The sequence below is a fragment of the Nonomuraea sp. NPDC004580 genome (assembly GCF_040609855.1).
In the GTDB taxonomy this organism is placed as follows: domain Bacteria; phylum Actinomycetota; class Actinomycetes; order Streptosporangiales; family Streptosporangiaceae; genus Nonomuraea; species Nonomuraea salmonea.
In genome coordinates this window covers 1-54,190 of record NZ_JBEXLH010000059.1, presented here as the reverse complement: position 1 = coordinate 54,190, position 54,190 = coordinate 1, and the positions used below count along the sequence as shown (strand labels likewise).

53 protein-coding genes and 1 pseudogene are annotated in these 54,190 nt (G+C 71.5%); 21 read left to right on the top strand and 33 right to left on the bottom strand.

The genetic code is table 11. The features are described 5' to 3' along the window. Window positions 1-457, bottom strand: a pseudogene (locus ABZW11_RS37655) (hypothetical protein); the annotation flags it as partial. 183 nt (window positions 458-640) lie between these two features. Here ABZW11_RS37655 and ABZW11_RS37650 point away from each other — a divergent pair. The 3 genes from ABZW11_RS37650 (at window position 641) to ABZW11_RS37640 (ending at window position 3,411) form a co-directional block, all read left to right on the top strand. Further along, on the top strand, window positions 641-1,234 hold the full coding sequence (locus ABZW11_RS37650) for a histidine phosphatase family protein (RefSeq protein ID WP_355428284.1): 594 nt from the start codon (window positions 641-643) through the stop codon (window positions 1,232-1,234). A gap of 7 nt (window positions 1,235-1,241) precedes the next feature. Continuing rightward, a complete protein-coding gene (locus ABZW11_RS37645; protein WP_355428281.1) occupies window positions 1,242-1,967 on the top strand; it encodes a helix-turn-helix domain-containing protein in 726 nt (241 codons plus the stop codon). A 253-nt stretch (window positions 1,968-2,220) separates the two neighbouring features. Further along, window positions 2,221-3,411 (top strand): FAD-dependent monooxygenase, encoded by a 1,191-nt coding sequence (locus ABZW11_RS37640; RefSeq protein WP_355428278.1) that lies wholly within the window; start codon window positions 2,221-2,223, stop codon window positions 3,409-3,411. On the opposite strand, the gene ABZW11_RS37635 is transcribed toward ABZW11_RS37640, so the two are convergent. The 5 genes from ABZW11_RS37635 to ABZW11_RS37615 all read right to left on the bottom strand — a co-directional run bounded on the left by ABZW11_RS37635 (window position 3,377) and on the right by ABZW11_RS37615 (window position 7,358). Next, a complete protein-coding gene (locus tag ABZW11_RS37635) occupies window positions 3,377-3,607 on the bottom strand; it encodes a hypothetical protein (protein WP_355428275.1) in 231 nt (76 codons plus the stop codon). The two genes, ABZW11_RS37640 and ABZW11_RS37635, sit on opposite strands and share 35 nt — an antisense overlap. A gap of 63 nt (window positions 3,608-3,670) precedes the next feature. Beyond that, window positions 3,671-3,898, bottom strand: coding sequence for a hypothetical protein (locus tag ABZW11_RS37630; RefSeq protein ID WP_355428272.1), 228 nt, complete (start codon window positions 3,896-3,898; stop codon window positions 3,671-3,673). A 15-nt stretch (window positions 3,899-3,913) separates the two neighbouring features. Then, window positions 3,914-5,251, bottom strand: coding sequence for a TRAP transporter large permease subunit (locus ABZW11_RS37625; protein WP_355428269.1), 1,338 nt, complete (start codon window positions 5,249-5,251; stop codon window positions 3,914-3,916). 53 nt (window positions 5,252-5,304) lie between these two features. Further along, window positions 5,305-6,174: a CoA ester lyase gene (locus ABZW11_RS37620; protein ID WP_355428266.1), complete on the bottom strand. Its 870-nt coding sequence runs from the start codon at window positions 6,172-6,174 to the stop codon at window positions 5,305-5,307. Beyond that, window positions 6,171-7,358, bottom strand: coding sequence for a CoA transferase (locus ABZW11_RS37615; protein ID WP_355428264.1), 1,188 nt, complete (start codon window positions 7,356-7,358; stop codon window positions 6,171-6,173). Before ABZW11_RS37615 ends, ABZW11_RS37620 begins: the two co-directional genes overlap by 4 nt. Before the next feature lie 68 nt (window positions 7,359-7,426). Between ABZW11_RS37615 and ABZW11_RS37610 the strand changes: the two genes are divergently transcribed. Next, window positions 7,427-8,080 (top strand): GntR family transcriptional regulator, encoded by a 654-nt coding sequence (locus ABZW11_RS37610; RefSeq protein ID WP_355428261.1) that lies wholly within the window; start codon window positions 7,427-7,429, stop codon window positions 8,078-8,080. 107 nt (window positions 8,081-8,187) lie between these two features. Here the strand turns inward: ABZW11_RS37610 and ABZW11_RS37605 are convergent, their stop codons facing one another. Beyond that, window positions 8,188-9,015: a Scr1 family TA system antitoxin-like transcriptional regulator gene (locus ABZW11_RS37605; RefSeq protein WP_355428258.1), complete on the bottom strand. Its 828-nt coding sequence runs from the start codon at window positions 9,013-9,015 to the stop codon at window positions 8,188-8,190. A 140-nt stretch (window positions 9,016-9,155) separates the two neighbouring features. On the opposite strand from ABZW11_RS37605, the gene ABZW11_RS37600 reads away from it, so the two are divergent. The 3 genes from ABZW11_RS37600 to ABZW11_RS37590 all read left to right on the top strand — a co-directional run bounded on the left by ABZW11_RS37600 (window position 9,156) and on the right by ABZW11_RS37590 (window position 11,381). After that, a complete protein-coding gene (locus tag ABZW11_RS37600; protein WP_355428255.1) occupies window positions 9,156-9,881 on the top strand; it encodes a hypothetical protein in 726 nt (241 codons plus the stop codon). Next, complete coding sequence (locus ABZW11_RS37595; RefSeq protein ID WP_355428253.1) at window positions 9,878-10,576, top strand: HAD family hydrolase; 699 nt, start codon at window positions 9,878-9,880, stop codon at window positions 10,574-10,576. The genes ABZW11_RS37600 and ABZW11_RS37595 overlap by 4 nt, the downstream gene beginning before the upstream one ends. Window positions 10,577-10,640: 64 nt before the next feature. After that, the gene (locus ABZW11_RS37590) at window positions 10,641-11,381 is read left to right on the top strand and encodes a GntR family transcriptional regulator (protein ID WP_355428250.1); all 741 of its coding nucleotides are present in this window, start codon (window positions 10,641-10,643) and stop codon (window positions 11,379-11,381) included. Here the strand turns inward: ABZW11_RS37590 and ABZW11_RS37585 are convergent. Continuing rightward, entirely contained in the window at window positions 11,355-11,591 is a 237-nt protein-coding gene (locus tag ABZW11_RS37585; RefSeq protein ID WP_355428247.1) for a hypothetical protein, read from the bottom strand. The genes ABZW11_RS37590 and ABZW11_RS37585 overlap by 27 nt on opposite strands. Before the next feature lie 109 nt (window positions 11,592-11,700). On the opposite strand from ABZW11_RS37585, the gene ABZW11_RS37580 reads away from it, so the two are divergent. Genes ABZW11_RS37580 through ABZW11_RS37540 form a run of 9 tightly spaced genes read left to right on the top strand, consistent with a single transcriptional unit; the run spans window position 11,701 to window position 22,372 of the window. Beyond that, the gene (locus ABZW11_RS37580) at window positions 11,701-13,647 is read left to right on the top strand and encodes a beta-L-arabinofuranosidase domain-containing protein (protein ID WP_355428244.1); all 1,947 of its coding nucleotides are present in this window, start codon (window positions 11,701-11,703) and stop codon (window positions 13,645-13,647) included. Further along, entirely contained in the window at window positions 13,644-15,332 is a 1,689-nt protein-coding gene (locus ABZW11_RS37575; protein ID WP_355428241.1) for an ABC transporter substrate-binding protein, read from the top strand. Before ABZW11_RS37580 ends, ABZW11_RS37575 begins: the two co-directional genes overlap by 4 nt. After that, window positions 15,333-16,268 carry an ABC transporter permease gene (locus ABZW11_RS37570; protein ID WP_355428239.1) on the top strand — a complete coding sequence of 312 codons (936 nt, stop codon included), beginning with the start codon at window positions 15,333-15,335 and terminating at the stop codon, window positions 16,266-16,268. Next, on the top strand, window positions 16,265-17,263 hold the full coding sequence (locus ABZW11_RS37565; RefSeq protein ID WP_355428236.1) for an ABC transporter permease: 999 nt from the start codon (window positions 16,265-16,267) through the stop codon (window positions 17,261-17,263). The genes ABZW11_RS37570 and ABZW11_RS37565 overlap by 4 nt, the downstream gene beginning before the upstream one ends. Continuing rightward, a complete protein-coding gene (locus ABZW11_RS37560) occupies window positions 17,260-18,060 on the top strand; it encodes an ABC transporter ATP-binding protein (protein WP_355428233.1) in 801 nt (266 codons plus the stop codon). The genes ABZW11_RS37565 and ABZW11_RS37560 overlap by 4 nt, the downstream gene beginning before the upstream one ends. Then, the gene (locus tag ABZW11_RS37555) at window positions 18,057-18,869 is read left to right on the top strand and encodes an ATP-binding cassette domain-containing protein (protein WP_355428230.1); all 813 of its coding nucleotides are present in this window, start codon (window positions 18,057-18,059) and stop codon (window positions 18,867-18,869) included. The genes ABZW11_RS37560 and ABZW11_RS37555 overlap by 4 nt, the downstream gene beginning before the upstream one ends. Beyond that, a complete protein-coding gene (locus ABZW11_RS37550; RefSeq protein WP_355428227.1) occupies window positions 18,866-20,143 on the top strand; it encodes an alpha/beta fold hydrolase in 1,278 nt (425 codons plus the stop codon). Before ABZW11_RS37555 ends, ABZW11_RS37550 begins: the two co-directional genes overlap by 4 nt. Beyond that, the gene (locus ABZW11_RS37545) at window positions 20,136-21,476 is read left to right on the top strand and encodes an aminopeptidase P family protein (protein ID WP_355428224.1); all 1,341 of its coding nucleotides are present in this window, start codon (window positions 20,136-20,138) and stop codon (window positions 21,474-21,476) included. Before ABZW11_RS37550 ends, ABZW11_RS37545 begins: the two co-directional genes overlap by 8 nt. Further along, on the top strand, window positions 21,473-22,372 hold the full coding sequence (locus tag ABZW11_RS37540; protein ID WP_355428221.1) for a dihydrodipicolinate synthase family protein: 900 nt from the start codon (window positions 21,473-21,475) through the stop codon (window positions 22,370-22,372). Before ABZW11_RS37545 ends, ABZW11_RS37540 begins: the two co-directional genes overlap by 4 nt. A gap of 7 nt (window positions 22,373-22,379) precedes the next feature. Here the strand turns inward: ABZW11_RS37540 and ABZW11_RS37535 are convergent, their stop codons facing one another. Both ABZW11_RS37535 and ABZW11_RS37530 read right to left on the bottom strand, forming a co-directional pair. Then, window positions 22,380-23,309 (bottom strand): ACT domain-containing protein, encoded by a 930-nt coding sequence (locus tag ABZW11_RS37535; protein WP_355428218.1) that lies wholly within the window; start codon window positions 23,307-23,309, stop codon window positions 22,380-22,382. A 90-nt stretch (window positions 23,310-23,399) separates the two neighbouring features. Then, window positions 23,400-25,460 (bottom strand): alpha-galactosidase, encoded by a 2,061-nt coding sequence (locus tag ABZW11_RS37530; RefSeq protein ID WP_355428215.1) that lies wholly within the window; start codon window positions 25,458-25,460, stop codon window positions 23,400-23,402. 168 nt (window positions 25,461-25,628) lie between these two features. Between ABZW11_RS37530 and ABZW11_RS37525 the strand changes: the two genes are divergently transcribed. After that, window positions 25,629-26,525 (top strand): siderophore-interacting protein, encoded by an 897-nt coding sequence (locus ABZW11_RS37525; protein WP_355428212.1) that lies wholly within the window; start codon window positions 25,629-25,631, stop codon window positions 26,523-26,525. 108 nt (window positions 26,526-26,633) lie between these two features. On the opposite strand, the gene ABZW11_RS37520 is transcribed toward ABZW11_RS37525, so the two are convergent. Continuing rightward, on the bottom strand, window positions 26,634-27,842 hold the full coding sequence (locus ABZW11_RS37520) for a hypothetical protein (RefSeq protein ID WP_355428209.1): 1,209 nt from the start codon (window positions 27,840-27,842) through the stop codon (window positions 26,634-26,636). Between the two features lie 246 nt (window positions 27,843-28,088). On the opposite strand from ABZW11_RS37520, the gene ABZW11_RS37515 reads away from it, so the two are divergent. Beyond that, window positions 28,089-28,283 carry a hypothetical protein gene (locus tag ABZW11_RS37515; protein WP_355428206.1) on the top strand — a complete coding sequence of 65 codons (195 nt, stop codon included), beginning with the start codon at window positions 28,089-28,091 and terminating at the stop codon, window positions 28,281-28,283. Window positions 28,284-28,286: 3 nt separating this feature from the next. On the opposite strand, the gene ABZW11_RS37510 is transcribed toward ABZW11_RS37515, so the two are convergent. The 9 genes from ABZW11_RS37510 to ABZW11_RS37470 all read right to left on the bottom strand — a co-directional run bounded on the left by ABZW11_RS37510 (window position 28,287) and on the right by ABZW11_RS37470 (window position 38,569). Next, window positions 28,287-28,868 (bottom strand): helix-turn-helix domain-containing protein, encoded by a 582-nt coding sequence (locus ABZW11_RS37510; RefSeq protein ID WP_355428203.1) that lies wholly within the window; start codon window positions 28,866-28,868, stop codon window positions 28,287-28,289. Window positions 28,869-29,112: 244 nt separating this feature from the next. After that, window positions 29,113-30,966, bottom strand: a complete 1,854-nt coding sequence (locus ABZW11_RS37505; protein WP_355428200.1) for an ABC transporter ATP-binding protein — start codon at window positions 30,964-30,966, stop codon at window positions 29,113-29,115. A 281-nt stretch (window positions 30,967-31,247) separates the two neighbouring features. Then, a complete protein-coding gene (locus ABZW11_RS37500) occupies window positions 31,248-33,977 on the bottom strand; it encodes a DEAD/DEAH box helicase (protein ID WP_355428197.1) in 2,730 nt (909 codons plus the stop codon). Between the two features lie 100 nt (window positions 33,978-34,077). Then, window positions 34,078-34,965: a YegS/Rv2252/BmrU family lipid kinase gene (locus ABZW11_RS37495; protein WP_355428194.1), complete on the bottom strand. Its 888-nt coding sequence runs from the start codon at window positions 34,963-34,965 to the stop codon at window positions 34,078-34,080. A 39-nt stretch (window positions 34,966-35,004) separates the two neighbouring features. Then, on the bottom strand, window positions 35,005-35,928 hold the full coding sequence (gene tatC / locus ABZW11_RS37490) for a twin-arginine translocase subunit TatC (protein WP_355428191.1): 924 nt from the start codon (window positions 35,926-35,928) through the stop codon (window positions 35,005-35,007). Between the two features lie 89 nt (window positions 35,929-36,017). After that, a complete protein-coding gene (gene tatA / locus ABZW11_RS37485; protein WP_355428188.1) occupies window positions 36,018-36,377 on the bottom strand; it encodes a Sec-independent protein translocase subunit TatA in 360 nt (119 codons plus the stop codon). Window positions 36,378-36,406: 29 nt separating this feature from the next. After that, window positions 36,407-36,607 carry a hypothetical protein gene (locus tag ABZW11_RS37480; RefSeq protein ID WP_355428185.1) on the bottom strand — a complete coding sequence of 67 codons (201 nt, stop codon included), beginning with the start codon at window positions 36,605-36,607 and terminating at the stop codon, window positions 36,407-36,409. Next, window positions 36,604-37,578 (bottom strand): WYL domain-containing protein, encoded by a 975-nt coding sequence (locus ABZW11_RS37475; protein WP_355428182.1) that lies wholly within the window; start codon window positions 37,576-37,578, stop codon window positions 36,604-36,606. The genes ABZW11_RS37480 and ABZW11_RS37475 overlap by 4 nt, the downstream gene beginning before the upstream one ends. Before the next feature lie 28 nt (window positions 37,579-37,606). Beyond that, window positions 37,607-38,569 carry a WYL domain-containing protein gene (locus tag ABZW11_RS37470; RefSeq protein WP_355428179.1) on the bottom strand — a complete coding sequence of 321 codons (963 nt, stop codon included), beginning with the start codon at window positions 38,567-38,569 and terminating at the stop codon, window positions 37,607-37,609. 38 nt (window positions 38,570-38,607) lie between these two features. Between ABZW11_RS37470 and ABZW11_RS37465 the strand changes: the two genes are divergently transcribed. Then, on the top strand, window positions 38,608-39,702 hold the full coding sequence (locus ABZW11_RS37465) for a DUF3866 family protein (protein WP_355428176.1): 1,095 nt from the start codon (window positions 38,608-38,610) through the stop codon (window positions 39,700-39,702). Here ABZW11_RS37465 and ABZW11_RS37460 read toward each other — a convergent pair. The 8 genes from ABZW11_RS37460 to prcB form a co-directional block, all read right to left on the bottom strand. Next, entirely contained in the window at window positions 39,633-40,127 is a 495-nt protein-coding gene (locus tag ABZW11_RS37460; protein WP_355428173.1) for a DUF3291 domain-containing protein, read from the bottom strand. The two genes, ABZW11_RS37465 and ABZW11_RS37460, sit on opposite strands and share 70 nt — an antisense overlap. 63 nt (window positions 40,128-40,190) lie before the next feature. After that, on the bottom strand, window positions 40,191-40,868 hold the full coding sequence (locus ABZW11_RS37455) for a helix-turn-helix domain-containing protein (protein WP_355428170.1): 678 nt from the start codon (window positions 40,866-40,868) through the stop codon (window positions 40,191-40,193). A gap of 92 nt (window positions 40,869-40,960) precedes the next feature. Further along, on the bottom strand, window positions 40,961-41,863 hold the full coding sequence (locus tag ABZW11_RS37450; RefSeq protein ID WP_355428167.1) for an FKBP-type peptidyl-prolyl cis-trans isomerase: 903 nt from the start codon (window positions 41,861-41,863) through the stop codon (window positions 40,961-40,963). A gap of 176 nt (window positions 41,864-42,039) precedes the next feature. Continuing rightward, window positions 42,040-42,972, bottom strand: coding sequence for an FKBP-type peptidyl-prolyl cis-trans isomerase (locus ABZW11_RS37445; RefSeq protein WP_355428164.1), 933 nt, complete (start codon window positions 42,970-42,972; stop codon window positions 42,040-42,042). A gap of 140 nt (window positions 42,973-43,112) precedes the next feature. Next, window positions 43,113-44,471 carry a Pup--protein ligase gene (pafA, locus tag ABZW11_RS37440; protein ID WP_355428161.1) on the bottom strand — a complete coding sequence of 453 codons (1,359 nt, stop codon included), beginning with the start codon at window positions 44,469-44,471 and terminating at the stop codon, window positions 43,113-43,115. A 132-nt stretch (window positions 44,472-44,603) separates the two neighbouring features. Beyond that, window positions 44,604-45,128 carry a hypothetical protein gene (locus tag ABZW11_RS37435; RefSeq protein ID WP_355428158.1) on the bottom strand — a complete coding sequence of 175 codons (525 nt, stop codon included), beginning with the start codon at window positions 45,126-45,128 and terminating at the stop codon, window positions 44,604-44,606. A 252-nt stretch (window positions 45,129-45,380) separates the two neighbouring features. Further along, on the bottom strand, window positions 45,381-46,259 hold the full coding sequence (gene prcA / locus ABZW11_RS37430) for a proteasome subunit alpha (protein ID WP_355428287.1): 879 nt from the start codon (window positions 46,257-46,259) through the stop codon (window positions 45,381-45,383). Between the two features lie 22 nt (window positions 46,260-46,281). Next, a complete protein-coding gene (prcB, locus tag ABZW11_RS37425; RefSeq protein ID WP_355428155.1) occupies window positions 46,282-47,130 on the bottom strand; it encodes a proteasome subunit beta in 849 nt (282 codons plus the stop codon). 196 nt (window positions 47,131-47,326) lie between these two features. Here prcB and ABZW11_RS37420 point away from each other — a divergent pair, with 196 nt between their 5' ends. Beyond that, window positions 47,327-48,430 carry a DNA polymerase IV gene (locus tag ABZW11_RS37420; protein ID WP_355428152.1) on the top strand — a complete coding sequence of 368 codons (1,104 nt, stop codon included), beginning with the start codon at window positions 47,327-47,329 and terminating at the stop codon, window positions 48,428-48,430. A 9-nt stretch (window positions 48,431-48,439) separates the two neighbouring features. On the opposite strand, the gene ABZW11_RS37415 is transcribed toward ABZW11_RS37420, so the two are convergent. Next, the gene (locus ABZW11_RS37415) at window positions 48,440-49,438 is read right to left on the bottom strand and encodes an endonuclease VII domain-containing protein (protein ID WP_355428149.1); all 999 of its coding nucleotides are present in this window, start codon (window positions 49,436-49,438) and stop codon (window positions 48,440-48,442) included. A 32-nt stretch (window positions 49,439-49,470) separates the two neighbouring features. Then, window positions 49,471-49,680: a ubiquitin-like protein Pup gene (locus ABZW11_RS37410; RefSeq protein ID WP_355428146.1), complete on the bottom strand. Its 210-nt coding sequence runs from the start codon at window positions 49,678-49,680 to the stop codon at window positions 49,471-49,473. A gap of 145 nt (window positions 49,681-49,825) precedes the next feature. Between ABZW11_RS37410 and ABZW11_RS37405 the strand changes: the two genes are divergently transcribed. Further along, the gene (locus tag ABZW11_RS37405) at window positions 49,826-50,230 is read left to right on the top strand and encodes a hypothetical protein (protein ID WP_355428143.1); all 405 of its coding nucleotides are present in this window, start codon (window positions 49,826-49,828) and stop codon (window positions 50,228-50,230) included. 42 nt (window positions 50,231-50,272) lie between these two features. Here the strand turns inward: ABZW11_RS37405 and dop are convergent, their stop codons facing one another. From dop to ABZW11_RS37390, 3 genes are all read right to left on the bottom strand, one after another. Beyond that, the gene (dop, locus tag ABZW11_RS37400) at window positions 50,273-51,787 is read right to left on the bottom strand and encodes a depupylase/deamidase Dop (RefSeq protein ID WP_355428140.1); all 1,515 of its coding nucleotides are present in this window, start codon (window positions 51,785-51,787) and stop codon (window positions 50,273-50,275) included. Window positions 51,788-51,873: 86 nt separating this feature from the next. Then, window positions 51,874-52,953, bottom strand: a complete 1,080-nt coding sequence (locus ABZW11_RS37395; RefSeq protein ID WP_355428137.1) for an acyltransferase — start codon at window positions 52,951-52,953, stop codon at window positions 51,874-51,876. A 66-nt stretch (window positions 52,954-53,019) separates the two neighbouring features. Beyond that, window positions 53,020-54,045: a pyridoxal-phosphate dependent enzyme gene (locus ABZW11_RS37390; RefSeq protein ID WP_355428134.1), complete on the bottom strand. Its 1,026-nt coding sequence runs from the start codon at window positions 54,043-54,045 to the stop codon at window positions 53,020-53,022. Between the last annotated feature and the right edge of the window lie 145 nt (window positions 54,046-54,190).

The window sequence follows — 54,190 nt, the reverse complement described above, 5'->3', positions numbered from 1 at the left end:
GCCGCGGCTGCGGGCGCAGCGCGGGCTCGGCCTGCCAGCGGGCGTGCAGACCGCGCCGCACCAGGTTGGCCGCCTCCAGCTGGGCGCGGAAGAACCACACGCCGGTGGGCGCGGGCAGGCCGATCTCGACGGAGTGCTCGGTGACGGCGTCGAACAGCTCGTGCTCGGCTGTGAGGTCGTCGGCAGTGCTGGTGGTGGGGGTGCTGGTGGTGGGGGTGCTGGTGCTGGCGGCGGGGGTGCCGTATTCGGCGGCGGCGACCGCGTCGGCCAGCAGCAGCCGGTGGACGGTCAGCGCCGCCAGCTCGGGCAGGTCCTCGAGCCCCGCGGGCCCGGGCAGCGCCGCCGGGTCGTCGGTGGTGGTGAGACCGGCGTGCAGGGCGGGCGCGGTGGTGACGGCCAGCAGGACCGCTGCGATGGCCGCGGCGTGGCAGGCCATGGGTAGTGCCTGGTGAGGCATGACGATGACTCCTGTGCGTGAAATCTCGACAACGCACCGTACATGCCCCTCGCCCCGGCCCACCATCCGCCCCCGCGATCACTGACGATGACGACACCACCGCATGGCCGTCAGGGGAAGGTTCGCTGCCGTGAAACGGCCTGGTGTGCCACACTTCACTCTCACCTAAGAAGGGGGCAAAGGGTGGCGAACCGCTATCTCTATCTGGCACGGCACGGCGCGGCGATCGACGAGGGCGAGCTGAGCGAGACGGGGTGCGAGCAGGCCGAGCTGCTCGGCAAGCGGCTGGCCGGACATCCCATCACCGCCGTGCATCACGGCCCGCTCCCCCGTGCCGCGCGTACCGCCGAGATCGTGGCCCGCCACCTGCCCGGCGCCGAGGTGCGGACCGGCGACCTGTACGGCGACTACGTCCCCGCCGCCCCGCCCCGCGACGAGCTGCCGCCCGCGCACGCGGCGTTCCTCAACGGATTCACCGACGCCGAGCTGACCTCGGGCCCGCCGCTGGCCGCCGCGGCGATCGCCCGGCACGCCGGCCCTGCCGACGTCGAGACGCACGAGCTGATCGTCACGCACAACTTCCTCGCCGCCTGGTTCGTCCGGCACGCGCTCGGCGCGCCCGAGGCCCGCTGGCTGGGGCTCAACCAGGGCAACTGCGCCCTCACCGTCATCCTCTACCGGCCCGAGGTGCCGCCTTCGCTGCTGTTCTTCAACGACATGAGCCACCTGCCGCAGGACCTGCGCTGGACGGGCTTCCCCCCGGCACTGCGGGTGTGAGCACGGCATGGGGCTGGAGATCGAGAGCCGGCGGTCCGACTCGCCGTACGTGGAGCGGGTCTGGCGCAGCCGCAGCAGCGACGTCACGGAGATGATGTCGGTCGCCTCGGCGCGCTGGGACCTGGTCTTCTGGGAGGAGCGCGGCGAGACGCACGTGGCCGTCCAGGGGCCGGAGACGCGGGCGAGCGTGGCGCCGGTGCCCGAGGACGCCACGTTCCTCGGCATCAGCTTCGCGCTCGGCGTCTCGATGCCGCACCTGCCGTTCGAGCGGCTGGTCGGCGGCAACCTGCTGATCCCCGGCGCCACCCGGCGCTCGTTCCACCTGAAGGGGTCGTCCTGGCACCTGCCCGGTTACGACGACGCCGAGGCGTTCGTGCGGCGGCTGGCGCAGGAGGAGGTGCTGGTCCGCGACCCGCTGGTGGCCTCGGGGGGCGGCCCTGTGTCGTGGGTGTCGGAGCGTACGCTGCAGCGGCGTTTCCTCGCGGCCACCGGCCTGACCAGGAACGCGGTCCGGCAGATCGACCGGGCCAGGCACGCGGCGGTGCTGATCAGGGACGGCGTGCCGGCCGGCGAGGTCGTGCACCGGCTCGGTTACTTCGACCAGCCGCATCTGGCGCGGTCGCTGGCCCGCTTCGTCGGCCGCTCCGCCACCCGGCTCGCCCAGGCCGACCCCGCCGAGCCGCTATCCCTGCTCTATCGCAGCAGCGCGAGCCCGCACCGCATCGACGGCTGAAGGCCCGCTCACCGGCGGCTGGCAACGACGTCTTGGCAGAGACTCTCATGGCCGCCGCCTGGGCCGTCGTGCCTGACGTTCACCCCTCTCGGCCTGGAAACCGGCGACCTGACCGCCCTGGCCGCGCCTCGACCTGAGAGTTCCTGAAGGTACGCGTTCGGCCTGCTCGGCGGCGCGGCGTCCCGATTCGCCGTCCACCGCTTGCTACTCTCTGCACCTGAATGGTGACGTTTAGTACGGTGAGGAGCTCGTTGTGAAGGTCGCCTGCGTCGGCGGCGGACCCGCCAGCCTGTATTTCTCCATCCTGATGAAGCGCGTGGACCCGTCCCACGAGATCACCGTCTACGAGCGTTACCCGGCCGGCGCCACCTACGGGTGGGGGGTGACGTACTGGGAGGAGCTGTTCGACTACCTGCACGAGGTCGACCCCGAGTCGGCCCGCGCGATCGGCGAGTCGTCGGTGCGGTGGGACAGCTGGGTCGTGCACGTGCAGGACCGCACGACCGTCACCGTCGAGCACGGCGACGAGGGCTTCGGCGTCGGACGGCAGCGCATGCTCGACATCCTCGGCGAGCGGGCCCGCGACCTCGGCGTGGACATCGCCTACGAGCACGAGATCACGCGGGAGACGGAGTTCGCCGACGCCGACCTGGTGGTGGCCGCCGACGGGATCAACAGCGTGCTGCGCGAGCGGCACGCCGAGCATTTCGGCACCGAGGTGTCGGTCGGCCGCAACATGTACATGTGGCTCGGCACCACCAAGGCGCTCGACGCGTTCACCTTCGCCTTCACCGAGACGCCGCACGGCTGGATCTGGGGCTACGGCTACGGCTACGACCCCGGCCACAGCACGTTCATCGTGGAGTGCGCGCCCGTCACCTGGCGCGGGCTGGGCTTCGACACGGCCGGCGAGGCCGACGGCCTGGCCCTGCTGGAGAAGCTGTTCGCCGAGGTGCTCGACGGCCACCCGCTGATCGCCCAGACCGAGTCGGGCGGCAGCGCGCGCTGGCTCAACTTCCGCACGCTGACCAACCGCAGGTGGTACCGCGACAACGTGGTGCTGCTCGGCGACGCCGCGCACACCACGCACTTCTCGATCGGCGCGGGCACGGCGCTGGCGCTGGGCGACGCCGCCTACCTGGTGGAGGCGCTGCACTCGGCGACCGACCTGGACGCCGCGCTGGCCCGCTACGAGCGCGAGCGCCGCGCGGCGATCCGCGTCTCGCAGCGGGCGGCCAGGCGCAGCGCCCGCTGGTACGAGAGCGTGCCGCGCTACATGAACCTGCCGCCGCGCCAGCTCATCGCGCTGCTCAACGAGCGGCACTCGGGCGTGCTGCCGTACGTGCCGCCGCGGCTGTACTACGTCACCGGCCAGACGGCCGGCACGCTGGCGTGGCTGGCGTCGTGCCTCATACCGGGGCGGCGCCGCCGGACATCGGGATGAGATGACCCGGCCTGCGGCGGCGTGAGGCCCGGCCGGCCAGGAACGCGGCCAGCAGCGCCGAGCCGATCAGGACGGTCTTGGGCCTGGTCATGACCTTCCTGACCCGGGTCTTCACCCCCGGTTTGGGCGCGACGGCCGTCCGCGCGAGCGTGACGGCCCTGTCCTTGCCGCGAGACCTCGTCTGCTGCGTCCTCATGCTTTCCCCCCGCTTGCTCGGCGGCACGTCTACCCAGGTCAGCGCCGTCCATGCGGGTGGCGGTCAGTCCTCGCCGGTCTCCCAGTGGTAGACGTACGACATGACGAACCCGAGCAGGCCGGTCACCCCGGCCGCGACGGTCATGGGCAGGCCGAGCGCCGCGACGGCCCCCGACACCAGCCCGGGGCTGCCCGCGATCAGGCCGGCGGCCTGGGCGAGCACGAGGACGACGCCGAGCGCGATGAACAGCACGAGGCCGATCTTGAACAGGACCATGGTGAGACGTCTCATGACGGAGGGCTCCTCTCAGATCGGCAGCACGCCGGTCGCGACCAGCACGCCGATGACCAGGGTCGGGATGACGAACCACAGGATGAGCCGGCCGAACGTCCTGGCCGGGTCCACCTGGGCGATGCCGCTGGCGATGTAGATGGGGGCCGCTCCCGGCGGGGACGCGCCCTCGGTCGAGGCGAAGATGAGGATGGCGGTGGCCGCGGCGGCGGGCGAGACTCCTGCCGCGGTGAGCGCGCTGAAGGCGACCCCGCCGACGGCGGCGATGGTGGCGGTGCCGGTCAGCGGCGCGGCGATGACGACGAGCAGCAGGCCGACGATGGTGGCGATGACGACGGCGGGCGCCTCCACGCTCTGCATGATCGTGGTGAGCTGCTCGACCAGGCCCAGCTCGCCGAGGCTGGCGGCGGCGGCGAAGGCGAAGAACAGGGTGGCGCCGATGACGGCGTAGCGCGGCGCCATCTCGCCGAGCAGGTCGTTCCAGGCGCGGGCGGTGCGCGGCAGCCGCCGCCAGGCGACGGCGAACGTGGCCAGCACGGTCAGCACCGGGATCCACACGACGATGCTGATGTCGCCGGCCGCCTCGCCGACCTGCGACTCCATGAGCGCCTTGCCGAACTCGAGCGTCATCAGCACGGGGATGGCGATGCCGGCGTAGACCAGCAGCGAGGTCCATCCCGCACGCAGGGCGGCACGCAGCGGCACGATGTCGGCGGCGTCGGTAGCGGCGATGCGGTGCCTGCGCACCCACAGGAAGACCACCACGAACCGGTGCGCGACCGTCCACAGGCCGCCCACCAGGGCGGGCACGAACAGCTGGTCGGCGGTCAGCACCGGCGCCACGGCGGCCGAGCCGAGCAGCAGGAACATCGACGAGCTCGGCGGGATGGAGATGCCGAGCCCCGCGTTGCCTGCGACGAGCGAGGCGGCCAGATCGGGCCGCCAGTTCGAGCGGATCATCCAGGGGATGGTGACCGAGCCGACCGAGGCCGAGATGCCCGAGCCGGACCCCGATGGGCCGCCCAGCAGCGCGGCGGCCGACGTCGAGACGTAGCCCGCGCCGCCGCGCAGCCGGCCGAACACCGAGTTGAGCACCGTGACCTGCTCCTGGATGAGGCCGAGCCTGGTCAGCAGGTACCCCATGAAGACGAAGGCCAGGGCGGCGAAGACGACCTCCTCGGCCATGGCGTCGGCGATGCCCGCCCAGGCCAGCTCGAAGAAGCGGGCGCCGCCGAAGAGGCACACGCCGGCGAACCCGATGAGCATCGCCTCACCGATGTTGCGTTTCAGCACGCCGTTCCAGACGACGATGATGACGATGTAGGCGACGAGCGCCCATACGGCGATTCCCACGGCGAAAGTCCTCCAATGGGGGTGGGGCTGGGGGTGTCCGGCTTCGCCGGCGGTCAGGTGGTCGGCGGTGAGGTGGCCGGCGGTGAGGTGGCCGGGGGCGGGTCGGCCAGGTGGCGGGCGAGTGCGAGGATGCGGCGGGCTCTGGTGACGATGGGGGCGTCCACGAAGCGGCCGTCGGGGAGGGCGACCGCGCCGACGCCGTCCCGTTCCGCCTGCTCGGCGGCGGCGACGATCTCGGCGGCCCTGGCCGTCTCCTCCTCGCCAGGACGGAAGGCGCGCCTGATGGCGGGGATCTGGCGGGGGTGGATGGCGGTCCGGCCGAACAGACCGATCGCGCGGCCGGCCCGGCAGGAGGCGAGCAGGCCGTCCTCGTCCTTGACGTCGGGGTAGACGGACATGGGCACCGGGGGCAGCCCGGCCGCGGCGGCGGCGAGGACGACCTGCAGGCGCAGGTGGTTCATGGCCTGCTGGTCGGTGATGCCCAGCTCGGCGGCGAGGTCCTGCTCGCCGAGCGCCACTCCGGCCACGTGCGGGTGCGCGGCGATCTCGCGGGCGTTGACGATGCCGGCCGCCGACTCCAGCAGCGCGTACGCGGGCGCGCCCGTCAGCGCGTCGAGCACGGCGGCCGACTCGACCTTGGGCAGCCGTACGGCGTCGGCCAGGCCGGCGACGGCGGCCAGGTCGTCGCGGCCACGCCCGGTCGCGGGGTCGTTGACCCGCACGTGCAGCACGCCGCCGTCGGGGCGGGCGCTCAGGTAGGCGACGGCGTTGGCCCTGGCCTCGTCCTTGCGGGCGGGGGCCACCGCGTCCTCGAGGTCGATGATGACGACGTCCGCGCCGGACGCGACGGCCTTGGCGAACCGCTCGGGCCGGTCGCCCGGCACGTACAGCCAGGTCACCGGCGGGCGCTCGGAGGCGCTCACGCGATCACCCCTTCCTCGCGCAGCCGCGCGATGCGGTCTTCGGGGTAGTCGATCTCGCCGAGCACCTCGTCGGTGTCGCGGCCGAGCGGGCGGCCCGGCCAGCGGATCCCGCCGGGGGTGTCCGACAGGCGGAACAGCACGTTCTGCATGGTGAGCGAGCCCAGCTCCTCGTCGGGCACCTCGACGAACGTGCCGAGCGCGGCGTACTGGGGGTCCTCGGCGAGGTCGGTGACGTCGTAGATGGGCGCGACGGCGGCCTGCGCCCGCTCGAAGGCGGCGATGACCTCGTCGGCGTCGCGTTCGGCGATCCAGGAGGCGACGGCCTCGTCCAGCTCGTCCACGTGCTGCACCCGGCCGTGCCCGGTGGCGAACCACGGCTGCTCGACCAGGTCGGGCCGGCCGACGAGGGTGACGACGCGCTCGGCGATGGGCTGGGCGCTGGTGGAGATGGCGAGCCAGCGTCCGTCGCGGGTGCGGTAGGTGTTGCGGGGGGCGTTGCTGCTGGAGCGGTTGCCGGTGCGCTGCGGCACGACCCCGAGCGCCCTGTACGCGCTCATCTGCGGCCCGAGCAGGCCCAGGATCGGCTCGATGATGGCCATGTCGATGACCTGGCCGCGCCCGGTGCGCTCGCGGGCGTGCAGGGCGACCATGATCGCGTACGACATGGCGAGGCCGGCGATGCCGTCGGCGAGGGCGAGCGGCGGCAGGGTGGGCGGCCCGTCGGGCTGCCCCGTCATGGCGGCGAAGCCGCTCATGGCCTCGGCGAGGGTGCCGAAGCCCGGGCGTCCCGACATCGGCCCGAACTGCCCGAACCCGGTCATCCTGGCGACGATGAGCCGGGGGTTGAGCTCCAGCAGGTCATCGGGCGAGAGGTTCCAGCGTTCCAGGGTGCCGGGACGGAAGTTCTCGATCAGCACGTCGGAACGTTCGGCGAGGCGGCGCAGGATCTCCTGCCCCTCGGGGCGCGACAGATCGACGGCGGCGGTGCGCTTGTTGCGCGAGAGGGTCTTCCACCACAGGCCCACCCCGTCGACCGAGGCGCCGTGCCCGCGCGAGGGGTCGCCCCGCCTCGGGTGCTCGATCTTGATCACGTCGGCGCCGAAGTCGCCCAGCATCATGGCGGCGGAGGGACCGGCGAACAGGGTCGCCGCGTCGATGACCCGCAGGTCGTCGAGGCTCGTCATGGGTATGTAACTTATAAGAAATATGTCATAGGTCAACTATGTGACCATTTTGCGAGACACTTGGGGACATGTCAGCCACCGAGCCGCGGCCGCCCATGAGCAAGGCCGACTACGTCTACGCCGTGCTTCTAGAGGAGATCCGGTCGGCGCGGATCCCCGGAGGGACCGCGGTCAGGGCCGGGGAGGTGGCCAAGCGGCTGGGGGTGTCGGTCACGCCGGTGCGCGAGGCGCTGCGCCGGCTGGAGAAGGACCGGCTGATCAGCTACGAGGCGCACCACGGCGCGACCGTGATCGACCTGGGCGACGAGGCGCTGGCCGAGTACTACGGGCTGCGCGCCGTCGTCGAGGGGCTGGGCGCGCGGCTGGCGGCGTCCAGGATCACCCCCGAGGAGCTGGCCGGGCTGAGGGAGCTGCACGCCGCGATGGCGCGCGACGCCGCCGACGGCCGCAACGACCGGCTCGGCGAGCAGAGCAGGACCTTCCACCTGCGCATCGTCGACATCGGCGGTCCCGCCTTCCTGGGCGGCCACGCGAGATCGGTCCGCAACAGCTTCCCCGTCCCCGCCGAGGCGTCGCTATGGCTGGACGAGACCCAGGTCAGGGCCCAGCTGGAGGCCCACGAAGGCATCCTGGCCGCCCTGGAGGCCGGCGACGGCGAGACGGCGGAACGCATCATGATCGACCACGTCCAGCACGCCGGCACCTACCGCCGCCACCAGTGAACGGCCGCCACGGCCTGTCCCCTGCACCTCCGGAGGACCTCCTGAGGACCTCCTGAGGACCTCCGCAACCCCGCCCTCGACCGCACGCCGGCGGCGGGTGGTGGCGGTCAGGTCGTGGAGTTTCTGATCTCGTCGAGGACGTCGGCGGTGGAGTCGACCGGCAACGCCGACAGGGAGAGGCGGGCGAAGGCCTGCTGGTGCTCCTCGACGCGCCGCCGGTCCTCGATGACGACCGGCGCGTGCAGCAGGTGGAGCACCAGCGTGTCGGGGCTGGCGGGGTCGGCGAAGCGGAGCAGGGTGAACGGCGGCCCCTGGTAGAGGTAGCCGCTCTCGGCGACGGGCCGGGCGACCTGCAGCGCGATGTGCTGCTGCTTAGTGGCGGCGGTGAGGGCGTCGAGCTGGGCGAGCCGGTCCTCGGCCCGGCTGAGCGGCGGGTCGAGCAGCGCCGTACGGTCGAGCACGGCCCAGAGGCGCGGCCCCTCCTGCCGGTCGAGCACCTGCTGCCGGACGGTGATCAGCGAGGCCATGGCGGCGGCCCGCTCGTAGGCGGCGCCCGGCAGCAGCCCGGCCAGGGCGGCCGACAGCGCGTAGGCGGGGGTCTGCAGCAGCGGCGGGATCTGGTGGGGGCAGTAGGTGTAGATGATCTGCGCCCGGTCCTCCAGCTCCAGGAACGCCGACAGCGCCAGGGGCACGCCGGGGGCGTCGTACCAGCCGGGCACCCGCTCCTCGCGCAGCAGCGACAGCACGCGCGCGACGTGCTCGCCCTCGCCGTACAGCTGCAGCAGCGTGCGCACGGTGGCCTCGCGGGGCGCGACGAGCCCGTGCTCGATGCGGAAGATGGTGGAGGTGTTGAGCCCGGCCGCGTCGGCGGCGGACTTCATCGACAGCCCGGCACCGGCGCGCAACGAGGAGAGCCGGGCCGCGACAACGCTCAACTGCATACGTCTGTCACAGCCGCCGATGACAAACATCAGCGTTTACACCAGGTCTGTTGCAACAGTGTGACGGTTGATGCACGATGGCCACTCTAGTGGCCTGACACGTTATGCATACGCCGATCCGAAAGGCAGTGACTGTGGCGGACGCGTGGATACTCCATCCCGACTACCGGACTCCCCCGGTCCCCACAGAGACGGACGTACCGCCTGGCCCGTGGCGTCACCCCGACGGCGGCCAGATCATGAACGGCACCTACGAGCGCCAGCTGCCCAAGCGCCAGATGGAGGTCGTGACCGTGTGGTACGGCTATCCGCTGAGCCACTGGCGCGGCCCGCGGATGCCGCGCTTCAGCAGCCCGATGGTATCGGCCTGGAACCCGGTGCTGGCGCAGGGCCTGGCCGTCGATCCCGCGGCGCCGGCGCCGTACCGCGACGAGCTGTGGTGCGACCGGTGGATCGCCGAGGCCCTGCTGTACGGCCGCAAGCCGTACGGCGCGTTCACGCTGCCGGTGGACGAGGCGATGCGCTGGTTCGCCAAGAGCGGCGGCACGAACCTGGTCTACCAGGCGCGGGCGGAGGACGACCTGGTGCGGGTGGTGGCGGGCACGTCGGAGCGTTACGGGCAGCTGTTCGACCTCGACGCGCTGATCGCGGACTACCGGGAGGCGCTGCCGAAGCCGCTGGCCGACCGGGAGGCGGAGGCGCTGGAGGCGCATCGCACGGTCTCGCCCGCGCTGTCGTACGTGCTGAGCGAGCCGGCCGAGACGCTGTTCGCGCAGGCGGCGCTGTCGGTGCGGGGCCTGACGCTGGGCTATCCACCGCGCGAGACGGCGGCCAGGATCGTGGCGGGCGCCGCCTCGTGAGCCCGCTGGACGTCAAGGGCGTGCTGTTCGACCTCGACGGGACGCTGATGGATCATCGCCGCGCGGCGGACGCGGGCATCACCGCCTGGGTGGCGGAGCACTTTCCCGGGCATCCGCGGCTGACTGAGGTGGCGGCGTTGTGGGCGGCGCTGGAGGTGCCGTACCTCGCGATGTGGCACGCGGGCCGCTGCACGGTGCAGGAGCAGCGGCACCTGCGGCTCCAGGCGCTCTGCGCCGAGCTCGACGTACCCGCCCCCGCCGACCTCGGCGCCGCCTATGCGGACTTCGCGGCCCGTTACCGCGGTGCCTGGGCGGCCTTCCCCGACGCGGCGGAGGCGGTGGCGGGGCTGGCCGGGTTCGCGCTGGGGGTGCTGACCAACGGGACGCAGCCCATGCAGGAGGCGAAGGTGCGCGCGATCGGGCTGGCGGGCCGGGTGGGGCCGGTGCTGACGGGCGAGGTGCTGGACGGCTGTTTCAAGCCGGCGCCCGAGGCGTACGAGCGGGCCGCGGCGGCGCTGGGGCTGGCCACGCACGAGGTGCTGCTGGTGGGCGACGACGTGGTCAACGACGTGACGGCCCCGGCGGCGGCGGGCATGCACTCGGTCTGGCTGGATCGTACGGGCGCGGAGCCCGGCCCCGAGGGGTTCCCGCGCATCACCTCGCTGACGGAGCTGGCGCCGCTGCTGACGGCCTGAACCGGCTACGACGCCAGCTTGACCCATTTGTCAGGACATTCTGACCTGCGTTAAGCTGATCAGCATGACCGCCAATCTGGCCATCGACCTCGACCGGTCAAGCCCCGTGCCGCTCTACTTCCAGGTGGCCGAGCAGATCGCCGAGGCGATCCGGCGAGGCGACCTCGCGCCGGGCTCGCGGCTGGACAACGAGATCCTGCTGGCCGACAAGCTCGGCCTGTCGCGGCCGACGATCCGCCAGGCCATCCAATATCTGGTGGACAAGGGCCTGCTGGTGCGCAAGCGCGGCGTCGGCACGCAGGTGGTGCACGGCCAGGTCAAGCGCTCGGTCGAGCTGACCAGCCTCTACGACGACCTGCGCAGGGCGGGCCAGGAGCCGGCCACGCGGGTGCTGGCGCTGGAGCCGCGCCCGGTGGAGGAGGACATCGCCGCCATCCTGGGCGTCGAGCCGGGCTCACAGATCCTCTACCTCGAGCGGCTGCGCTTCGCGGCCGGCGAGCCGCTGGCGGTGCTGCACAACTGGCTGCCGCTGGGCCTGGCCCAGCTCAGCGCGGCCGACCTGGAGAGCCGCGGCCTGTACGAGCTGCTGCGCGGCGCGGGCGTGCGGATGCGGGTGGCCAACCAGCGCATCGGCGCGCGGGCCGCGGGGCAGGCCGAGGCGCGGCTGCTGGAGGAGCGCAGGGGCGCGCCGCTGCTGACGATGGTCCGCACCACCTACGACGACCAGGGCCGGGCGGTCGAGCACGGCTCGCACGTCTACCGGGCCTCCCACTACTCCCTAGAGGTCACCCTCATCGAACGCTGAGGCGGCGCGGCGGCGCAGATAGAGCGTGGTGGCCACGCCGAACACCAGGGCCGCGGCGAGCCCGGCCCAGGAGAAGCCCTTGAGCCACTTCTCGGCCACCAGCCCGAGGTAGTAGATGACCGCGGTGGTGCCGGCCGCCACCCACGCGGGGTGCACAACGCCCTTGGCGGCCAGGATGGCGCTGCTGAGCTCGATCTGGCCGATGTTCACCGGACATTTCGCTCGGATCACGTTCGTTTCAGTCGGGCCGTAACCCTTGGCAAGTGCCCTTCCCGACTTCTAAGGTGCAGTGCAATGCCACACATTACTGGGATGGTTCATGACGTCTAAGCAGGTCACGCCACCGGCCGGCGCGGTGCGCCTACGTAAGGAGGCAGCCTCGGGGGCCGTGCGTCCGCTGTCCGGGGTGCGCATCACGGGGGGTCTGCTGCGCCACTGGCAGCGCCGCAACAGCACGGCCACGATCCCGCACACCATCGAGCAGCTGCGCGCGGCCGGCAACGTCGCCAACCTGAGCCGGCTGCTGGAGCAGGACCCTCCGCCGTACCGCGGCCGCTACCCCTTCCTGGACACCGACCTCTACAAGACCCTGGAGGGGCTCGCCTACGAGCTCGGCGACGGCACCGCGGAAGAAGGAGTGCGCGACTTCTACGAGGAGGTCGTCACCCTCCTCGAACGGGTCCAGGCCGACGACGGCTACCTCAACTCCTTCTTCCAGGACCCGGCCGCCGCCAAGAAACCGTGGGAGGACCTGGCCTGGGGCCACGAGCTGTACAACCTCGGCCACCTCATCCAGGCCGCCGTCGCCGCGCACCGCCGCATGGGCGACGACCGGCTGCTGCGCATCGCCCGCCGCTTCGCCGACCTGGTGACCGAGCGGTTCGCCGGCAGCGGCGTGTGCGGGCATCCCGAGGTGGAGATGGCGCTGGTCGAGCTGTTCAGGGAGACCGGCGAGCGGTCCTACCTCGACCTGGCCGCCGCGTTCGTCGACCGGCGCGGCTCCGGGCAGCTCAAGCACAGCATCTTCCCCGGCGACTACTTCCAGGACCACGTGCCCTTCCGCGAGCTGCCCTCGGTGACCGGTCACGCGGTGCGGATGGCGTACCTGGCGGCCGGCGCCGCCGACGTGCTGCTGGAGACCGGCGACGCCACGCTGGCCGAGGCGCTGGAGCGGCTGTGGGACGACATGGTCGCCACCAAGCTCTACATCACCGGCGGGCTCGGCAGCCGCCACTCCGACGAGGCCATCGGCGACCGCTACGAGCTGCCCTCCGAGCGCGCCTACAGCGAGACCTGCGCCGCCATCGCCCTCATGCAGTGGGCGTGGCGGATGTTCCTGGCCACCGGCGCCGCCTCCTACCTCGACGTGTTCGAGCGGGTGCTCTACAACGCCTACGCGGTCGGCCTGTCCGCCGACGGCCGCGCGTTCTTCTACGACAACCCGCTGCAGCGCCGCCCCGACCACGAGCAGCGCAGCGGCGCCGAGGCGGGCGGCGAGCCGCTGCGCCGCGCCTGGTTCGGCTGCCCGTGCTGCCCGCCGAACATCGTGCGCTGGATGGCCCAGCTCGCCGACTACGTCGCCGCCGAGCGGGACGGCGCCGTCCTCGTCGCCCAGTACGCCACCGCCCGGATCGAGACGGCGGAGCTGGCGCTGGCGATGGAGACCGGCTACCCGTGGGACGGCGACGTGCGGCTCACCGTCGAGCGGGCTCCGCAAGGCGCGTACGGGCTGGTGCTGCGCGTGCCCGGCTGGGCGCGCGGCGCGAGGCTCACCGTCAACGGCGCGGGCGTCCCCGCAGAACCGGCCGGCGGCTGGCTCACCGTCGAGCGCACCTGGGCGGCCGGCGACGAGGTCCGCCTCACTCTGCCCATGCCGGTCAGGGCGCACGGCTCGCACCCCTACCTCGACGCCACCAGAGGCGCGCTCAGCCTGGCTCGCGGCCCCCTCGTCTACTGCGTCGAGCAGCACGACAGCCCCCAGGCCGGCGTGGACGACCTGCTCGTCGGCGTCAGCGACGCCGCGGCGGCATCGACCAGGCAGGACGGCCTCGCGCCCGGCGCGATCGTGCTGGACGTGGCAGCGCACCACGCTCCCCCGCCTCCGGCCGAGCTCTACCCCGAACTGCCGTCCCCCGGGACGGCGCCGCCCGGCACGAAGGTCCCCGCGACCTTCGTCCCCTACTTCCTGTGGGGCAACCGCGGCCCCGCGGCCATGCGGGTCTGGGTCAGGACCCCCGACACGACCAACGGAAAGAAGGCGACATGAGGAGATCGGCGGCGCTCACCAGCGTCACGATGACCGCCGTGCTGGCACTGTCGGCATGCGGCGGCGGGGCCGCCCCGGGCCCCGGCGGCGGCACCGGCGCCACCGGCCAGGCGGCCACCCCCGCCACAGGCGGCACCGTGCACGTCCTGGCCAACGCGGACTTCTCCCACCTGGACCCGGCACGCGGCTTCGACGGCGGCGTCAACAACTTCTACCGGCTCATCTACCGGGGCCTGACCACGTTCGGCGCCGGGCCGGGCGCCGAGGGCACGAAGATCGTCCCCGACCTCGCCACCGACACGGGCACCCCGTCCAACGACGCGAAGACCTGGACCTTCACCCTCAAGGACAACATCTTCTTCGAGGACGGCACCCCCATCACCAGCGAGGCCGTCAAGTTCGGCTTCTCGCGCGCCTTCGACCCCGAGGCCGGCATCGGCTCCCCCTACGGCAGGCTGCTGCTCGACGCCCCCAAGGACTACAAGGGCCCCTACCTGTCCGGCGACCTCGACACCATCGAGACGCCCGACCCCAAGACCGTCGTCATCCACCTGAAGAAGCCGTACGCCGACTTCCCGAGCGCGCTGGCGCTGCCCAACTTCACCCCCTTCCCCAAGGGCACCGGCGCGGGCGCCGCCTTCGACAGCAAGCCGATCGCGAGCGGCCCGTACAAGGTGGCCTCCTACCAGCGCAACGCCTCGCTCAAGCTGGAACGCAACCCGCAGTGGAAGCCCGAGACCGACACCGTGCGCGCGGCCAAGCCCGACGCGTTCGAGTGGACGTTCGGCCTCGACCCGGCCACCATCGACGAGCGCATGCTCGCCGGCCAGGGCACCGACGCCGACGCCATCGGCCAGAGCATCCAGGCCGCCACGGTCGCGCGCGTGCAGACCCCGCAGATCAAGGCCCGCACGCTGTCCGGCCTCAACGGCTGCACCACCTACATGGGGCTCAACACCACCAAGAAGTACCTCAAGGACGTCCGCGTCCGGCAGGCCATCAACCACGCCATCGACAAGGACACCATCGTCGCCGCGATGGGCGGCTCCACGCTGGCCGAGAAGGGCACCTCGATCCAGCCGCCCACCGTCGCCGGCCGCGTCGACTACGACCCCTACCCCTACGACGTCGCCAAGGCCAAGCAACTGCTGGCCGACGCCGGCCTGTCGGGCGGCTTCTCGCTGATCCTCGACACCAGGGCGCAGCCGAAGATGGCCGCCGTCTCGGTCGCCGTGCAGGAGGCGCTCAAGCAGATCGGCATCGACGTCAAGATCAACAACATCGACACGTCGACCTACTACGAGGTCATCGGCACCCCCGCCAAGCAGAACGACATGGCCGTGACCGGCTGGTGCCCCGACTGGGCGTCCGGCGCGACGTTCCTGCCGCCGCTGTTCGACGGCCGCAACATCACCTCCAAGGGCAACTCCAACCTCGCCCAGATCAACGACAAGGCCATCAACGCCAAGATCGACGAGATCGCCGAGATGCCCGACGTCGAGCAGGCCAACGCCGCCTACGGCGAGCTGGACAAGCAGATCATGGAGCTGGCCCCCGTCGTGCCGCTGGCCTACGAGAAGCTCATCCTGGTCAACGGCGCCAACATCGCCGGCGCCTACCAGTCCAACTCCTACTCCGGCGGCATCGACCTGGTCTCCGTCGGGCTGGCGAAGCCGACGAAGTAGATGACGGTCGCAGCGCATCCAGAGCAGGTGGCGGGCGGCACGCCCGCCACCTCGGGCCGGCGCGTCCTGCGCGTGCTGCTGCGTGATCGGGGCGCCGTGCTCAGCGGCGCCTACCTCGCGCTGATCGTCCTCATGGCGATCGGCGCGCCGCTGATCAGCGCGATCACCGGGCACGGCCCCAACGACTTCGACACGGCCGCGGTCAACACCGACCTGGGCGGCGTCCCGTACGGCTCGCTCGGCGGCATCAGCTCCGAGCACCTGCTCGGCGTCGAACCCCAGAACGGCCGCGACATCCTCGCCCGCATCGCCTACGGCGCCCGCGTCTCCCTCATCATCGCGATCTCCGCCACCGCCCTCACCACGCTGCTCGGCGTCGTGCTCGGCATGCTGGCCGGGTTCTACCAGGGCTGGGCCGACCAGGTGATCTGCCGGATCATGGACTTCCTGATGGCCTTCCCCGCGCTCATCTTCATGATCGCCATCCTGTCGGCGCTGCCCCAGGGCAACCGGCCGGTGCTGCTCGTCGTGGTGATCAGCGTGTTCGGCTGGCCGTACCTGGCGAGGGTGGTGCGCGGGCAGACGATGACGCTGGTCAACCGGGAGTTCGTGGAGGCCGCGCGCGCCTCCGGCGCCTCCACGGGGGCGCTGGTGTTCAAGGAGATCCTGCCCAACCTGCGCAGCTCCCTCATCGTCATGACCACCCTGGCGGTGCCCGGCTACGTCGGCACCGAGGCCGGCCTGTCGTTCCTCGGCGTCGGCGTCACCCCGCCCACCCCGTCATGGGGCCAGATGATCGCCAGTTCGGTCGGCTGGTACGCCGTCGACCCCATGTACTTCGTCATCCCCGGCGCGTTCCTGTTCCTCACCGTCCTGTCACTGACCGTGCTGGGCGACCGCGTCAGGGCCGCCTTCGACGCGGGGGAGGCCTCATGATGGCCCGCTACGTGGCCGGCCGCCTGGCCGGCGTCGTGGTCATCCTGTTCCTGGTGTGCCTGTTCACGTTCGTGCTGTTCTTCACCCTGCAGCCCGACCCGGCCGTGATGATCTGCGGCAAGACCTGCACCCCGGAACGCATCGACCAGATCCGCGGCGTGCTCGGCCTCGACCGGCCGTTCCTCGCCCAGTTCCTCGGCTTCGTCGGCGGCATCTTCGCCGGCCGTGACTACGGCGAGGGCGCCAACCTCGTGCACTGCGCCGCGCCCTGCCTCGGCTACAGCTTCCAGACCAACCAGTCCGTCATGGACATGGTGATCGAACGGCTGCCCGTCAGCGCCACCGTCGCCGTCGGCGCCGCCGTGCTGTGGCTGCTCGTCGGCATCGCCGCCGGCCTGCTCAGCGCCGTCAAGGAGGGCACCTGGCTGGATCGCACCGCGATGGGCCTGGCGCTCGGCGGCTCCAGCATCCCCAACTACGTGCTGGCGCTCGCCCTGCAGTACGTGCTCGTCGTCCAGCTCCAGGTGCTGCCGTTCCCGCAGGCCGTGGCGTTCTCCGACGACCCGGTGGTGTGGTTCCAGTCGTACCTGATGCCGTGGATCGTGCTGGCCACCGGCTACGCCTGCCTGTACGCCCGCCTCACCCGCGCCAACGTCATCGACACCCTCGCCGAGAACTTCATGCGCACCGCCAGATCCAAGGGCCTGTCGCCGGCGCTCACCCTGCGCAGGCACGCGCTGCGCCCCGCGCTCACCCCGATCGCCACGATCTTCGGCATGGACTTCGCCGGCCTGCTCGGCGGCGCCCTCATCACCGAGACCGTGTTCGGGCTGAACGGCGTCGGCAAGATGGCCGCCGACTCCATCGCCAAGAACGACCAGCCCGTCATCATGGCGGTCACGCTGCTGGCCGCGTTCTTCGTGGTGGTCGGCAACGTCGTGGTGGACCTCGTCTACACCCGGCTCGACCCGAGAGTGAGGATCACGTCGCCATGAGCGAGCTGCTGGAGGTGGAAGACCTCACCGTCACGTTCCCCACCACGCGCGGCCCCGTGGACGTGGTCAGGAACGTCTCCTTCACCGTCGGCAGGGACGAGACCGTCGGCATCGTCGGCGAGTCGGGCTCCGGCAAGTCGATGACCAGCCTGGCCGTCATGGGCCTGCTGCCCAAGGGCGCCCGGACCAGCGGCAGCATCAGGCTCGACGGCGCCGAGCTGCTCGGCCGTCCCGAACGGGAGCTGCGCAGGATCCGCGGCGACCAGATGTCGATGATCTTCCAGGATCCGCTGTCGTCGCTGAACCCGTACTACACGGTCGGGCTGCAGATCGAGGAGATGTACCGCGCCCACCGCGACCGCTCAAGGAAGGCCGCCCGCCAGGTCGCCATCGACGCGCTCGCCCAGGTCGGCCTGCCCGACCCGGACAAGCGCGCCGGCCACTACCCGCACCAGTTCTCCGGCGGGCAGCGCCAGCGCATCATGATCGCGATGGCGCTGGTGTGCCGGCCCAAGCTGCTCATCGCCGACGAGCCCACCACCGCGCTCGACGTCACCGTGCAGGCCCAGATCCTGCGCCTGCTGGCCGACCTGCGCGAGCAGAGCGGCACCGGCATGATGTTCATCACCCACGACCTGGCCGTGATCAGCTCGATCGCGACCCGCGTCCTGGTGATGCGCCGCGGCGAACAGGTCGAGTACGGCACCGCCGAGCAGGTCTTCGCCGAACCCCGCCACGCCTACACCCGCATGCTGCTGGAAAGCATCCCGCGCATCGACGACGAGGTGGTCACATGACGCTGCTGCGCGCCACGGACCTCACCAAGAGGTTCGTCACCCGCGGCCCGCTCGGCGCGAAAGCCGAGTTCACTGCCGTGGACCGGGTCAGCTTCGAGGTACGCCTGGGCGAGACGCTGGCCGTCGTCGGCGAGTCCGGCAGCGGCAAGTCCACCACCGCCCGCATGATCGCCAAACTCATGGACCCGACGGAAGGCGCCCTGGAGTTCGACGGCGAGGACGTCACCCACGCCAAGGGCGAGGCCCTGGCCCGCTTCCGCGGCAACGTCCAGGTCGTCTTCCAGGACCCGTTCTCCTCGCTCAACCCCCGCCACACCGTCGAACGCATACTCAACGCGCCGCTGCTCTACCAGGGCCGCACCCCCAAGGGCGGCCGGCGGGCGCACGCCAAGGAGCTGATGGAACGCGTCGGCCTCAACCCCGACCACTCGCTGCGCTACCCCGCGCAGTTCTCCGGCGGGCAGGCCCAGCGCATCGGCATCGCCCGCGCCCTGGCCGTCGGCCCCAAGCTGGTGATCTGCGACGAGGCCGTCTCCGCGCTCGACGTGTCGGTGCAGGCCCAGATCATCGAGCTGCTGCTGCGGCTGCAGCGCGAGAGCGGCTTCAGCTACGTCTTCATCGCCCACGACCTGGCCGTGGTCCGCCAGATCGCCCAGCGCGTCGCGGTCATGAGCAAGGGACGCATCGTCGAGCTCGGCGACACCCGGCAGGTGTTCGGCGACCCCCAGGACGAGTACACCCGCACGCTGCTGGCCGCCATCCCCCGCATCAACCCCGAATGGGACCGCCGCAGGAGGGAACACACATGATCACCGCCACCTACGTCATCCCCGGCATGCGGGTGCGCGACCACGTCGAACGGGTGCCGCTCGACTGGTCCGACCCCGGCGGGCCCACGATCGAGGTGTTCGCCCGCGAGCTTGTGGACCCGGCCCGCGACCGCGACGACCTGCCCTGCCTGCTGTTCCTGCAGGGCGGCCCCGGCGGCAAGGGACCCCGCCCGGTCGGCACGTCGGGCTGGCTCGGCCAGGCGCTGCAGACGTACCGGGTCGTCCTGCTCGACCAGCGCGGCACCGGCCGCAGCTCCCGCATCGACGGCCGGACCATGAGCACGCTCACCGCCGAGCAGGGCGCCGCCCACCTCGCGCACTTCCGCGCCGACTCCATCGTGGCCGACGCCGAACACCTGCGCACCACCGTCTTCGGCGGGCGCCGCTGGTCCACCCTCGGCCAGAGCTACGGCGGCTTCCTCACCCTCACCTACCTCTCACGCGCCCCGCACGGCCTGACCGCCTGCTACGTCGCAGGCGGCCTGCCCTCAACCGACCCCGACGCCGCCGAGGTCTACCGCCGCACCTATCCCCGCGTGGCCGCCAAGAACGCCGAGTTCTACCGCCGCTACCCCCACCACGCCGAGACCACCGCGCGCCTGGCCGACCGGCTCGCAGAAGGCGACGTACGGCTGCCCGACGGCGACGTCCTCACCGTGCGGCGCCTGCAGTCGCTCGGCATCGACTTCGGCATGAAACCCGGCTACGAACGCATGCACTGGCTGCTCGACGAGTCCGACGGGCTGCCCGACACCTTCCTGCACCAGGTGCTCGCCCGCTCCTCCTACGCCGACAACCCGCTGTTCGCCGCCCTCCAGGAGAGCATCTACGGCTCGGGCCCCGGCGCCACCGCCTGGGCCGCCCAGGCCGAACGCGAGCGCCACCCCGCCTTCGCCGAGGACGCCAGGCCGCTGCTGTTCACCGGCGAGATGATGTACCCCTGGATGTTCGAGGAGATCCGCGTCCTGCGGCCCTTCCGCGGCGCCGTCGAGCTGCTCGCCGCCCGCGACGACTGGCCGCCCCTCTACGACACCGACCGGCTGGCCGCCAACGACGTGCCCGTCGCCGCCGCCGTCTACTTCGACGACATGTACGTCGACTCGGGCCTGCAACTGCAGACCGCCGCCCGCGTCGGCAACACCCAGACCTGGGTCACCAACGAGTACGAGCACGACGGCATCGGCGACGACCGCGTCTTCGCCCGCCTGACCGAGCTCGTACGCCGCCAAGGAGGAGGAATCACCGGTGAGTGACGGCAGACTGCCCCGGCTGGCGGAGATCCCCGCCTTCACCGACTACATCGCCCAGGGCTGGGACTCCCCCGCCCGCACCCCCGGCCTCGTCCCAGGAGCCGCCGAAGCGGCCGCCGCCCACCGCGACCGGCTGGCCGCCGCGCTGCCCGGCCGCACCGTCGTCGTCGCCGCCGGCCACGCCCCCACCCGCTCCAACGACACCGCCTACGACTTCCGCGTCGACAGCGACTTCTCCTGGCTGACCGGCTGCGCCGCCGAGAACGCGATCGCCGTCGTCCGCGACGGCGCCGCCACCCTCTACCTGCCGCCGCCCGCCCGCCCCGGCGAGCCCGGCTTCTTCTCCGACGCCGCCTACGGCGAGCTGTGGGTCGGCCCGTCCCCCTCGCTCGCCGAATGGGCGGCCGCGCTCGGCGCCGAGGTGCTGCCGCTGCCCGACTATCCGGGCACCCCGGCGGGCGCGCTCACCGGCGACGACGCCGAGCTGCGACGGACGCTCGCCGAACTCCGCATGATCAAGGACGGGTGGGAGGTCGCGCAGCTCCGCGAGGCCGTGGACCGCACCGTCGAAGGCTTCTCCGCCGTCGCCGCCGAACTCCCCGCCGCCATCCGCGCCGGCGGCGAACGCTGGCTGCAGGGCACCTTCGACCGGTACGCCCGCACCTACGGCAACGGCCCCGGCTACGCCTCCATCGTCGGCAGCGGCCCGCACGCCCCCACCCTGCACTGGGTGCGCTGCGACGGCCCCGTCCTGCCCGGCGAGCTGCTGCTGCTCGACATGGGCGTCGAGACCCGCTCCCACTACACCGCCGACGTCACCCGCACCATCCCCGCCTCCGGCGCCTTCACCCCCGCCCAGCGGCAGGTCCACGACCTCGTCGAGCGCGCCCACCGGGCCGGGCTCGCCGAGGTCGCGCCCGGCCGGCCGTTCACCGCCTTCCACCACGCCGCCATGGAGGTCATCGCGCGCGGCCTGCACGACTGGGGCCTGCTGCCCGTCTCCGTCGACGAGGCCCTGTCCGCCGACGGCCAGCACCACCGCCGCTACCTCGTCTGCGGCATCGGCCACCACCTCGGGCTCGACGTGCACGACTGCGCCCAGTCCCGGCACGAGGCCTACCACGGCGCCACGATGGCGCCGGGCATGGTGCTCACCGTCGAGCCCGGCCTGTACTTCCACGCCCATGACCGCACCGTGCCGCCCGAGCTGCGCGGCATCGGCGTACGGATCGAGGACGACCTGCTGGTGACCGCCGGCGGCGCCGAGAACCTGTCGGCCGCGCTGCCCATCACGGCGAGCGGCCTGGAGAACTGGACCAAGGAGAGAACATCATGACCGCCCCCACCACACCGGTGTGGCACGGCGTGCACGTCGCCACCGCGCTGCCCTTCCACGACGACCTGTCGGTCGACTACGACGCCTACGCCGAGCACGTCCGCTTCCTCGCCGCCGGCGGCTGCGACGGGGTGTGCCCCAACGGGTCGCTCGGCGAGTACCAGACGCTCACCGACGCCGAACGCGCCCGCGTCGTCCGCACCGCCGTCGAGGCCGCGCCCGACGGGTTCCACGTCATGCCGGGCGTGGCCGCGTACGGGGCCGCCGAGTCGCGGCGCTGGGCCGAGCAGGCCGCCGAGGCCGGCGCCTCCTCCGTGCTGCTGCTGCCGCCCAACGCCTACCGCGCCGACCGGCGGGCCGTCGTCGCCCACTACCGCGAGGTCGCCAAGGCCGGGCTGCCGGTCATCGCCTACAACAACCCCCTCGACACCAAGGTCGACCTCACCCCCGACCTGCTGGCCGAGCTGCACCACGAAGGGCTCATCGTGGCGGTCAAGGAGTTCAGCGGGGACGTGCGCAGGGCGTACGAGCTGGCCGAACGCGCGCCCGGCCTGGACCTGCTGATCGGCTCCGACGACGTGCTGCTGGAGCTGGCCATCGCCGGCGCGGTCGGCTGGATCGCGGGCTACCCGAACATGATCCCCAGCGCCACCGTCGAGCTCTACCGCCTCGCGGTCGCCGGCGACGTCGCCAAGGCCCTGCCGATCTACCGCGACCTGCACCCGCTGCTGCGGTGGGACTCCAAGACGGAGTTCGTCCAGTCGATCAAGCTGTCGATGGACCTGGCCGGCCGCAAGGGCGGCGCCTGCCGCCCGCCCCGCGTCCCCCTCACCACCGATCAGGCCGCCCAGATCACCCGCCAGACGACCGAGGTGCTCGCCAAGGGCTACCGCTGACCGCTGCTCACCCCGGGTGGTAGCGGGCGTGGGCGGCGGACGCGGCGAGGGCGGCGGCGCGGGCCGCCTCGGTCGGCGTGAACGGCAGCCCGGGCCGCCGCACCAGCAGCGCCCTGTCCGGGTTCACCGAGACCACCATGGTGGTGTTGGGATCGGCATCGTCGTCCACCATGGTGTCCCCCGGCCGCCGCCACTCCACGTCGGAGGCCCGCAGCAGCTCGCCCAGCGCCTCGGGCAGCCTGCCGGGATCGTCGCCGACCCGCTGCGCCAGCACGAGCGCCTGGACGCCCGGGTCGGTGAGGTCGGTGACCCGGGCGGGCACGATCACCACGTCATGACCGCCCGCCTCGGTCAGCGCCGCGGCGAGCATCTGAGGCGCGAGGTCGCGCGGCGCCTCGATGACGAACTCGTCGAGCGCGTCGCACCCGGCGGGCGTGATCGCGCCGCCCCCGGTCGGCGCGATGTGCAGTGCCAGGATGTTGCACCCGAGCCGCCCGAACGCGCCCGCGACGGTGGCCAGCCGCCCCGGCCGCTCCACCACCCGCATCCGGATCCGCCAGAGGGTCATGCCCCGCCCGCTGACCTCAGGAAGCGCTGCCTTCTCGCGCCGCACCGCACGCCCGGCCGGGCGGCGGTCTCCCAGGCGGCCGTGTCCCAGGCGGCCGTGTCCCAGCCGGCCGTCTCCCCGGTGGCCGTGTCCCCATCTGCGGTATCCCCATCTGCGGTGAACCGCCGCCCCGACGATCAGCGCCGCGCCCAGCCCGACGAGCACGACGGGCCCAGGCTCCTGATGCCCGAGCAGGGTGGCGAGCAGGTGCGCCAGACCGACCGCGACGAACAGCGCGGCGATCTCGACCAGCTCCCGCCACCAGGCCCGCTCGGGAAGGTGCGGCGGTCCGGAGCCGGGGCGAGACGTTACTTTGGGTGCATCACTCATGACCCTCAGTCTGCGGCACCCGTGTTACCTGATCACGGGCGTCCGCGTTGCGACCGCATTAAACCGCGTGCACCACCCCGGCACCTGATCTCAGACCCGTTCCACCTCGATGACGAGCGCGGACGTCGCCGGCATGGCGGGCGCGGGCAGCCCCAGCTCGCCCAGCACGGCCCCGGACAGCCGGACGGGCCCGGCGGCCCAGTCGGGCAGCAGGGTGCGGGCGGGCACGGGCCCGGCCAGGCGCACCTCGTACGTGGCGGCGGGGTCCAGCCCGGGCAGCCGCAGCGGGCTGGGCCCGACCTCCAGCCGCGAGCCGGCCTGCACGTACGCGAACACGCCCCGCTCGGGCAGCACCACGCCGTGCAGCAGCGACGTCGGGTCAGGATGGTCGGCCCGCACGACCCGCCCGGCGTGCAGCACGGGCCGCAGCCGCTTGTGCAGCGCGATCCAGGCGGTCAGCTCCGCCAGCTCCTCGGCGCTTGCCGAGGTGATGTCCCACTCCACCCCCATGTGCCCGAACAGCGCGGTCGCCGCCCGGAACGTCAGCGGCAGCATCCTGCCGGTGCTGTGGTCGCGGGGCGCGCCGACGTGGCTGCCCATCCGCTCCGGCGGCACCAGCAGCCCGGTCCAGCGCTGGATCTGCTGGCGGTCGAGCGCGTCGTTGCAGTCGGACGTCCACACCCGGTCGGTGCGCGCCAGGATGCCGTAGTCGATGCGCGCCCCGCCGGACGAGCACGACTCGATCTCCAGGCCGGGGTGACGCTCGCGCAGCTCGTCCAGCAGCCGGTAGGTGGCGAGGGTCTGCGCGTGCACGCCGGGCGCGCCGTCGTGCACAGGCTCGGCGATGTCGCGGTTGTGGTCCCACTTGATGTAGTCGAGCCGGTATTCGCGCACCAGCGCGTCGATCCGCTCCAGCAGGTACGCGTACGCCTCCGGCCTGGCCAGGTCGAGCACCTGCTGGTTGCGCTGCGGCGGCGGCATCCGCTCCGGCCGGGCGAGGATCCAGTCGGGGTGCTCGCGGGCCAGGTCGGAGTCGGGGTTGACCATCTCGGGCTCGAACCACAGCCCGAACTGCATGCCCAGCTTCCGCACCCGGTCGGCGAGCGGGTGCAGGCCGTCCGGCCAGACGCCTTCGTCCACGTACCAGTCGCCGAGCCCGGCCCGGTCGTGGCGGCGGTGCCGGAACCAGCCGTCGTCCAGCACGAACCGCTCGATGCCGGCCGCGGCGGCCCGCTCGGCGAGCTCCAGCAGCCGGTCGAGGCCGTGGTCGAAGTAGGTGGCCTCCCAGTTGTTCAGCGTGACCGGGCGCACGGGCAGCGGGCGGGCGCGCAGGTGCTCGTGCAGCCGCGCCGCCGCATCGTCCAGACCGCTCCCCGACCAGGTGAAGAACACCCACGGCGTCCGGTACGTCGCGTCCTGTGCCAGCACGACCTCGCCCGGCTCCAGCAGCTCACCGGCGCCCAGCAGCGACACGCCCTCGGGCAGCCGCTCGGCGTAGTGCACGTGGTCGCCGCTCCAGCCGGCGTGCACGGCCCACACCTCGCCCCCACGGAACCCGAACCCGCCGGTCCCGGCGATCAGCAGCCCGGTGCCGTCGTGTCCTGTGCGGCCCCGCCGGTTCTCCCGCGACCACACCCCGCGGGTGAACTCCCTGCGCTGCGGCACCTTCTCCAGCGCCCACCGGCCGGTGAAGTCGAGCAGCTCGCCGGCGCGGGCCGGCACCGGCAGCGTGCACACCAGCCCCTCCACCCGGTACGGGGACGCGGCCGTGTTCGTCACCGCGTGCCGCATGCGCACCAGCCCGCTGCCCTCCATGACCAGCTCGCACACCAGCCGCAGCCCGGCCCGCTCGTCGGCGGCCGTCACGGTCACCGTGCCGCCCGCGCCCGGCTCCGCCGCGACGTCGAGCCCTTCCACGCTCCAGCGGACCGGCCAGTGCTCGCCGTCCCGGACGCCGGACAGCCCCGGCCTGCCGTACCAGGACTCGGCCTGGGCGGGCAGCAGCGACGGCGCGGGCGCGCCCGGCGAGGGGGCCAGCACCACCGCCAGGTCCTGCCCTGCTCCCGGGTCCGCGCCGAAGTGCCGTGCCCGGGGCAGCCCGGGGCCGGAGGCGTCGAGCACCAGCGCGGCACCGGCCGCGGAGAGGATCACAGGAGACAAGTTCGGGGCTCCAATCTGGGGGCGGGCACTGAGGCCCGGTTTTCACCGTTCACGACGTTATCGTCCCGAGTGGGGCCGATGCACTAACCCCGGCTGGCCTAAATCCCCACGATCGTTTAGGTTAGGCTCACCTAATAACTTCGTTGGAGGATTCCGGGGATGACCGAGCCCTTTCGCATGTTCGACGTACGAGTGGACCGGCTCGAACGCCTCAGCCCGTCCTTCCTGCGCGTCACCTTCACCGGCGACGACCTGCACGAGTTCGCCGACAACGGCTTCGACCAGCGGGTGAAGCTCTTCCTCCCCGGTGCTGAGCACGGCATGACGTACCTGCCCAAGGGCCCCGACTGGTACCAGCGCTGGCGCGAACTGGACTCCGGCAGGCGCAACGTGATGCGCACCTACACCGCCCGTACGGTCCGCCCGCAGGCCGGCGAGGTCGATGTGGACGTCGTCATGCACCCCGACGGCGGCCCCGCCGCCCGCTGGGCCGATCAGGTGCGGCCCGGCGACGTCGCTGCCCTCCTCGGCCCCAACGGCGTCCACGAGGGGCCGCACGGCGGCCTGGAGTTCCGGCCGCCCACCGGTACCGGCTGCGTGCTCATCGCCGGCGACGAGACCGCCGTGCCCGCCATCTGCGCCATCCTCGAACGCATCCCCGCGCACCTGGCCGGCGAGGTGCTCATGGAGGTGCCCCTCGACGCCGACGTCCTGCCGATCACCGAGCCCGCCGACATCAAGGTCACCTGGCTCGCCAGGAACGGCGGCGAACGCGGCGCCGAACTCGTCCCCGCCGTCCGCGCCGCCGCCGCCCGCCTGCTCCCCCCGCTGTCCGCCGCCCCCGACTCCTTCGAGGACGTGGACGTCGACACCGACGAACTGTGGGAAGTCCCCCAGGACACAGCCGACCACGGCCCCTTGTACGCCTGGCTGGCCGGCGAGGCCGGCGTCATCAAAACGCTGCGCCGCCACCTCGTGGCCGAACGCGGCATGGACCGCCGAGCAGTCGCCTTCATGGGCTACTGGCGCCAGGGCCGCGCCGAGAACACCGGCTGACCCCGCCACCGCCCCTCGGCCACCCTCGCCAGTCCCCGGCAACCGCCGACCCCTGCCCGCAGCGTCGTCCACCGGGTTCCCGTGGGCGACGCTGTCGGAAGGCGGGCGTCAGTGCGGCTCCGGGGAGCCTCCCTGCACGAGGCGGCGCTGGGCCGGGCTGGGCGGGTGGGCCCACGTCATGCCAGGGCCGTCGGCGGCGAGGAGGTCCGTGACCGCCTCGCGCAGCACGTCCTCGGCCGGCGCGTCCGGCCGCAGCTCGCGCACCTCGCGGCAGCGGTCGAGGACACGGGCCAGGTCCAGCATGAGCGTGTTCGGCCGGCCCGCCTCCACCTCCGGCGCCGCTTCCTCGGCGGTGTGCAGGGGCTTGACGGGCGTCCCGTTGACATGGGTCCTTCCGCCAGGCCCGCTCTCGTCCGGTCCGCCGTCGGCCGAGCCCGTCTTCCCCGCCGGCGCCGCCGGGGCCGGGGCCGGGACGCGGATGTGCAGCGCCCCGAGCCTCGTCTCCGCCGCCCAGAGACCCCGCCCCTCGGCCCCGCTCACCGCCGTCCCGTCCACAGCCGCGTCGGCCACCACCGTCCCGCCCACGTTCGCGTCAGCCACCGCAGTCGCGCCCGCACCAGCGTCGGTCCCTGTCGCGCTCACTCCGGTACCGGCCACCGCCGCGTCGGCCGCTGGCACGCCCGCGCCGGCACCGGCCACCGCCGCGTCAGCCGCCCTGTCAGCCGCCGTGTCAGCCGCCGTGTCAGCCGCCGTGTCAGCCGCCGCCGTGCTCACGCTGGAACCGGCCACCGCCGCGCCGGCCGCGGTCGTGTGGGCCACCATCTCCGCCACCGTCTCCGCCACGACCTCGGCCACGACCTCGGCCACCGCTGCGGCGAGGCGGTCGGCGTTCATGCCGTCCAGGTCCGCCACGTCGTCCAGATCGTCGGCGGGCAGGCCGCCGCGCAGGTGCAGGACGCCCGGCCGTTCGGTGGCCGTGAACTCGTCCATCAGCTCCGCGACCGTGCCCTGCGGGTCGTGCAGCGCGGCGTCCCCCCGGGCCGCGAAGGCGTCGGCGAGCAGGCGCAGGGAGACCGACCGCGGCGGCTCGTACGCCACCACCACCTCCAGCTCCCCGTCCACCCGGATCGCGCTGCCCGAGTCGTGGTACGCCCGCAGGCCCTCCACGAAAACAGCCTCCGTGTCGGGCGGCAGCAACCCGCCGAGAGGCTCCGCCTCGAACCTGTCTCCGGCCCCACCCTCCACCGGATCCCGGCGGAACCACCAGACCACCGCACCAACCACGGCGGCGGCCAGCACTGTGACTGCGATGAACACGATGTCGTCCGCTTTCCCTCGTACTCGGCAAGCGGTAGCAGCGTAGTGTGACCAACCCCGACAAACCCGAATATTCCCACAAATAACGATCAGGTCGCCGCGCACGTCGCCCGGGATGAAATTTCTTTCACGTGGTAACCGGAATTGACTTGTCCAAGATTTCTCCTGTCCATCCGGACAAGAACGGGCGGGTCCGCGCCCACGTCAGGATGACCCCGGCCGTGTGAGAAGAGCGCGGATCGGCACATGGATCCTCTTCACCTGACCACCAGCCGCCACAACGGAACCCAGATCGTCAGCGTCTCGGGCGAGCTCGGCATCCTCCTCTCCGTGCACGACCGGGCGCTCAGCCGGCACACGCCCGTACACCGCGTCAACCTCCCGCCCCCGATGCGCCGCCTGCTCCGGATCCCCGGCCTCGACCGACACCTGACCTGGTGACGGTCAAGGTGAACGGGCGCGCATCCCGTCGCACACCACGTCCGCCAGCCGGACCGCCCCGCCCCTGGCCCGCGCGCCGCGCTCGGCGACGAGGCAGCCGCGCAGCAGGTCGAGCGCGTCCCCCGCGGTGAGGTCGGCGCGCACCGCGCCCACCCGCTGCGCCCGCACCAGCAGCCGGCCCAGAGCGGCGGCGAAGTCACCGGCCAGCGTGGAGCCCGGCCGCAGCGGCATCGCCGCGCCGCTGTCCAGCATGTCGCACAACGCCTGGTTGACCGCCGCCTGCTCGACCACTCCCGCGAACCAGCCGAAGAACGCCCGCCCGGCGTCCTCGGCGGTGGCGAGCGCGCGGGCGTCGGCCACGAACCGCTCGATCCGCCCCAGCAGCACCGCCTCGAACAACGCCTCCTTGGTGGGGAAGTGCCGGTAGACGGTGCCGACCCCGAACCCGGCGCGGCGGGCGATCTCGTCGAAGGAGATGGTCAGGCCGTCACTGGCCAGCGCCTCCTGCGCGATCTGCAGCACCCGCTCCCTGTTGCGCCGGGCATCGGCCCGCAGCGGCCTGGCGGCGCCGTGATCGTCGCCCAAGATCTCCACCTGCCTTCGGCCCGCCGGCAGGCGGAGAGCGGGCCCGCGGCGACAAACGGAGAAAGCTCTCCGATTCTATCGAGGAGATTCCCCCACATACAGCCCCAAAAGCTCAGCAGAACCCCGAACAGCCCGGCACCCGCCCCAGATGGTCAGGACGGGTCAGGCCCGAATCACGGACCTCCGAAAAGCCCGGCACCCGCCCCGGAGTGCCGGGACGGGTGCCGGGCCGGCGAGCCGGGGGTCACGGAGACGCTCCCCCGCCGGACCGGGCGCCTACCCGCTTGAGCCGGATCCGCTCCTCCCGCGGAACCGGCTCGATCTCGATCACCCGCGCCCCCTCCGGCGCCTGCCGCAGGTCGTGCGTGATGAGCAGCGTGGTACGCCCGGCCATGAGCCGCCGCAGCGGCCGCATGACGTGGGCGGCGGTGGCGACGTCCAGCCCGGTGACGGGCTCGTCGAGCACGAGCACCGGCGTGTCGCGCAGGATGGCCCTGGCGATCGCGATGCGCTGCCGCTGCCCGCCGGACAGCAGCCGGCCGCGCTGCCCGACCGGCGAGTCGTATCCCTTCGGCAGCAGCTTGGCGAAGTCGTGCACCCCGGCCACCTCGGCCGCCCTGATCACCTCGTCGAGCGAGGCGCCCGGCCGGCCGTAGGCGATGTTGTCGCGTACCGAGCCGGAGAACAGCAGCGTCTCCTGGTGCAGGACCGTGATGTTCTCGCGCAGCGACTGCCGCGTCAGCCTCCGGACGTCGGTGCCGTCCAGCAGGATGCGGCCCGAGTCCGGGTCGTAGAACCGCAGCAGCAACTTGGCCAGCGTGGACTTGCCCGCCCCGCTGGGCCCGGTGATCACGACGACCTCGCCGGGCTCCACGGTGAACGACAGGTCACGCAGCACCGGCCGGCCCCGTCCCGGGTAGGTGAAGCTCACCCCGTCGAAGTCGATCCGGCCACCGCACCGGCCGGCCGGGACCGCGTCGTCGGCGTCGCGGACGGCAGGCTCGGTACGCAGGATCTCGATCACCCGGTCCGACCCGGCCGCCGCCTCCGACACCGTCAGGGCCAGCTCGCCCAGGCTCTGCACGGCCGGGTAGAGCAGGGCCAGGTACGCCGCGAACGACAGCAGCCCGCCGATCGTCAGCCGGCCCGCCGCGATCTCCCACGCGCCGAACCCGAGGATGGCGATCAGGCAGACCGTCTCGATGACCTGCACCGCCGGGTTGTAGAGCCCCGCCAGCCAGGCCTGCGACATGTTGGCCCGCAACCAGCCGCGCCCCTCGGCGTGCAGCCGGCGGGACTCCTCGCCCTGCCGGTTGTACGACTGCACGAGCGGCTGGTTGGCCAGCCCCTCCTCCAGGACGCTGTTCATCGCCCCGTTGCTGGCCCGCTCGCGCGCCGCCGCCGTCCTGAACCTCGAGGCGAACACCTTCGAGGTGATCAGGAACAGCGGGATCAGCGCCATCGTCAGCAGGGCCAGGTCCCATCGGATGAAGAACGCGGCCCCGGCGAAGAAGATGATCCCGGCCACCGTGGTGATGGCCTTGACCAGCCCGGACCCGACCAGTTCCTCGATGGCCTCCACGTCGTCCGTCATGCGCGCCATCAGGTCGCCCAGCCGCCGCTTCTCGGAGAAGTCGGGGGCGAGCGTCTGCACGTGCGCGTACACGCGGTCGCGCAGGGCCAGCAGGAACCGCTCGGCGCCCAGTGCGGTGGTGTAGGCCCCGCCGAAGGACAGCAGCCCGGCGAGCACGGCGAGCCCCAGCCAGACGGAGGCCGGTGACCAGAAGGCGTCGAGTTGACGGGTCGTCAGCACCTCGTCGGTGATGTGCCCGAACAGGCGGATCGCGGCGACCTCGCAGAGCGCGGCCAGGATGGCGAAGACCACGCCCGCCGCGAAGAGCCGCCGCAGACCGCGAGTGTCCGGCCAGAACTCGCGGAACGTCCGGCGAATGGTGATCGCCGGCGCGAGTTCACGGCCGGAGGCGCTGAAGGAGAGCCGGCGGCCAGGCCGCCGGCCCTCATCTGGGGGTTCTAGCACCCCCACCACCTGCGACGGGCGCACCAGCCCCACCTGCGCCAGCGACGCCGCCTGCGGCATCCCCATCCTTGCTGGAAGCCGACCTGGGACAGTTGCGTGTTCGCCATGATTCCTCCCCCGTTGGCTGAACACTGACAAATCGGACGCTAGCACCCGAATTGCGATAAATCAGCAGATAATCGCTGATTTCAGGAAGGCTTGACTGGTAAAGCCCGAACAGAAAGGCCGTTCCGGCGAAGAAGTAAAGCCTCCCGCCCACCGGTAAAAACACAAAAAGGCGGTCACGACAACGCCAAAGGCGCCCCCGAAACCTCGTATCGGGGACGCCTTCGGCAACGGCGTCAGGTCAGCGACGAGTACGCCACCACACCCCGCCGCATCGCATCCATCGCCTTCACCGACGTCTGCCTGATCTTGCTGCCCTCCGGCGCCGCGTTCCCCAGCTGACCCAGCAGGTCCATCAACTGCTTGACCCACCGCACGAAGTCACCCGCCGCCAGCTCGTTGCCGTTGACGCCCTCCATCAGCACCGCGTCCAGCGAATGCCCCTTCGTCCACCGGAACGCCGCCCACGCGAACCCCAGATCGGGCTCCCTGATCGTCGACAGCCCATGGTCGGACTCGATGCCCTCCAGCTCACCCCACAGCCGGATCATCGCCGACAACGCGTCCTGCGCCCGCCCCGCCGGGATCTTCGGCCGCCGCGTGTCGTCCGACGCCCGCGACTCGAACACCAGCGCCGACACGCACGCCGCCAGCTCCGCCGGATCGAGCTCCTCCCACAACCCGTTACGCAGGCACTCGGCCGTCAGCAGATCCAGCTCGGTGTAGAGCCGCCCGAGCCGCCGCCCCTCATCGGTGACCGTCTCGTCGCGCAGGTAACCCAGCTGCTCAAGCACCGAGCAGATCCGGTCGAACGTCCGCGAGATCACATGCGAACGCCCCTCCACCCGCCGCCGCAGCCCCTCGGTCTCACGCAGCAGCTTGTAATAACGCTCGGCCCACCGCGCGTGGTCCTCACGGTCGTCACACCCGTGGCACGGATGCTGCCTGATGCGCCGCCGCAGCTCGTTGACCTCGTCGTCCTCCACCGTGTGGTCACGCGCCCGCGCCGGCTTGCCGAGATCACGGTCACCGATCTTCGCCATCAGCGTCGAGATCAGGTTCGCCCGCTCCTTCGGCGAACGCCCGTTGAAGTTCTTCGGGATGCGCACCTTCTCCAGCGGCTCCACCGGCACGGGGAAGTCCGCCGGATCCAGCTTCTTCACCTGCTTGCCGATGGTCAGCACCAGCGGGCTCGGCCCGTGAGCACGCGGATTACGGCCAGGATCCAGCACGATCGCCAGCCCGGCCCGCCGCCCGCCCGGCACCCTGATCACGTCACCCGGCTGCAACGCCTCCAGCGACCGCACCGCCGCCGCCCGCCGCGCCGCACCCCGCTGCCGCGACAGCTCCGCCTCACGATCGGACAGCCGCCGCCGCAGCGCCGCGTACTCGGGGAAGTCGCCCAGGTGGCACGTCATCGCCTCCTGGTAGCCCTCCAGCGCCTCCTCGTGCTTGCGCAGCTGCTTGGCCAGCCCCACCACCGCACGATCGGCCTGGAACTGCGCGAACGACTCCTCCAGCAGCGCCCTGGCCCGCTCTCTGCCGAACTGCCCGACCAGGTTGACCGCCATGTTGTACGACGGCTGGAAACTCGACCGCAGCGGATACGTACGGGTGCCCGCGAGCCCCGCCACCGACAGCGGATCCATGCCCGGCTGCCACAGCACCACCGCATGACCCTCGACGTCGATGCCGCGCCGCCCCGCCCGCCCCGTCAGCTGGGTGTACTCCCCCGGCGTCAGATCCGCGTGCGTCTCACCGTTCCACTTGTCCAGCTTCTCGATCACCACACTGCGCGCCGGCATGTTGATGCCCAGCGCCAGCGTCTCCGTCGCGAACACCGCCTTCACCAGGCCGCGGGTGAACAGCTCCTCCACGACCTCCTTGAACGCCGGCAGCATGCCCGCGTGATGCGCCGCCAGGCCCCGCTCGAGCCCGTCACGCCACTCCAGGTAACCCAGCACCGCCAGGTCCTCGTCCGGCAGGTGCGCGGTGCGCTCGTCGACCAGCTGCCTGATCTCGTGCCGCTCCCGGTCGGTCGTCAGCCGGATCCCCGCCGACAGGCACTGCTGCACCGCCGCGTCACACCCCGCCCGCGAGAAGATGAACGTGATCGCCGGCAGCAGCCCCTCGCCGTCGAGCTTCTCGATCACCTGCACCCGGTCCGGCGGGCGCGGCCGCGAACGCGGCGCCCGGCCGTAACCCCGCCTGCCCCGCCCCGCCGTCAGCCGCTCCGCGTCACGCGTCACCCGCATCAGCGTCGGGTTGATCCGCGGCGTCAGATCGTCGGTCATGAACAGGTCGTAGATGCGGTTGCCCACCATCATGTGCTGCCACAGCGGCACGGGACGGTGCTCGTCGACGATCACCGTCGTGTCGCCGCGCACCTCGCCCATCCACTCGCCGAACTCCTCGGCGTTGCTCACCGTCGCCGACAGCGCCACCAGCCGCACCGACTCCGGCAGGTGGATGATCACCTCTTCCCAGACCGCGCCGCGGAACCGGTCGGCGAGGTAGTGCACCTCGTCCATCACCGCGAACCCGAGCCCGGCCAGCGTCGCCGAGCCCGCATAGAGCATGTTGCGCAGCACCTCGGTCGTCATGACGACGATCGGCGCCTCGCCGTTGACGCTGTTGTCGCCCGTCAGCAGCCCGACCTTGGCGGTGCCGTAGCGCTTGACCAGGTCGTTGTACTTCTGGTTGGACAGCGCCTTGATGGGGGTGGTGTAGAAGCACTTGCGGCCCTGCTCCAAGGCCAGGTGGACGGCGAACTCGCCGACCACCGTCTTGCCCGACCCCGTGGGCGCCGCCACCAGGACGCCGTCTCCGGCCTCCAGGGCCCGGCAGGCGTCGAGCTGGAAGTCGTCCAGCGCGAAGTCGTAGAGACCTCGGAACGATCTCAGCGCGGCCCCGTCGTCCCCGTGTCTCTGACGGAAGGCCGCATAGCGTTCCGCTGGCGTTGTCATAATCGCCAGCCTACCGAAACCGCCATTCCGGTCCGTCCTTGCCGCCGTTCACGGAACTTCGAGCAGGCGGCACCGGCCCGGCGCCTTTACAAAGTAGATTTCATACGATGACGCGTAACGCCCCCGGCCGGACCTCGCAGTGCAGCGGGGTCTCGCCGACGCGTTCGCCGTCGGCGTAGGCGACCACCTCGGGCGCCTCCACCCGCACGCTGCGCACCCGCCGCACCGACACGGCGGGATGCCGTACGTGGCTGCCCCGGTAGACGCTCGGGAAGACGCGGACGAACTCCCCCGTGGACAGCGCGTTCAGCAGCACGACGTCCAGGAGTCCGTCGTCGGGCCTGGCATCGGGGCAGACCCGCATGCCGGCGCCGTACGACGTCGTGTTGGCCACCGCGACCAGCATCGCCTCCCGCTCGACCACCTCGGTGTCGTCGTAGGTGATGCGGAACGGGATCGGCTTGAACGCGCGCAGCTCCCGCGCGGTCGCCACCAGGTAGCGGGCCATGCCGGGCGGCCAGGTGAGGCCGTTGGCGCGCTCGTTGACCCGCGAGTCGAAGCCGCAGCACGCCACCCCGGCGAACAGCTCCTCGGAGGCCCCGGCCCTGATGCGGGCGGCGTCCACCAGCCGCGTCTTCATCCGCAGCACGGCCCTGGCCGCGGCCAGCGGATCCTTGGGCGGCACGCCGAGCGCGGCGGCGATGTCGTTGCCGGTGCCCGCGGGGATGATGCCGAGCGGCACGTCGGTGCCGGCCACCGCCTGCACGGCCAGGTGGACCAGCCCGTCGCCGCCGAAGGCGACGAGCGCGTCGGGCCGCTCGGAGACGGCGGTGCAGGCGCGTTCGAGGGCGTCGGCGGCGTCGTCACCGACGATCACGGACAGCTCGGCCCCTCCGGCACGCAGCCGGCGCGCCACGGGCTCGAGCAGGCGCAGCGTACGCCCGCCGCGGGCGGCGGGATTGACCAGGAGGGCGAGTTGCGGGGACACGCCCGGAACCTATCGCCTCCTGGGCGGCGGGGGAATGCCTCAGCGCTTGTCGGTGCCCGGCGGCTCCTCATCGGCGGGCCCAGTGGTCGGCCCAGCGGTGGGTCTCGCAGGCGGCCCAGCAGGCGGCCCGGCAGGAGGTTCTGCGGCCGACGCGGCAGGCGCGGGCGTCTCGACCGGCGCGTCGTCCTCGGCCAGCGGGGAAGCCTCGTCATCGGACAGGTGGTCGAACTCGCTCCTGCCCGCCCCGCGCCTCTCGCGCAGGTGGATGACGCCCTCGGCGACGAAGTAGAGCACGATCATCGGCATGGCGAGCGCCATCATCGTCAGCGGGTCGCCGCCCGGCGTGATCACCGCGCCGAAGACGAACATGATGAAGATGACGGTGCGCCGGTGCTTCTTGACCGTGGCGTGCGACAGGACACCGATGATGTTGAGGAACACCAGTAGCAGCGGCAGCTCGAACGAGACGCCGAAGATCACCAGCATGATGAGCACGTAGCCGAGGTACTCGTCGATCTGGATGGTCGCGACGGTGTCGCTCGGTGCGAAGCCCAGCAGGATCGCCAGGCTGGTGTCCATGATGAAGTAGGCGAGAGCGGCGCCGAGCAGGAACAGCGGGACCGCGATCCCGAGGAACGTGATCGAGTAGCGCTTCTCGTTGCGGTAGAGGGCGGGCGTGACGAACGCCCAGATCTGGTACAGCCAGACGGGTGAGGAGACGACGAGGCCGACGAGCGCCGAGACCTTCAGCGTCAGGAAGAACGACTGGAAGATGCCGCCGTAGGTGAGTGTGCACTGCCCTTCGCGCAGCTGCTGCGCCTGCGGGGTGTCACAGAACGGCTCTTTGATGTAGGCCCACACCGGATCGAAGAAGAACCAGCCCACGATGATGCCCACGATCACGGCGGCCAGCGCGATCAGCAGCCGGTTGCGCAGCTCGCGCAGGTGCTCCATGAGGGGCATGCGACCCTCGGGGTCGCGGACTTGCTCCGAATCGCTCGATCGTTTGAGCAGCGCCATCTAGCAGTCCTGGGTGAGGAGGAGGGGTGGGGTCAGGCGTGCTTGTCGGCCTGGGCGGCGCTGGCGCGCAGCCTCGCGGCCTGCTCCTCCAGCTGGCGGGCCTGCTCCTCGGCGGACGGACCGGGCGCGGGGGCGGGCGGGGCCGCGGGGGTCGCCGGCAGCGGCTGCGGCTGCGCCGGCTGAGGCTGCGGGTGGGCCCGCGCCTGCGGCTGGACGGGCTGCGCGGTGTGCTGGACGTCGTCGTCGTCATCGCGCAGCTTCGCGGTCTCGGACTTGAAGATGCGCAGCGACCGGCCGATGCCGCGAGCCATGTCGGGCAGCTTCTTCGCACCGAACAGCAGCACCAGCGCCAAAAGGATGATCAGGAGTTCGGGCACTCCGAGGTTCGGCATGAAACGCCCTTTCTAGCGAGTTGCCTCTTTCAGCCACGATCGTACGCTGCCCGGGGCGTGGTCTCACCCCCCTGGCCGGTCAATCTGGCCCGCCGCGGCTCAAGCTGGGCCTGCGCCTCGGCCACTTCCCTTCTCAGAGTACGTGCCGCCGCCACGACGCGAGCACCGGCCACCGCCAGCACCGCCAGCCCGGCCACGCCGATCGCGACGGACAGGAAGATCCAGGTCATGACCGGTGAGCGTACAGGGCGAGCGCCCGCTCGGCCTCCTTGCGCACGGTCTCGGCCATCGCGGGCGGCGAGACGACCCTGCCGGTGTCGCCGAGGCGCAGCGCCAGCTTCAGGATCCAGTCCTCGTCGCGGGCCCGCAGCGCGACCCGCAGGCGGCCCTCGCCCAGCTCGGTGACCTGCTCGCACGGGTAGTACTCGGCCACCCACCGCCCGGCGGCGCTCAGCTCCAGCTCGACCAGCTCGTCGGTGGGCGAGGGCCGGAACACGCCGTCGGTCACGTCGCGCGGCTCCGCCTCCGCGGGCGGGTCGGCGGGCACGTCCAGCACCTCGACGCCGAGCACCCGGTCGAGGCGGAACAGCCGCATCGCCTCGGCCCGGTAGCACCAGCCCTCCAGGTAGGCGCGGCCGTCCACGACCAGCACCCGCATCGGGTCGACCTCGCGCGGCGTCACCTCGTCGCGGCCCGGCACGTAGTAGCGCAGCGACAGCCTGCGCCCCTTGGTGAGCCCCTCGCGCACGCGGGGCAGCGCGTCGGGCGCGGCGTCGACGTCGACGGCGACCTGGCTGCTGACGGTCGCGGCGCCCTCGCCCGCGGCCCGCTCCAGCTTGGCCATCACGCGCGGCAGCGCGTCGGGCACCCCGCCCTCGGGCAGGGCCAGCTCGGGCCTGGCGGCCAGCGTGCGCAGCGCCACCAGCAGCGCGCTGGCCTCGTCGATGCCGAGCCGCAGCGGCCGCGCGATGGTCTCGGCGTTGTCGATGAGGATCTCGCCGCCGTCCCACGACACGTCGATGAGGTCGCCCGGGGTGTGGCCGGGCAGCCCGCACATCCACACGAGCTGCAGGTCGTCGATGAGCTGCTTCTCGCTCAGCCCGAACACCGCCGCCACCTCGCCGACCTGCGCCCCCGGGTGCGACATCAGGTACGGCACCAGCGCAAGCAGCCGCGGCAGCCGATCGGCGGACCCGCTCATTCCCGTTCCCCCTCGTCCAGACGCCCGCTCACGCCAGCGCTCCCTTCAGACGGCAGATGACGGCCTCGCGCGCGTCGGGCGGCCCGACGACCTCGACGTCGGAGCCCAGGCTGGCCATCCACCCGGCCAGCCGCTCCGTGTCGGAGAAGACCAGCTCGGCCTCGTCCCAGCCGTCGCCGCCCTCGCGTACGGACCTGGCCAGCCGCCGCAGCCCCTCGCACGTCCCCTGCCTGACCCGCACGACGGCCACCCGCTCGTGGCTCGGCTCGTCGGGGAAGGCCACCATGGCCCGCAGATCGACGTCGGCGGGCACCTCGACCACGCCGGGCCGGCCGACGGCGGTGACCTGCCCGGTGATCCTGCTGAGCCGGAAGGCGCGCGGCGCGTCCCTGTCGCGGTCGAACCCCGCGAGGTACCAGCGGCCGCGCCTGCTGACCACGCCCCACGGCTCGACGGTGCGGCTGCGCACGGTCTCGCTGCCCGACGCCCGGTAGTCGAAGCGGACCACGCGCCGGTCGCGCACGGCGTTCCACAGCGCGGGGAAGGCCGGGTCGCGGGTGTCGACGCGCAGCTCCAGCGCGCTGCCGCCCATCGAGCCGCCGACCGGCTGGTCGGTGGCGACGCCGCCGGCCCGCAGCTTCAGCAGCGCGCCCGAGGCGGCCTCGGCCAGGCTGGCGCGCTGCCACACCTGCGCCGCCAGGCCCAGCACGGCCGCCTCGTCGGGCTCCAGCGTGATCTCCGGCAGCTCGTACGACTCCCGCTCGATGCGGTAGCCCGGCTCGTCCTCCCACGGGTCGCGCACCACGTCGATGGGGATGCCGATCTCGCGCAGCTCGTTCTTGTCACGCTCGAACATGCGCTGGAACGCCTCGTCGCCGTCGCGGTCGTAACCGGGGACGGCCTGGCGGATCTGCTCGGCCGACAGCGGGCGCCGGGTGGCGAGCAGGCAGATCACGAGATTGAGCAGCCGTTCTGTCTTCCGGCGCGACATCTGCCTCACTCCTCCTTCATCGACGCTACCCTGCCCCCGTGATCAGATGGCGCAAGGGCGAGGTCGTACGGATCCGACGCGAGTGGCCGGGAGCGGTGGAGCTGGACGTCACCGTGCCCGAAGGTGAGTGCCGGGCGCTGGCCTATCCCCCGTTGGTGGGCCGCCCGGAACCCGGTGACGAGGTGCTGCTCAACACGACCGCACTCGCGATGGGTCTCGGTACGGGAGGTTACGCCATGGTGGTGGCCGTCCCGAACCGTTTGCCGGAAGATCCCTCCGGTCCCGGTCACCTGGTGAAGGCCAGGTACACGCCGCTGCAGGCCACGGTGCTGGGCGCGGACGAGCAGGATTCGCCGCATCACGACCTGCTGCGCGAGGCGGACTCCCTCGACGGCATGCCGGTGGTGGTGGCCGACCTGCACTCGGCGCTGGCCCCCGTCCTGTGCGGTCTGTACGAGGCCGGGCGTGGGGCCCGGCGGGGTGTGCGGGTGGCGTACGTGATGCAGGACGGCGGGGCGCTGCCGGCGTGGTTCTCGATGGCGGCCGCCCGGCTGCGCGAGATCGGCTGGCTGGCCGGGACCGTGACGGTCGGGCAGGCGTTCGGCGGCGACGTCGAGGCGGTCACCGTGCACACCGGCCTGCTGGCGGCCCGCCACGTGCTGGAGGCCGACGTGGCGATCGTCGCGCAGGGCCCCGGCAACCTGGGCACCGGCACCCGGTGGGGCTTCTCAGGGGTGTCGGCGGGCGAGGCGGTCAACGCGGCGGGCGTGCTGCTGGGGCGGCCGGTGGCGGCGCTGCGGGTCAGCGAGGGCGACCTGCGCGAGCGCCACTACGGCGTCTCCCATCACTCGCTGACCGCCTACGGCAGGGTGGCGCTGTCGGCCGCCGACGTGCCGGTGCCGATGCTGCCCGGCGAGTTCGGCGAGCGGGTCAGGGACCAGGCGGAGCTGCTCGCCGTGCGGCACCGGCTGGTCCCGGTCGAGGTGGACGGCCTGTACGAGGCGCTGCGCGAGTCGCCGGTGCGGCTGTCGACGATGGGCAGGAGCCTCGATGAGGACCTGGCCTACTTCCTGGCCTCGGCGGCGGCCGGCAGGCTGGCGGCCTCGCTGCTGGGGCGGCCCTCCGGCGTGTAGGCGTCCTTGAACGTGAACGCCTCGGGGCCGGGCCCGCCGGTCCTGAGGCGCTCCAGCCGTTCCATGCCCTCCGCCAGCGACGGGATCTGCCCGTCGGGCACCCACCACATCACCATGTACGGCTCCACCGCGCGCAGGAACCACTCCCTGCGCCGGCGCAGCACGCCCAGATGCGGGCTGCGGTAGACGTAGTCCCACAGCGACTCCATCGACTCCCACACCGAGAAGTTGATCAGCAGCATGTCGCCGTAGTCGTGCACGACGGTGGCGGTGGGGTCGGTCTCACTCTCCTTGAGCCGCCAGACGAAGCCGGGGGCCGCGTCGGCGAGGGCGTTGATCGGTTCGAGCAGGGCGACGAACTCGGCGAGTTCGGCGCTGTCGATGGGCGCGCGCAGATGGGCGATGTTGAGCTGGGCGAGATGCATGGGCTCAGCTCACCATCGCAGGCACTTCTATGTCAATATGTGTTTGTTTTAGAAGCGCGAGGATCACGGGAGGTCCGCATCCGGCCCATCGGGTCCGAGGACGTCGAGGGACACGCAGCACTCGTCCGGGCGCGGGTCGAGCACCGCCCTGCCGGGATCGTCGCCCAGCCCCTCCAGCAGCCCCTGGCACAGCGCCAGGTTCATCGAGCACACCAGCAGCGGCTGCTCCCGCGCCAGCACGTGGAACGGGCAGTTGCGCAGCCGCAGCCGCCCGCCCTCCGCGTACGGCTCGTAACCCCGCTCGCGCAGCACCCGCTCCACCGGCTCGCCCCTGCGCCCGGCCCCCAGCCGCGCGCCCGCCTGCCTGGCCACCGCCTCCGCCTGCTCCTCGGCGCCCAGCCGGTCCACCACGTCCGCCAGCACCGAGGCCAGCGCCGCGTAGTCGCGCGGCGGCAGGCTCACCGACCGCTCGCCCCGCGCCCTGCGGTAGACCTTCGCCGGCCGGCCGCTGCCCGGGCCGCGCTTCTCCGGCCTGCGGAACCCGCTCTCCAGCAGCCCCGCCTCCACCAGCTTGTCGAGGTGGTGACCGGCCAGCGTCCTGGACACCCCCGCCGCCTCGGCCGCCTCACCGCGCCCCACGTCGCCGCCGCTGGAGGCGACCACGTCGTACAGGCTGCGGCGGACGGGGTCGTGCAACAGGGCCAGCGCGTCGAGATCGCCGCCCACGGGCTCGCTACTCACACGCGGAGTCTACGGAAGCCGCCGCTCCACCCGCTCCAGCACGCAGGAGCGGCCGGCCTGGTACGCGCCCCCGCCGTACCGGACATCCTGCCTCAGTAGGCGGCGAGCAGGTCCACGACGAAGACCAGCGTGTCGGACCCCTCGATGCCCCACTCGGGGCGCCCGGCCGGGCCGTAGCCGTACGCGGGCGGCACCACCATCGCGACTCTGCTGCCCGCCGGCACGCCCGTCAGCGCCTTGTCCCAGCCCTTGATCACGCCGCCGTCGCCCAGCTTGAACGCCTTCGGCCCGCCACCCGCCCAGGTCGCGTCGAAAACCCGGCCGCCACGCCAGACGGCGCCCGCGTACTGAGTGACCACGAGCTGCCCCGCCTGGGCAGGAGGGCCGTCTCCCCTGCTCAGCACCCCGGCCGTGAACTCCTGCGGCGGCGCGCTCCGCGGCACGGTCAGGGACGGCCTGGGGCCGCCGCCGATCCGCACGCCCGCCAGCGTGCCCGCCCCCGCCCCGACCGTGGCGTCCCTGTGGTGGGCGCCGAGGATGTCCACGACGTAGAACAGCTCCTCCCCCGCCCGCACGCCGCGCGGCGGTGCCGCGCCGAAGGCGTACTCGGGCGGGATCGCCGCGGTCACCCTGCTGCCCACCCTGCGGCCCCGCAGCGCCCGCTCCAGCCCCGGCAGCAGCTCGCCCACCGGGAACGCGGCCGGCGTGCCCCGCGTGAAGCTGGAGTCGACCAGGCGGTTGGCGGCGCCGTCCCACACGTGCGCGGTGTACTGCACGATCGCCACGTCACCGGCCGCCAGCGGCTCGCCCCCGCCCTTCGTCGGCTCGTCCACCCGCAGGCCCGCCCCGGGCTTCGCGGCGGGGAAGACGATCGTCGGCCGCGCCCCGAACGCGCCGCCCACCTTCAGCTCCTCTGCGGCCCCGCCCGTGCACCCGGCGGCGAGCAGCACCCCAGCCACGACCACGGCCACGACCGCCACGGCCCGTCTGGCCACGGCTCGTCCGCGGCCTGGAACGTCGTCGTGAGTCCCGGCCCGCGGCGACGGCTCCCGGGTGGCGGCACGGCGCATCGGCCCTCCCACACGCGAAACGGCCCGGCGGCGCCATGCCACCGGGCCTCGCGATGCTACCGGGCCGCCGGTCGGCTGACCGGCGGTTCGCTAAAGACGCATCAGTAGGCGCCCAGGACGTCCACGACGAACACCAGCGTGCTGTTGGCCGGGATGCCCTGCTGCTCCTGGCTGCCGTAGCCCATCTCCGGCGGGATGCTCATCACGACCCGGCTGCCGACCGGCACGTCCACCAGGCCCTTCTGCCAGCCCTGGATCACCTGGCCGAGCGGGAACTCGGCCGGCTCGCCCCGCTCCCAGCTGGAGTCGAACTGCTTGTCGGTGCCCCAGATCTTGCCCGTGTAGTGCACCGACAGCGTCTGGTTCGCGGTCACCTTCTCGCCGGTGCCGGTGATCAGCGTCTTGACGACGAGGTCCTTCGGCGCCTTCTCCTTGGTCTTCGTGGTCAGCGTCGGCGCCTTCTCGCCGCCGGGGCTGACGACCTCGACGCCCTTGATCGACTCCTTCGTCTCCGTGCCGGTGGCCGCCTTCAGCGGCGCCGGCCGGGTGCCGACCACGTCGAACACGAACACCTTCGTCGGCTCCGCGGGAGCCGTCTGCTGCTGTCCCTGCACCGCGTCGTTGGCCAGCACGGCCAGCAGCCGCCCGCCGCCCTTGATCTTGGTGAAGCCCTCCTGCAGCACCTGCGGCAGCTGCTCGTTGACGGCGATCGTCTCCGGCGCCTTCGTGTCGTAGGACGAGCCCTGGACCTTGTTGTCCTTGCCGTCCCAGTTGTAGACGGTCAGGTTCACGATCACGCGGTCGCCCGTCTTGACGCCCGTGCCGTCGCCGGGCTGGATCACCTCGTACGACGACGTGGTCGCGGGCGTGCCGGACGGGAACGTCACCGTGGGCTTCGCCCCCACGTTCCCGGCGACCTTGACGCCGGACGACCCGCCCGTGGAGGCGGTCGTGCCGGAACCGTCGTCGGAGCCGCACGCGGCGGCGAACAAGATCAATGGCACGGCGGCCAGTACGGCCAGAGCGCGGCGCATGGATTTCCCTCGGAAGAGACGTCAGATTCGCGTCACACTACCCGACATCGGAGTAGGGCCGAGGTAAACGGCACCCCACGCCCGGCCCCGGGACCGCGGCGTGGTTCCGGGCCGCGGTCCCGGGGCAGGACACCCACCGCTCACATCCCGGCGATCAGCTTGTCGACCCGCTCGTCCACACTCCTGAACGGGTCCTTGCACAACACCGTGCGCTGCGCCTGGTCGTTGAGCTTGAGATGCACCCAGTCGACGGTGAAGTCGCGCCGCTTCTCCTGCGCCTTGCGGATGAACTCGCCCCGCAGCCGCGCCCTGGTCGTCTGCGGCGGCACCGACTTCGCCTCGAAGATCTTCAGATCGGACGCCACCCGCTCCACCGAGCCGCGCTTCTGCAGCAGGTAGAACAGGCCGCGCTTGCGGTGCACGTCGTGGTAGGCCAGGTCGAGCTGGGCCACCCGCGGCGACGACAGCGGCAGGTCGTACTTGCGGCGGTAACGCTCGATCAGCTGGTATTTCGTCACCCAGTCGATCTCCCGCGACACCAGGTCGAGATTGCCCGTGTCGACCGCGGTCAGCGTGCGCTCCCACAGCTCCAGCACCCGGTGGGCGATCGCGTCGCCGCCGCGGCGGTCGACGAAGTCCTTCGCCTTCGACAGGTACTCCTGCTGGATCTCCAGGCTCGACGCCTCACGCCCGTTGGCCAGCCGCACCCGCCGCCGGCCCGTCATGTCGTGAGAGACCTCGCGGATCGCCCTGATCGGGTTCTCCAGCGACAGGTCGCGCATCACCGTGCCCGACTCGATCATGCGCAGCACCAGATCGGTCGCGCCGACCTTCAGCAGCATGGTCGTCTCGCTCATGTTGGAGTCGCCCACGATGACGTGCAGGCGGCGGAACCGCTCGGCGTCGGCGTGCGGCTCGTCCCGCGTGTTGATGATCGGACGGGACCGCGTCGTCGCGCTGGAGACGCCCTCCCATATGTGCTCGGCCCGCTGGGAGACGCAGTAGACGGCGCCGCGCGGCGTCTGCAGCACCTTGCCCGCGCCGCACACGATCTGCCGCGTCACCAGGAACGGGATCAGCACGTCGGCCAGCCGGCCGAACTCGCCGTGCCGGCCCACCAGGTAGTTCTCATGGCAGCCGTAGGAGTTGCCGGCCGAGTCGGTGTTGTTCTTGAACAGATAGATGTCACCGGCGATGCCCTCTTCGCGCAGCCGCTTCTCGGCATCCACCAGCAGGCCCTCGAGAATGCGCTCGCCGGCCTTGTCATGGGTGACGAGCTCGATGACGTTGTCACACTCGGGTGTTGCGTACTCAGGATGGCTGCCCACGTCGAGATAGAGACGTGCGCCGTTGCGGAGGAAGACGTTGCTCGATCGGCCCCAGGACACGACCCGCCGGAACAGGTAGCGCGCGACCTCGTCGGGGGACAGCCTGCGCTGGCCCCTGAACGTGCAGGTCACGCCGTACTCGTTCTCCAGCCCGAAGATGCGACGATCCATCACCTCACACTATGCCCACGGATCGGCGAGCGGGAGAGATCTTCGCACGTGTTTTCCGGTCCGGGTCCCGCGAGACGCGTTTTCGTCCCCCCGCGCCCGCCCCCACGGGGCGCGGGTCGTCCACGACGCACGTCAGGGAGTGAAGATCTCCTGAACCTTGACGATCTGCCCCTTGTAGACGGTGATGAGCGAAGGCCGCGGCGTCTTCCCGTGCCGCTTGATCAGCGTCGCCCTGGAGCACCGCTTGACGCCCAGGCTGCTGTCACGGCTGACCGTCAGCTCCGCCTGGGAGGCCTTGCAGCCCAGGGCCGAGAGGTAGACGACGTCCTTGGCGACGCGCGAGGCGTACGCCATCGCGTCGCCCTCGGGCGGGCCCACGAAATGGCCCTCGGTGTGCTTGCTCTTCTTCCACTTGACCGGCACGTACTCGGCCACGCCGCCCCGCACCGCGACGATCTGGCCGCGCAGGATCCCGTTGCGGCGGGAGTGGATGCCCTTGGTGAAGTCGTGCTTCGGGTCGGGCTGGAACGAGGTGCCGAAGGTCGTCGGCGCCTCGAACTTCGGAATCGCGGGGGCCGCCTGTGCCGGCGCACCGGAGGCCGACAGCACAGCCGCGGCGGCTCCGGCCACCAGCAGGCCACGTAGTGGAGTTGTCACGGCTCTTGAGATCCACGAGCGGCCCGGCAAGTTCGGGCGTATCACAGTGAAACAGGTCACACTCCCCCGGCCGCCCTCACGTTCGCGCCTGGAAGCCCTCGCACCCCGCATCGCAACCCCAGATGCCCCACCGGTGCTCAAAGCCCGCAACGGGCCCCTCACGGCCCGCCCGGGGGCCTCCTGAAGCGCCGGGGCAGCCGGACACGACGGTGGGGCCGCCGGATCGGCGGCCCCACCGGATGACGTCAGGAACTACAGCGGCGACGAACCGTCGTCCACCGGACCCTCGGGACCCGTGGGCGGCGGCGTGGACGGCGGCGTGGACGGCGGCGTGGACGGCTTGTCGCCGGACGACGGCGCGCTCGGCTCGGCGGGCTCACCCGAGGACCCGCCCGAGGACCCGCCCGAGGACCCGCCCGAGGACTCTGCCGCATCGGCCGGCGGGCTCGAGGTCTGGGCGAGCAGCCGCTCCAGCCGCGCCCCGGTCAGCCGCAGGAACTTGCGGTGCTCACGGTTACGGTCGAGCACCGCCACCTCGAGCTGGCCCACCGGCGGCCGCTCACCGCCCGGCTCGGTCAGCGCGGTCAGCGCCACCTCCAGCGCGTCGGCCAGCGTCATCGACTCGCGGTAACGCTCCTTCAGCCGGGACGCCACCGCCTCGGCCTGCCCGCCCATCGCCGCGAAACCGTGCTCGTCGAACACCGAGCCGTCGAAGGTGAGGCGGTAGATCGCGTCGCCGTCCTTCGTCTCGCCCACCTCGGCCACCACGACCTCGACCTCGAGCGACTTGATCGACTCGGTGAAGATGCGGCCCAGGTTGGAGGCGTAGAGGTTGGCCAGGCCGCGCCCGGTCACGTCGGAACGGTCATAGGTGTAACCGTTGATGTCGGCGTAACGGATGCCGCCGAGCCGCAGCTCCTCGAACTCGTTGTAGCGCCCCACGGCCGCGAACCCGATGCGGTCGTAGATCTCGCTGATCTTGTGCAGCGCCCTCGACGGGTTGGGCGCCACGAACAGAATGCCGTCGACATATTGGAGCACGACCACGGAACGGCCCCGCGCGATGCCCTTGCGCGCGTAGTCGGCCTTGTCCCGCATGATCTGCTCGGGGGACGCATATCCGAATGGCATGGACACAGTGGTGATCCTTTGCTTAGCGCAGCGGGGCGATGGGACCGTCGGGCGAGATCAGGCGGGCGTCGAGCATCTGCTGGACGTAGGCGCTCACCTCGTCGTCCGTCAGGCGGCGGAAGCCGTCGGCGTCGATCACGGCCACGACCGGCCAGATCTTCCTGGTCACGTCGGGCCCACCGGTCGCCGAGTCGTCGTCGGCGGCGTCGTAGAGCGCCTGGATCAGCGTCATCACCATGTCGTCGGCCGTCGAGCCGTCGCGGTAGAGCTTCTTCAGCGACCCGCGCGCGAAGATCGAGCCGGAGCCGATCGCGTCGAACCGCTCCCGCTCGTAAGGCCCGCCCGCCACGTCGTAGCTGAAGATGCGGCCCTCGTCCTTGTCGGGGTCGTAGGCGGCGAACAGCGGCACCACCACCAGCCCCTGCATCGCCATCGCCAGGTTGCCCCTGATCATCGTGGCGAGCCTGTTGGCCTTGCCCTGGACCGACATCGTGCGGCCCTCGAGCTTCTCGTAGTGCTCCAGCTCCACGCGGTAGAGGCGGGCGAACTCAAGACCCGTGCTGGCCGTGCCCGCGATGCCCATGCACGAATAGTCATCGGCGCGGAACACCTTCTCCACGTCACGCTGCGAGATGATGTTGCCGGACGTGGCCCGCCGGTCGCCCGCCATGACCACGCCACCGGCGAAGGTGGCCGCCACGATCGTGGTCGCGTGCGGAACCTGGTCGCCGATCGGGGTGGCCAGCATCTCGTCGCGCCGTGGCAGCAACTCGGGCGCGTACGAGCTGACGAACTCCGCGAACGAGGAACTCCCGGTGTTCTGGAAAAGCTGATTCACCAAGCCGACGGGCAGATCCCTGTGCGATGCCACGCGACTCCCTCCAAACGTTCAGTGTTCCTAGGGCGACCCTACTCATGTTGGGTTGCTGTCTGCACTTCCCACGATCAGCTCACGGCGAACCAGGATCCCCCTGCCGCCCGAAAGATTCCGTACGCCCCAAAGGCCGGTAACCGCCCTCCGCAACCACTCCCCCAGCCCGCCGTCACACTGACGCCATACTGGCGACATGGGCACCACGTCCCAGAGAGACTGGATCCTGCACCTCGACCTCGACCAGTTCATCGCCGCGGTCGAACTCCTGCGCCACCCCGAACTCCGCGGCAGACCCGTCGTCGTCGGCGGCACCGGCGACCCCACCCGGCCACGCACCGTCGCGGCCACCGCCACCTACGAAGCCCGCGAACACGGCGTCCACTCCGGCATGCCCCTCCGCACCGCACTCCGGCGCTGCCCCGACGCCGTCTTCCTGCCCACCGACCCGCCCGCCTACGAGGCCGCCTCACAACGCGTCATGGCCGTCCTGCGCGAACACCCCGTCCGCGTCGAAGTCTGGGGCTGGGACGAAGCCTTCATCGGCGCCGCCACGAACGACCCCGAAGCCCTCGCCGCCACCCTCCAGCACGACGTACGCCGCCACACCCACCTCGACTGCTCCATCGGCATCGGCGACAACAAGCACCAGGCCAAACTCGCCTCCGCCTTCGCCAAACCCGCCGGCATATACCGCCTCACCAGCGACAACTGGGCCGACGTCATGAACGACCGCCCCACCGACGCCCTCTGGGGCATCGGCGCCAGAACCGCGAGAAAACTCGCCGCCCACGGCCTGCACACCGTCGCCCAGCTCGCCGCCGCCGACCCCCACGACCTCGCCCGCCACTTCGGCCCCACCAACGGCCCCTGGTACCGCTACCTCGCCCTCGGCAAAGGCGAAGCCGAAGTCGTCACCACCCCCTGGATCGCCCGCGGCCACAGCCGCGAGACCACCTTCACCCACGACCTCACCGACCCCCACGCCGTCGCCGCCCACCTCACCACCCTCGCCACCCAGATCGCCCACGACGCACGAGAAGCCGGCCGCGAGATCACCCGCGTCACCGTCAAGATCCGCACGACCCCGTTCCAGACCAGAACCCGCAAGACCACCCTCGAAACCCCCACCACGGACCCCGCCACCATCACCGAGGCCGCCCACACGACCCTCGCCCGGCACGACCTCACCCGCCCCATCCGCCTCATAGGCGTGGCCGTGGAATACACGATGCCCACGATGCCCGACCCACCCACCACCTCAGAAGAACCAGAGCCGGGCCCCACTCCCGGCCCCTGACACCACCCTTCACCCCACCCGCGTCACCCGCGCATAGAACTCCGACCGCGACTCCTCCTCGGCCCGCACCAACTCCTCCAGCTCCTCATCCGACACCACCACCTCACCGAAATCCTCGACCGTCGCCTCCACATAAGAAAGCGCCCGCCGCACCACCCCCGGATCATCACGGAACTGCCCGATCCCGGTATTACACGGCAAACACAACACATGCCGCACCGCACCCGACCGATGACAATGATCCACATGCTCCGGAGGCCGATCCCAGCACACCACGCACAACCCGTGCTGAGCCGAGATCATCCGCTCGACGTCCTCATGCCGCACGCGATAACGCCGCGACAAGTGATACGTCCGCGACGGCGCCACCGGAGAATCACCACGCCTCTCAGGAAGGACCACGAACTCCGGCCAGAGCACCTCCCCTTCCAAATAGAGCGCGGCCAGCTCCAGCAACACCAGGTTGTCGGTGAAATGCCCCAGCCCGTTGTTGCAGTTGAAACAGAGCACGCCACGCACCCGGCCGGTCGCGTGACAGTGATCAACGAACGTCCCGGGAACGACCTGGCAGATGGCGCAGAGCCCGCCCTGACGGGCGAGCATGCGCTCGAAGTCGTCCTCGGTGATCCCATAGCGGTACTGGAGCAGATAGTTCCGCTCGCTCCCGTATCTCTTGATTTTGTTCTCCCGCGCCACGACGGTGTGGCACGGGCGGCAGTAAGCAGTCAGGCCATCCTTCATCGCCCGGTTACCGCCGAACTCACTGGTGCTTTTCACCTCCGTGCACCGGGGGCAGTATTTGCACCCTTCGGGCACCTGCACCCGCTCGCGCACGGTCTTCCCCTGCTCTGTCTTGCGTTTGCGATAACTCGCGGTGGAACGCCGCCGGAAGCAGACCTTGCAGTAGCGCGCCCGCCCATCGGGCATGCGCTTGTTTGCCCCGAACTCGGCAAGTTCCTTGACTTCCTGACAGTCGGGACACCGCTTAAATCCGTCCGGCGTTTCCACCCGATTTACCCCTTACGCCTGTCCGTTTTGACCTACTCCCCGCCCTTTTGGACGTAGCTGCGCACGAATTCCTCTGCGTTCTCTTCGAGAACTTCGTCTATTTCGTCCAGAATGGAGTCGACGTCGTCCGTGAGCTTCTCCTGACGCTCCTGGACGTCCGGAGCCACCGAGGCCTCGGTCTCCTCAACCTCGTTCTCGCGCCGCCCGGTCTGCTTCTGACCACCGGTGTCCTTGGTTGCCATGTCCTACCTCCGTTGGGGGACTGCCTCTAGGCATATCTTCCCCGAACCGGGCGACATTTCGCGCCGATCGCCCCGCGATCTTGGCGGCTTGACTGGATAGTCAAACTATCCAATACTGAACCTCCGTATCCACAGGAGGTGTGAGATGTCCGAAATGTCGTTGACCATGGCCGGTGTGCTCCTCATCACAGTCCCGCTCGTCGCCTACGGCGGCACGACGCTACTGACGTTCCTCATGCGGAACGTCCCCGGCTACCTGGACAACCCGGTGCGCCGCGGCCTGTGGCGGGCCGGGCACGCGCATGCGGGCGTGCTGGTGCTCTTCGCGCTGGTGGCGATGCTGTACGTGGACCAGACGGGGCTGCCGGAGCCGGCGCGGATGGCGGTGCGGGTGCTGATCGCGGCGGCGCCGATCCTGATGCCGCTGGGTTTCTTCCTGTCGGTGGTGCGCCCGCGGGACACGAGGCCGAGCCGGTTGATCTGGCTGGCGGTGGCTGGTGGGGTGTCGCTGGCGGCGGGCACGCTGACGCTGGGGGTGGGCCTGCTGTGAGTACGGGCCGCCCCTGGCGGGTGTCCGCCAGGGGGCCTGGTGTCATTCGCCGCCGGTGAGTGCGGAGACGAGGTCGGCGGCGGTGCGGCAGCGGTCGAAGAGTTCGCCGACGTGGGCTTTGGTGCCGCGGAGTGGCTCGAGGGTGGGGACGCGCTGGAGGGATTCGCGGCCGGGGATGTCGAAGATGACGGAGTCCCAGGAGGCGGCGGCGACGGATTCGCTGTATTGGCTGAGGCAGCGGCCGCGGAAGTAGGCGCGGGTGTCGGTGGGCGGGTGTTCGACGGCGCGCTGGACCTCTTCTTCTGTGACGAGGCGTTGCATGCGTCCGCGGGCGACGAGGCGGTTGTAGAGGCCGCGGTCGGGGCGGATGTCGCTGTATTGGAGGTCGACGAGCTGGAGTCTGGGGTGTGACCAGGCGAGGCCGTCGCGGCTGCGGTAGCCCTCGAGGAGTTCGAGTTTGGCGACCCAGTCGAGCTCGCGGGCGAGTTGCATGGGGTCTTCGGCGAGGCGGGTGAGGACGGATTCCCAGCGGTCGAGGATGTCCTTGTTCATCTCGTCCTGGGCGGTGCCGCGCTCTTCGACGTATTTGCGGGCCTGTTCGAGGTATTCCATCTGGAGCTGGACGGCGGTGAGCTTGCGTCCGTCGCGCAGGGGGATCTCGTAGCGGCAGCTGGGGTCGTGGGAGACGGCGCGCAGGGCTTGGACGGGGTTTTCGACGGCGAGGTCGCGGGTGAGGAAGCCCTCTTCGATCATGGCGAGGACGAGCGCGGTGGAGCCGAGTTTCAGGTAGGTGCTGATCTCGGACATGTTGGCGTCGCCGATGATGACGTGGAGGCGCCGGTATTTCTCGGGGTCGGCGTGGGGCTCGTCGCGGGTGTTGATGATGGGGCGTTTGAGGGTGGTCTCGAGCCCTACTTCGACTTCGAAGAAGTCGGCGCGCTGGCTGATCTGGAAGCCTTCGCCGCGGCTGTCCTGGCCGATGCCGACCTTGCCGGCGCCGGTGACGACCTGGCGGGAGACGAAGAAGGGGGTGAGGTGCCGGACGATGTCGGCGAAGGGGGTGGCGCGCCGCATGAGGTAGTTCTCGTGGCAGCCGTAGGAGGCGCCTTTGGCGTCGGTGTTGTTCTTGTAGAGCTGGATGGGGGCGTTGGAGGGGATGGCGGACGCGCGGGTGGCGGCGTCGTACATCACCCTTTCGCCGGCTTTGTCCCAGATGACGGCCGCCCGGGGGTTGGTGCACTCGGGCGAGCTGTACTCGGGATGGGCGTGGTCGACGTAGAGCCTGGCGCCGTTGGTGAGGATCACGTTGGCCAGCCCGAGGTCCTCGTCGGTGAGCTGGGTCGGATCCGCCACCTCCCTGGCCAGGTCGAATCCGCGCGCGTCGCGCAGCGGGTTCTCCTCCTCGAAGTCCCATCGTGCCCTGCGCGCGCGGGCCGCCGAGGCGGCCAGGTAGGCGTTCACGACCTGTGAGGAGGTCACCATCGCGTTGGCGCCTGGCTGGCCGGGTACGGAGATGCCGTACTCGGTCTCGATGCCCATCACCCGACGCACCGTCATGCAACACCCTCTGTTCGTCCGGGTCTGTCTATCCGCCGTTTATATGCCCGAGCCTATGCCCTTCACAGTGCCCCAGGGTCACAGAGTTATGGCACCGACGCCTTTTCAACCTGTACGACCGGAGCTGATGTGGTTTGCGGGGATCTGCGGGGCTTGAGTAGCCGCTGGATGGGGCGTTCGGCAAAGGAGTAGACGAGATACGACACCACGATGGCGGTCAGGGTCGTGATCGTGACGACCGCCCAGGGCGGGAGATCCCCGGCGAGCAAGGGGATGAGGGCCACCGCGATGACGCTATGGAACAGGTAAAGCGGGTATGTCGTGCCGCCGAGCGCGGTGAGCAGCCTGGAGGGCCTGAGCCGGACGAGGCCGAGGGCGACGAGGGCCGTCGCGGCGAAGATGAGGGTGATGGTGACGATGACGCCGACGTCGGTGACCGGCATGTTCTTGAACCCGGCGGCGTCGATCCTGCTGTGCACGCGGCCGAGCGCGGAGTCCCAGGACAGGCCGTAGCCGGCGAGCACGTAGAGCCACGGGAGCCAGGCGTTGCCGTGCTTGTGGATGAGGTAGAGGGCCATGCCGGCGACGAAGTAGGGGGCGTACTTCGGCATGACGATCTCGTCGACCACGGGGTTCCCGAGCTCCCTGGCGATGACGACGGCGGCCAGCCAGACGCCGCCGAAGACGAGCACCCGCCGGTACGTGACGCCGACGATCACCAGGATGGCGATGAGGAGGTAGAAGCGCAGTTCGGCCCAGAGCGACCAGTAGACGCCGCTGGCATCTGTGATCTTGAACAGCCGCTGGAACATGGTGGCGTTCACCAGGTAGTCGCCTGGGGAAAGTTTTGGGTTGAGCGGCTTGGCGGCGGTGAGCCCGTAGAGGGCGGCGATGGCGGCCAGGCTGAGCCAGTACGCGGGGTAGAGCCGGACGAGCCTGGACCGGGCGAACGCGCCTAGGCCGCGCCCCCAGACGCTCATGAGGATGACGAACCCGCTGATGATGAAGAACAGCTCGACGCCGAGGATGCCTAAGCCCGCGATGGGCGCCAGTGCGGGGAAGAGCTCGGCGGGCCGGTCTCCCCACACGCTGGCGTAGGCGACCAGGTAGTGGAAGGCGACGACGGCCAGGGCGGCGAGGAAGCGCAGCAGGTCGAGCTCGGCCAACCGGCCGTTCTCCCGTGCGTGTCTGGGCCGGTTCGGAGCGTGCACGCCTCTTTGACGTACCAATGATCACTCTGGTTCCACTGGTCCCTCTGTTCCCACCAGCAACACGCGTGAGGTGTCGTCGAGGCCGAGGGCGTCGCGGGCCGAGGGGGTGAGGGCGAGCAGGCCGGCGGCTCCCGCGGCGCCGCAGCCGGACAGGGCGATGCCGTGGCCGGCGAGCAGCCGGGCGGCGGCGCCGGCCTGCTCGTCGGTGACGGTGACGTAGAGGTCGGCGAGGTGGCCGAGGAGGCGGTGGGCGAGGAGCGAGGGTTCGCGGCAGTCGAGCCGGCCGAGCGTGGTGTGGCCGCCCGGGACGCGGACGGGGCGGCCCGCGCGGGCGCTCTCGGTCAGGCAGGGCGCGCCCTCGGGTTCGACGACGACGATCTTGAACCGATCGCCCCACCGGTCGCGCAGGTATCCGGCCGCGGCGGCGGCCAGCCCGCCGACGCCCGCCTGGACGACCACGTGCGTGTACGGCCCGGTCTCGGCGGCCTCGTCGAACAGCACGGTGTAGCCGCGCATGACGTCGAGGGGGACGTCGGTGTAGCCGGGCCATGAGCTGTCGGACACGAGGCGCAGGCCGTGCGTTCTGGCGTCGTCCAGGGCGGCTGCCATGCTGGCCTCGTAGTCGGGGCCGCTGCGGCGTACCTCGGCGCCGAGGCCGCGCAGCCGGTCCGCGAACGTCTCTGGCACACCTTCGCTGAGGTGGACGACGCAGGGGACGCCCGCCTCCGCGGCTCCTGAGGCGACGGAGATGCCGTGGTTGCCGGCGCTGGCGCAGACGAACGGGGCGCCGCCGGGCTCGCGTTCGTGGAGCAGGTGGACGGCGTACGCGCCGCCGAGCGCCTTGAAGCTGCCGAGCCCCATGCGGCCGCTCTCGTCCTTGACGTCGGCGGCCAGGGTGCCGGCCAGCCCCGGGACGGTGCGCAGGGGCGTGGGCCGGTAGCGGGGGTGGCGGGCGAAGCGGGCGCGGGCCCGCCTGGCGTTCCCGGCCCCGATCAGCGCGCGGTCGTCCGCGGTGTACGGGGTGCGGGCGGGGTTGAGGAACTCCATGATCGCCATGCTAGGCGGGGTGGTCGCGGGCGGCGGCGACGGCGGCCTGGCGCCGACGGCCAAGGTCGTGCAGATCGACCTCGACTACCGCACGGTCGGCAAGAACCGCGACATCGACCTCGGCATCGTCGGCGACGCCGGGCTC

Coding starts and splice junctions, on each gene's coding strand:
- ABZW11_RS37645 (WP_355428281.1), top strand. CDS start 1,242: ATGGGGCTGGAGATCGAGAGCCGGCGGTCCGACTCGCCGTACGTGGAG.
- ABZW11_RS37635 (WP_355428275.1), bottom strand. CDS start 3,607: ATGAGGACGCAGCAGACGAGGTCTCGCGGCAAGGACAGGGCCGTCACG.
- ABZW11_RS37630 (WP_355428272.1), bottom strand. CDS start 3,898: ATGAGACGTCTCACCATGGTCCTGTTCAAGATCGGCCTCGTGCTGTTC.
- ABZW11_RS37615 (WP_355428264.1), bottom strand. CDS start 7,358: ATGACGAGCCTCGACGACCTGCGGGTCATCGACGCGGCGACCCTGTTC.
- ABZW11_RS37610 (WP_355428261.1), top strand. CDS start 7,427: ATGTCAGCCACCGAGCCGCGGCCGCCCATGAGCAAGGCCGACTACGTC.
- ABZW11_RS37590 (WP_355428250.1), top strand. CDS start 10,641: ATGACCGCCAATCTGGCCATCGACCTCGACCGGTCAAGCCCCGTGCCG.
- ABZW11_RS37580 (WP_355428244.1), top strand. CDS start 11,701: ATGACGTCTAAGCAGGTCACGCCACCGGCCGGCGCGGTGCGCCTACGT.
- ABZW11_RS37575 (WP_355428241.1), top strand. CDS start 13,644: ATGAGGAGATCGGCGGCGCTCACCAGCGTCACGATGACCGCCGTGCTG.
- ABZW11_RS37570 (WP_355428239.1), top strand. CDS start 15,333: ATGACGGTCGCAGCGCATCCAGAGCAGGTGGCGGGCGGCACGCCCGCC.
- ABZW11_RS37565 (WP_355428236.1), top strand. CDS start 16,265: ATGATGGCCCGCTACGTGGCCGGCCGCCTGGCCGGCGTCGTGGTCATC.
- ABZW11_RS37560 (WP_355428233.1), top strand. CDS start 17,260: ATGAGCGAGCTGCTGGAGGTGGAAGACCTCACCGTCACGTTCCCCACC.
- ABZW11_RS37555 (WP_355428230.1), top strand. CDS start 18,057: ATGACGCTGCTGCGCGCCACGGACCTCACCAAGAGGTTCGTCACCCGC.
- ABZW11_RS37550 (WP_355428227.1), top strand. CDS start 18,866: ATGATCACCGCCACCTACGTCATCCCCGGCATGCGGGTGCGCGACCAC.
- ABZW11_RS37540 (WP_355428221.1), top strand. CDS start 21,473: ATGACCGCCCCCACCACACCGGTGTGGCACGGCGTGCACGTCGCCACC.
- ABZW11_RS37535 (WP_355428218.1), bottom strand. CDS start 23,309: ATGAGTGATGCACCCAAAGTAACGTCTCGCCCCGGCTCCGGACCGCCG.
- ABZW11_RS37525 (WP_355428212.1), top strand. CDS start 25,629: ATGACCGAGCCCTTTCGCATGTTCGACGTACGAGTGGACCGGCTCGAA.
- ABZW11_RS37515 (WP_355428206.1), top strand. CDS start 28,089: ATGGATCCTCTTCACCTGACCACCAGCCGCCACAACGGAACCCAGATC.
- ABZW11_RS37505 (WP_355428200.1), bottom strand. CDS start 30,966: ATGCCGCAGGCGGCGTCGCTGGCGCAGGTGGGGCTGGTGCGCCCGTCG.
- ABZW11_RS37500 (WP_355428197.1), bottom strand. CDS start 33,977: ATGACAACGCCAGCGGAACGCTATGCGGCCTTCCGTCAGAGACACGGG.
- tatC (WP_355428191.1), bottom strand. CDS start 35,928: ATGCCCCTCATGGAGCACCTGCGCGAGCTGCGCAACCGGCTGCTGATC.
- tatA (WP_355428188.1), bottom strand. CDS start 36,377: ATGCCGAACCTCGGAGTGCCCGAACTCCTGATCATCCTTTTGGCGCTG.
- ABZW11_RS37480 (WP_355428185.1), bottom strand. CDS start 36,607: ATGACCTGGATCTTCCTGTCCGTCGCGATCGGCGTGGCCGGGCTGGCG.
- ABZW11_RS37475 (WP_355428182.1), bottom strand. CDS start 37,578: ATGAGCGGGTCCGCCGATCGGCTGCCGCGGCTGCTTGCGCTGGTGCCG.
- ABZW11_RS37470 (WP_355428179.1), bottom strand. CDS start 38,569: ATGTCGCGCCGGAAGACAGAACGGCTGCTCAATCTCGTGATCTGCCTG.
- ABZW11_RS37460 (WP_355428173.1), bottom strand. CDS start 40,127: ATGCATCTCGCCCAGCTCAACATCGCCCATCTGCGCGCGCCCATCGAC.
- ABZW11_RS37445 (WP_355428164.1), bottom strand. CDS start 42,972: ATGCGCCGCGCTCTGGCCGTACTGGCCGCCGTGCCATTGATCTTGTTC.
- pafA (WP_355428161.1), bottom strand. CDS start 44,471: ATGGATCGTCGCATCTTCGGGCTGGAGAACGAGTACGGCGTGACCTGC.
- prcA (WP_355428287.1), bottom strand. CDS start 46,259: ATGCCATTCGGATATGCGTCCCCCGAGCAGATCATGCGGGACAAGGCC.
- ABZW11_RS37420 (WP_355428152.1), top strand. CDS start 47,327: ATGGGCACCACGTCCCAGAGAGACTGGATCCTGCACCTCGACCTCGAC.
- ABZW11_RS37410 (WP_355428146.1), bottom strand. CDS start 49,680: ATGGCAACCAAGGACACCGGTGGTCAGAAGCAGACCGGGCGGCGCGAG.
- ABZW11_RS37405 (WP_355428143.1), top strand. CDS start 49,826: ATGTCCGAAATGTCGTTGACCATGGCCGGTGTGCTCCTCATCACAGTC.
- dop (WP_355428140.1), bottom strand. CDS start 51,787: ATGACGGTGCGTCGGGTGATGGGCATCGAGACCGAGTACGGCATCTCC.
- ABZW11_RS37390 (WP_355428134.1), bottom strand. CDS start 54,045: ATGGAGTTCCTCAACCCCGCCCGCACCCCGTACACCGCGGACGACCGC.